We start from the raw sequence: 56,762 nt of genomic DNA on the forward strand, positions 1-56,762 counted from the left end.
GACGCGTTGACACTCCGGGCTCCGCGTCCGTATCCTGTTAGGTCACAACCACACATCGGACATCGCCGTCGATGGGGATGAGTACGCGGTCCGGTAGGGCCCCAGAGAGCCGGAGACGCTGGGAGCCGGCGCCCGACAAGCCGCGGAACATGGCCCCGGAGGCATCCGGAGGAAAGGCGCGCGGCGCCCACGACGGCCGCCGAGCCCGAGTAATGCCGGACGGACGCCCCCGTTACCTCGGGCTGGAGGGCATCGGACGGCCCCGCGGGCCCCGCCGCGCGGGGGAGACCGGTCCCGTGCCCGGAACGAGGCCGCGAGGTACTGTCGCGGTGAAGTCGGGTGGTACCGCGAGAGGAGCCTCTCGCCCTGGCATGCAGGGGCGGGGGGCTTTTTCTGTCGCCGGCGTCGTCTTCTCTAGAGGCGCCAGGATGCGGGAGGTGCGGCGTGGCCAAGAGCTGGGAAGAGATCAACGCGCGCATCGCGAGCGGGGATGCGGTCGTGCTCACCGCCGAGGAGTTCGCGCAAGTCGCGGCCGAAGACGGCGTGAAGGCCGCCGCGCGGAAGGTGGACGTGGTGACCACGGGCACGTTCGGGCCGATGTGCTCCAGCGGGGCATTCCTCAACTTCGGGCACGCCGACCCGCCGATAAAGATGGGCGAGATCGAGCTCAACGACGTGCCGGCCTCGGGCGGGCTGGCGGCCGTCGACACGTACCTCGGCGTCACCGAGCCCTCGCGCACGAGGGGCATCGAGTACGGCGGGGCGCACGTGATCGAGGACCTGCTGCGCGGACGCGCGGTGCGCCTGCGGGCGCGCGGCCCCGGGACGGACTGCTACCCGCGGACCGAGATCGACACATGGGTCACGCTGGACGACCTCAACCAGGCCTACCTCTTCAACCCGCGCAACGCCTACCAGAACTACGCCGTCGCGGTGAACTCGACCGACCGCACGCTGCGGACCTACCTCGGCACGCTGCTGCCGAAGTACGGGAACGCGACGTACTGCTCCTCGGGCTCCCTCTCGCCGTTGCTCAACGACCCGACGTACCGCGCCATCGGCGTGGGCACGCGCTGCTTCGTCGCGGGCGCGCCGGGCTTCGTGGCGTGGGAGGGCACGCAGCACAACCCGAACCAGGCGCGCGACGACAACGGCGTCCCGGTGGCGCCGTCGGGCACTCTGGCCGTGATCGCGGACCTCAAGGCCGCCGACGCGGGGTTCTTCTCGGCGGCGACGATGAGCGGGTACGGGGTGAGCGCCTTCGTCGGGGTCGGCGTGCCGATCCCGGTGCTCGACGAGGACCTGGCCGCGACGCTGGCGCTGACCGACGCGCAACTCTCGGCGACGGTGTTCGACTACGGGGTGGCGCGGCGCAGCCGGCCGAACCTCGGCACGGTCACTTACGAGGAGCTGCGCGGCGGCGCGATCGAGGTCGAGGGACGCAAGGTGCCCTGCGGGCCGATCAGTTCCCTGGCGGTCGCCAGGAGGATCGCCGAGGACCTCAAGCGCTGGGTGGCCGAGGAGCGCTTCACGCTCTCTGCGCCGCTGCGGCCCCTGCCCGGCCCGGGCGCGCCTCCGTTCAAGCCGCTCGAGGAGCGCGGAGAGCCAGAGCCGGTCCTCGGCGCGGAGGAGGCGAGCGGCGATGCGTAGGAGACTGGACCTGACCTTCCCTCCCCGGCAGGCCAAGAAGCCGATCACGTGGCATCTGGTGCGAGACTTCGACCTGGTGCCCAACATCCTGCGCGCTCAGATCCAGCCGGGCCAGTACGGACGGATGGTCGTTGAGGTCAGCGGGAAGCGGGAGGACATCGAGGCCGCGATGGCGTTCCTCGCGCACGAGGGGCTCGAGGTGCGACCGGCGGCGTCCGACATCGCCTTGGACGAGGAGCGCTGCGTGGTGTGCGGCTTGTGCACCGCCGTCTGCAAGCCCGGCGCGATGGTCCTCGGCGAGCGGGCCGAGCTCGTGTTCGACAAGGACAAGTGCGTGTACTGCGAGGCGTGCGTGAGCGCATGCCCCAGGCGCGCCGTGACGCTGAGCTTCTAAGAGGGGGAGACGTGCCCGACATCGGGGTCAGGCTGGGCAGAGAGGTGCTCGTGATCGACGGGGCGATGGGCACGATGCTGCAGCGCGCCGGAGTCCCGCCGGAGCAGTGCCACGAGCAGCTCAACGTCACAGCGCCCGAGATCGTCGAGCAGGTGCATCGCGACTACGTGATAGCGGGCGCGGACTGCATCACCACCAACACGTTCGGCGGCACTCGCGCCAAGCTCGACGAGTACGGCCTCGGCGACCAGGCGCGCGAGCTCAACCGCGCCGCCGTACGCATCGCGCGCCGCTCGGGCGCCCAGCACGTGCTGGCGAGCATGGGGCCTACGGGGCTCGTGCCGGAGCCGCTCGGCGACGCCACGTTCGGCGAGCTCTTCGAGCTCTTCGCGGAGCAGGCTCGCGCGCTGGCCGAGGAGGGGCCCGACGCCTTCATCGTCGAGACGATGACAGACGTCGCCGAGGCCCGGTGCGCGGTCTTCGCGGCGCGCTCGGCCGCCCCGGACCTGCCGGTGATCGCGTCCGTGACGTTCGGGCTCTCGGGACGCACCGACCTCTCCGGGACCGACCCGGCGACGGCGGCGGTAGTGCTCGAGGCCGCGGGTGCCGCAGCCGTGGGGATGAACTGCGGTCTCGGGCCCGAGCAGATGCTGCCGCTGGTGCGCGCGATGGCCGCTGCCACCGCCTTGCCGGTCGCGGCGCAGCCCAACGCAGGTCTGCCGTGCCTGGAGGAGGGGCGCACGGTATTCCCCGGTACGCCGGACGAGACCGGCTCGCACGCCGCGCTCTTCGTCGAGGCGGGCGCGACGCTCGTCGGGAGCTGCTGCGGCTCCACCCCGGCGTTCACGGGCGCGATCTCCGACCTCGCGCGGCGCGTGCCGCTGCCCGCGCGCCAGGCGCCGGCCGGCGTGGCGCTGGCGGGTCCGCGCGCCTCGGTCCGGATCGGCCCCGGCCTGCCGCTCGCGATCATCGGGGAGCGCATCAACCCCACCGGCAAGAAGGCGCTCGCGGATTCGTTGAGGGCCGGCTCGATGTCCGTCGTGCGCGAGTACGCGGTCGCCCAGCAGCATGCCGGCGCCGACCTGCTCGACGTGAACGTCGGCGCCGCGGGCGTGGAGGCGGCCGAGGCGCTGCCCGCGGCCGTCAAGGCCCTCGTGGCGCTCGCCGACCTGCCGCTCGTGCTCGACACGACCGATGCCGTGGCGCTGGAGCGCTCACTGAAGCTCTATCCTGGGCGCGCGCTGGTGAACTCCGTGGACGGGTCGCCGGACTCGCTGCGGACGGTGCTGCCGCTGGCGGCGCGGTACGGCGCCGCGGTGGTCGCGCTGTGCCTCGACGACGATGGCATCCCCGACACCGTCGAGGGCAGGATGGCCGTCCTCGACCGCATCCGCGAGGCGGCGCGGGGGCACGGGATGTCCGACCGCGACGTCGTGGCCGACTGCCTGACGCTGTCCGCCGCCGCGGATCCTCGAGCGGCGCAGGTGACCGTCGAGGCGGTGTGGGCGGCGGCGCGCGAGCGGGGGCTGGCGACCGTGCTGGGCGTGAGCAACGTCAGCCACGGCCTTCCGGGGCGCTCCGCGCTCAACGCGGCGTTCCTGGAGATGGCCGCCGCCGCCGGGCTCGCGAGCGCGATCGCCGAGGCGGCCGACCGCGAGGTCGCTCGCGCAGCCGCCGCAGCGAACGCGCTGCTGGGCCGTGACCCTCGCGCCGAGGTCTGGATCGCGCGGGCGGCCCCCCGGGGTCCGGAGGAGCCGGGCGGGGCGATCGGGCCCGGGAGGGCCCGAGAGCGGGCGGCCGCCGCGCTCGCCGCCGCCGTCGAGAACGGCGACCGTGACGGGGCGCCGCTCCTCGTCGACGACCTGCTGGCGGCCGGCATCGCGGCCGACGCGGTGATCCGCGGCGTTCTCACGCCCGCGATCCAGCGCCTCGGCGACGCGTTCGGCAGGGGAGAGACGTTCCTGCCGCAGCTGATGGCGGCCGCCGAGGCGATGAAGGCCGCCGTGGCGCGCGTCAAGGAACACCTCCCCGCCGAGGCCGCGGTCAGCGAGGGCCGGGTGGCTTTCGCCACCGTCAAGGGCGACATCCACTCGATCGGCAAGGACATCTGCGTGAGCCTGCTGGAGAGTCAAGGCTTCGACGTGGACGACCTGGGCGCCGACGTGCCGGCCGAGCAGGTCGCCGAGGCAGCGCGCTCGGCCGACGTCGTGTGTCTCTCGGCGCTGATGACCACGACGCTCCCCAGGATGGAGGAGGCGGTCCGAGCGGTGCGCGCCGCGGCCCCCGGCATCCCGGTGCTGGTGGGCGGCGCCGTCGTCACCGCCGAGTACGCCTCCGCCCTGGCCGCAGGTTACGCGGCCGACGCGCCGGGTTGCGTCGAGGCCGTGCGCGCGGCCGTGCGAGTCGGAACCTGAGAGGGTCGGGGACTCACCTCATGGGCGCCTCGCACGACAGCGAGGCTTCCGGCGTGAGCGCGAGCATGGCCACGTCGTCGGCGATACGGCCCTCCGAGTAGGCTTCGACCCGCGCGAAGACCGCGGCCGTCAGGTCGCCCTCCGCCGGCGCCTCGCGCACGGCCTCCGCGAGCCGCTCCAGCCCGAACAGCCCGCCCTCGGGGCTGCGAGCCTCCGTCACGCCGTCCGTGTACAGCAGCAACGTGTCGCCGGCGTTCAGGATCGCCTCGCCGTCCTCGAACGTCGCGCCCGAGAACGCGCCGAGCAGCGGGGAGTCGGTCGGCAGTGTCTCGACGGGCGCCTCTCCGGTCGCTCCGGTCCTGCGCACGATCGCCGGCGGGTGTCCCGCGCTGCAGTAGCGCAGGCGCCCCGTCGGGCAGTCGTAGACGCCGAAGAACACCGTCACGAACTCCGAGGGTTGGGTCAGGCGGCCCACCGCCTCGTTGATCGAGGCGAGGACCCGGGCCGGGGAGTAGCCCTCGTAGGCGTAGGCTCGCAGGCTGCTCTTGACGAACGAGATCAGCGTGGCGGCCTCCAGCCCCTTGCCCGAGACGTCGCCGACGGCCACGCCGAGGCGCTGGTGCCCCAACTCGAACAGGTCGTAGAAGTCCCCGCCCACCAGCGTCGCCTCCACCGCCGAGCGGTAGAGGTGGTGGAAGCGCAGGCCGGGGACGGAGACCGGCATCCTCAGCAGCGACTCCTGGAGGCGCAGCGCGACGTCGCGCTCGCGCTCGTAAAGCCTCTCGTTGTCGTCGGCGAGGCGCTGCACCTGCTCGAACAGGCCCACGTTCTCCAGCGCGTCGGCGACCTGCCCCGCGAACAGCCCTAGCAGCTCCCCTTCGCGCTCCTCCTCGGCCCACGGCATGACCTGCGGCGCGGCGAGCCCCAGGATCCCGTACCTGGCGGTGCGCGAACTCAGCGGGAGGAGCGCCACCGAGCGGATGTCTCGAGCCGCCGCGCGGCGTGCCCAGTCGGTGAACGGCAGCAACGTCACGTCCGCGATGACGCGGGGACTGCCCGTGCGCATCACGTCGGCGAGCATGCCTATGGTGGCGGAGGCGTCGCCCAGCGACCGGGCGTCGAGCTCCACGCCGTGGAGCAGGCGCGGGACGAGCCGCCCCTCCTGCTCGCGGAGTATCCAGACCTCCGTGGCGCCGAAGAGCTCCCTCGCCCCGCTCACGACCGTCCGGTCCAGAGCGTCCTGCGTGAGAGAGGCCGACAGCGACCTGGCGTTCTGCGAGAGCGCCGAGAGCCCCTCCACGTAGCGCTTGAGGTCGCGGCGCATCTGGTCGAGCGAGCCGGCGAGCTTCTCGATCTCGTCTCCGGTGGGAGCGACGATCGGCTGGTCGAAGCGCCCCGCGCCCACCGCGCGGGAGTCCTCCACGAGCTCGCTGAGCGGGCGGACCAGCATGCGGGAGAGCACCCAGACCAGCGCGATCACGACCAGCTGCACCGCGACCACGACCGCGACCACGGTGATGAGCTGCTCGCGCAGTCCGGCGAGCACCGCCGCCGAGGGTACGGCGGATCCCGCCCCCCACCCGAACTCACGGATGGGGACGTCGCTCGCCAGCACCTCCTCGCCGGTCACCGGGTGCGTGGAGAACCCGCCGGCCACGCGCCCGGCCAACGCCTCGCGCACGAACAGCGCGTCGCGGAAGTTCACGTCGAGCTCTATGTAGGCGGGGTCGCGGCTGCCGTAGACGAGCCTGCCGGTCGAGTCCACGATGTGGACGAAGCCGCGGTGGAGCGGGACGGGCGCCTCGCGGTTGAACGCCCGCAGCGAGATGAAGGCGGCCACCGCCGCCCCCCGCTCGCCCTCCTCGACCGCACGCACCGCCCAGAACCCGGCTTCGCCGTTCAAGCTGACCACGTCGGAGAGGACGAAGCGCCCTCGGTCGGCGAGGATGTCCTGCACCTCTCGCCTGTCCGAGAAGTCCCGCCCTTCGAGCCGTCCTCCCGCGGAGACGCTGACCCGTCCGGCGCTGTCGAGCAGGACGGCTTCGGTCACGGGGTGCTCGGAACCCAGCTCTCGCAGGTCCTCGGCGATGGCCTCCTCCGAGCCGTGCTCGGCGTGCCGCCCCACGAAGGCCAGCGAAGACGACAGCGATCGCATCTCGCTCTGAAACCCGTCGGCCGCCAGGGTAGCGAGCTCCTCGCGCTCGAAGAGGGCGAGGCGGACCTGGTCGCGGTAGCGCCCGAGGAACGGCAGACCCAGGGCCACGATGAGCGGCAAGGCTATAATCAGGTAGATGCCGACGAGCTTCCGGCCGATGCCCACGCGCCGAATCCTCATGAGGAACCCCTGCATGGCGCCCCCGGCTCCCGACGGACGAGGTCGTCCTCGATATCTCCTACATGGAGGAAGGGCAAACTATGATCATCACCAGGCCCCGGGAGTGGCGGCGCGTCCTGTCCGAGCTCGAGGGGCTCGGCGTCCGGCGGGTGTACGTGACCGGCTGCGGACAGTGCGCGACGGTGGCGGCGACCGGCGGCGAGCCCGAGGTGGACGAGGCGGCCCGCGCCCTGGCCACGGAGGGCTACGAGGTCGTCGGCTCCTCCGTCGGCGAGGTCGCGTGCCACTCCGGAGGTACGCGCCTCGAGTTCCGCAAGCACGCCGAGGAGGTCGCGCGCGCCGAGGCGGTCCTCGTGCTTTCCTGCGGGGCCGGCGTGCAGACGGTGGCCGACGTCGTCCCGGTCCCGGTGCTGCCGGGGCTGGAGTCGGCCTTCCTCGGCAACGTGATACGCCATGGGGTGTTCGAGGAGCGCTGCCAGATGTGCGGCGAGTGCGTCCTGGCCTCCACGGCCGGTATCTGCCCCGTCACGACGTGTCCGAAGGGTGTGCTGAACGGGCCGTGCGGTGGGATGTGGGACGGGATGTGCGAGGTGCTGACCGACCGCGAATGCGCCCACGTCCGCATCGGGCGGCGCCTGGCGGAGCAGGGCCGCGGGCCGGCGCCCGAACTGCCGGCGAAGGACCACTCCGTCAAGCTCAAGCCCGGCGCCGTCGATCTGCGCGCGGCCCGGCGGGGCAAGGGGTCCGGGTGACCCGTCTGCGCGACGCGCTCCAGGCCGGCGAGTTCGTCGTCACGGGCGAGGTGGCGCCGCCGCGCGGCGTGGACCTGTCGGGCATGCGGCGCTCGGTCGAGACGATAGGACCGTGCTGCCACGCGCTGAACGTGACCGACAACCAGGGGGCGAGTCTGCACCTGTCGAGCCTGGCCGCCTCGCGTCTGGTCCTCGAGATGGGCTTCGAGCCCATCTTCCAGCAGACCTGCCGCGACCGTAACCGCCTCGCGCTGCAATCCGACCTGCTCGCGGCGTGGTCCCTCGGGCTCGAGAACGTGCTCGCCGTCACGGGAGACGATCCCCGCGGCGGCGACCATCCCGAGGCCAAGGCCGTCTTCGACCTGGACTCCACGCAACTCATCCGCGTCGCGGCAGGGCTGAACGACGGCCGCGACATGACGGGGCGGGAGCTGGAGGGCGGCACCGGGTTCTTCGTCGGCGGGGCGCTGTTCCCCGAGGCGGAGCCGTGGGAGGCGCAGCTGCGGCGTGCGGTCCAGAAGGCCGAGGCGGGCGCGAGGTTCTTCCAGACCCAGGCCGTCTTCGACATCGGAAAGCTCGAGCGCTCCGTGGCGGCGCTGCGCCCGTACGGGGTGAAGGTCATCGCCGGGATCCTGCTGCTGCGCAGCCCGCGGGTCGTGCGCTTCATCAACGAGCGGCTCGCCGGGCTCATGGTCCCGGAGGAGACAGCGGCCAGGATCGTCCGGGCGCCGGATCCCGCCGCCGCCTCGGTCGCGCTGGCCACCGAGCAGGTGCGCGCCGCGCGGGAGGTCGCCGACGGCGTGCACCTCATGCCGCTCGGGCTCGACGAGGCCGTGCCCGCGATCCTTCAGGGGGCCGGGCTGCCGGGACGATAGCGGGCGGGGACCCGTGACGGTAGAATGACGGTGGGGACTGCGCCCGCGGCGCCATTCCGCCGCTGAGCCGGCGGAGTCGCCGTGCAGCCCGTACGTTCGGCGGGGGGTCCCGTGGACGCTGCCGATCCTGTCTCTAGCCCGCTGTTCCCGGACTACTTCCTCGGAATGGTCGCGGAGCTCGCGCCGCTGGGCATCTGCGTCATCGACGGCGAAGCCATGTGCTTCCGCTGGGCGAACCGCACCGCCTTGCAGCTCTTCGGCGAGCCCTTCGCGACCTTCGGCGTCGGCGGGCGCCACGTGCTCGACGTCTTGCCCGAGGCCGGCGAGAACGGGTTGCTGGCCTCGGTCGCCTCCGTGTGCGAGCGCGGCGAGCCCGACGACCCGCTGGAGTGCGACTTCAGCCGAAGGGGCGCCCAGCGCGACTGGCGGTGGACGCTGCGCCCGCTGGGCAGGCTCAGGGGAGGTCCGGCCGACGCCGTGGCGGTGGTGGAAGACGTCACCGCCTCCGCGGTCGCGCGCGCTCGTGCCGAGGAGCAGGCCTCGCGCCTGGAGATGGCGCTGAAGCGCTCGGGAAGCGTGCTCGCGAGCCTGAGCGCGGGGCTGGCCGTCTTCGACCTCAAGGGGTGCCTCATCTACGCCAACCAGGCCGCTCGCGATCTCGGGGTCCAGTGGGACCAGCTGGTCGCGACGCCTCCGGTGGACACCGCCCACATCGTTCGCACGATCGACGGCGAGGAGGTGCCCCGCGAGGAGTGGCCGCTCGCGCGCGTGCTGCGGGGACAGGCGTTCACCGACAGATGGCTCAGGCGGACCGACCCGGTCACCGGCCGAGCGTACTTCCTCAGCTACGGCGGCGCGGTGGTCCGCGACGACCGTGACAAGCCGACGCTCGCCGCCCTGACGCTGCACGACGTGCACGACCGCATCGCGGAGACGCGCCACCGCGACATGCTCCTGGAGACGCTCGAGCGCGAGCAGGAGCGGTCGGAGAAGCTGCTGGTGACCATCGCGAGCGAACGCGACGTGCTCGAGCTCGTCATGGAGCGTACGGACACGGAGCTGGCTTACCTCGACGCCGAACTGCGTTTCGTGACGGTGAACGAGGCGTTCGCGCGCTCGGCCGGCCTCTCGCGCGACGAGATGCTCGGCACGTACCTCCCCGCCGCCCTCCCCGAGGAGGTGCCCCTGGAGGCCGTTCGCGAGGCGTTGACCTCCGGCATCGCCCGCAAGTCCTCGGACATGCCGCCGCGCGTGGGTTCGCCGTGGACGCACCGCCGCTACACGGAGTGGATGCTCACGCCGGTCCCGGGCGCGCCGCACGCGTCCGAGGGCATCGTCCTGTCGCTGACCGACATCACGCCCTCGGTGCGCGCGAAGCACCTCTCGGAGGCTCTCAACGGCATCAACCTCACGCTGTCGGGATCGCTGCGCGCCGAGGAGGTCCTCGCGCAGCTCGTGGCGGACGTCGCCGCCGCTCTGGGCTGCGATTCCACCGCGCTCGCCCTCAGCGACGGCGGGGGGTGGCTCATCCGGCACGTCAACGGGCTGCCCGAGGAGCTCCTGGGCACGCAGCTGGCCGAGGCCGGCGTCCTGCCCGGGGGCCAGTGCGCGAGACTGGGACGGCCGGTGGCCGTTGCGGACGTCTTGGAGGAGGCCGGCGCCGACCCGGAGACGGCGCGGCGCTGGGGCGTGAGGGCAGCGCTCGGGATCCCCTTCTTCGTCCGCGGATGCTGCGAGGCGATCCTGCTGTGCAACTTCCACGAGGAGCCGCACGTCTTCGTCGAGGCCGAGCTGGACTTCGCCACGAAGCTTGCCGCCTCGGCGTCGCTGGCGTTCGAGAACAGCCACCTGTACGAGAGCGAGCACCACATCGCGCAGACGCTCCAAGAGGCCCTGCTCTCGATGCCCGACAACGTGGAGGGCGTGCGCTTCGGGCATCTCTACCGCTCCGCCGTGCAGGCCGCTCGGGTGGGAGGCGATTTCTATGACGTCTTCTCCCTGGGCGCGGGCCGGGTGGGGCTCGTGGTCGGGGACGTGTCGGGCAAGGGTCTGGAGGCCGCCGCGCTCACCTCGCTGGTGCGCGAGGCCATCAAGGCGCACTCGGGGCCGTTCGTCGCGCCCTGCTCGGTGCTGGCGAAGGTGAACGAGGTGATACTGCACAACTGCGACTTCGCCACGTTCGTGACGGTGTTCTTCGGGATCCTCGACGTGCAGACGGGTCACCTGCAGTACTGCAGTGCCGGGCATCCGCCGCCGGTGCTCAAGCGCGGCGCCGAGGCGACGCTGTTGCGCACGCGCTCGCCGCTGGTCGGGGCGCTCGAGGACGTGACTTACCACTCGGACGGCGTGGCCGTCGACGACGGCGACATCCTGTTGCTGTACACCGACGGGCTCGTGGAGGTGCATCGCGGTCCCGAGATGTACGGCGACGCGCGACTATGCGCCCGGGTGGCGAGCCTGGGCGGGACCGCCGTGGAGGACGTGCCCCACGCCGTCTTCATGGATGCGTCCGCGTGGGCGGGGGGCGCCATGCGCGACGACGTGGCGCTCCTCGCGGTCACTCTGGACCGGGAGCACGGCGGGCCGACGATTGCGCAGAGCCAGCTGCCCCTGGACATCGCCTGACCGCCGTCATGCCTGACCGCCACCCTCGTCGGCTGTGGACGCCGCGTGCTCGCTGCGGCAGGATACGGTGAACGTCACGGGCGGTCCTACAGGGGGGCCGCTTCCGGCTAGGTTGCGAAGGAGCGTAAGCGATGCGGATCATCGTGCTGGGAGGCGGTCCCGGCGGCTACTCGGCTGCCTTCGAGGCGGCGCGCCTCGGCGCGCGGGTCACACTGATCGAGAAGGACCGCCTCGGCGGCACGTGCTTGATATGGGGGTGCATCCCGACCAAGACGATCCTGCGGACCGCGCGCATCGTGCTCGACACGACGAACGCCGAGGAGTTCGGCCTCGACGCCGAGCGGGCCTCGCTCGACCTGCCACGACTGCGCGAGCGCAAGGAGGGCGTGGTCGACGAGCTCGTCGGGCAGCTGGACTCCACGGCGCGGCGCCTCAAGGTCGAGGTGGTGCGCGGCGTCGGCCGGCTGACCGGGCCCAAGTGCGTGGAGGTCGAGCTGGCCGAGGGCGGCACGGCCGCCTACGAGTGCGAGGCGCTCATCCTGGCCACGGGTTCCGTGCCGTTGAAGCTGCCCGCCATCGACCACACGATGCCCGGCGTGTGGACGTCGGACGACGCCGTCGCCCTCGATGCGGTCCCCGAGCGGGTGCTGCTGATCGGCGGCGGGGTCATCGGCCTCGAGTTCGCCTGTGCCTACGCGGCCTTCGGTTCGAAGGTCACCGTCGTCGAGTTCATGCCGACGGTGCTGCCCGGCAACGACAAGCGCGTCACGCGTGCCGTTCAAGAGGCGCTCGAGCGGTTGGGTGTCGGATTCCGGCTCGGCCGCACGGTCGATTCGGTGGAGCGCCGCGGGAAGGCGATGCGCTCCACGCTGGACTCGGGCGAGGCGATCGAGAGCGACGTGGTCTTCTCCGCGGTCGGCCGCATGCCGAACTCGGCGGGGATGGGCTTCGCCGAGGCAGGCATCGGGATGGACCGGGCGGCCGTCAAGGCCGACGCGTACTTCCGCACCAACGTGCCCGGCGTCTATGCGATCGGAGATCTGATCGCCGGCATGATGCTCGCCCATGTCGCCGAGGAAGAGGGCGTGTGCGCGGCGCGGAACGCGGTCTCGGAAGCGCAGGCCGCCGAGGTGGGCGGGATACCGGAGCTGCACACGCTGGACTACTGGTGCATCCCGGCGTGCGTCTACACCTTCCCCGAGGTGGCCGTCATCGGTTCGTCGCGCGATTCGGCCAGGGAGCGCGGCTTGGACGCGATCCAGGCCGTGGCCAAGTTCGCCGCCAACGGCAAGGCGCTCGGCGAGGGCGAGGCAGAGGGGTTCGTACAGATGGTCGCCGAGAAGGGGACGGGGAGGATACTGGGCTGCCAGATCGTCGGCCCGCATGCCGTGGAGATCGTGCACGAGGTCTCGGTCGCCATGTCGGCCGGTGTGACGGTGGGCGGGCTGGCGCACGCGACGCACGCCCACCCCACGGTGAGCGAGGTCGTGAGGAACGCCGCCTCGGACGCGGCCGAGAAGTGCGGTCTGTGAAGGGACCGCCCGCGGGTGTGCCGGCGCCGCGCCGCCGACGCCCGGACGGCGGCTACTGCACCAGGTAGACCCGGTCGTGCTCGCGCACGTGCTCGCCGACCTTGATCCCGATGTCCTGGCCCTCGTGCGCCTCGGGCACCTGCTCGTGGTCGACCTCGATCGAGCCCACCTGCTGCTCGAAGTCGGTGGTGTGACCGATCACGCGGATGCGGTCGCCCTCGTGCAGCACGCCCTTGTCCATGTGGATCCCGGCGACCCCGATCCTCCCGTACCAGTGGGTCACGTGACCGATGAGCTCCTCGGGCATCTCTCTCACCTTCCCGCGGTCCTCGGGCCGCCCGGGCCCTTCAATCCGATGGATACCCGTTCCAACGCGGATCCGCGCTCTTCCCGCACATGACGTATTATGCCGCGCATGGCGCGTGAGAGGGGAACCCGAGCAGGGCGCGGGGCCGAGTGGCTGAAGCGCCCGGTGGCCGCGACGGGGCGGCACGACGCCGTCGCGGAGCTGCTGCGCGAGCTGCGGCTGAGCACGGTGTGCCGCTCCGCGCGCTGCCCGAACCGCGGCGAGTGCTACTCGGCCGGCACGGCGACGTTCCTGGTGCTGGGGGAGGCGTGCACGCGGGACTGCCGCTTCTGCGCCGTGTCGCCGGGGGCGCCGGAGCCGGCGGACGCCACCGAGCCGGGGCGGGTGGCGGAGGCGGCGCGGCGACTGGGGCTGGGGCACGTGGTGATCACGATGGTGACCCGCGACGACCTGCCCGACGGGGGGGCGGATCACGTGGCCGCGGTCGTCCGGGAGGTGCGCGCGGTCCTGCCGGACGCGACGGTCGAGGTGCTCGTGAGCGACCTCGGGGGCGACCTCGCGGCCGTTCGCGGCGTCGCCTCCGCCGGGCCCGACGTCTTCAATCACAACGTCGAGACCGTCCCGAGGCTGTACGCCACCGTGCGCCCCCGGGCGGACTACGCCCGGAGCCTGCGCATGCTGGAGACGGCGCGGGACGCGGCGCCGGGCACGCCGACCAAGTCGGGGCTCATGCTCGGACTCGGCGAGAGGCCCGAGGAGGTCCTCGGCGTGATGCGCGACCTGCGGAAGGCGGGCGTGACGATACTCACCCTGGGGCAGTACCTGCGCCCGAGCGCCCGGCACCTGCCGGTGGCGCGGTTCGTGCCGCCGGGGGAGTTCGCCGCGCACGCCGAGGCCGCGCGCGAGCTCGGGTTCGCGGCGGTCGCCTCGGCGCCCTACGTGCGATCCAGCTACCGGGCGGAGCGGCTGCTCGCGGACTGAGGGGCGAGCTCTCGCGGACCCCGCGCGGCCCCTGCGCCCGGCGCGATCGGCGCGGTCAGGCGCGCCTCAGCGCCTCCGCGAGCGTCTCGGGAAGCCCGACACCCCGCATCCGTCCGGCGACCGCCTCGACGTCGTAGCCGACGCGGTGCACGACCGCGCCCGCCCAGGTGGCCGTGTCGCCGACCCGGGCCGCGGCCGCATCCTCCGGAGCCGCGGCGCGCACGTCCTCCTCGCTCCCTAGGACGAGTCCCACCCACGCGGCCCACGGATCGCCGTCCCCGGGCTTCCCCACCGAACCCGAGCTGACGTAGTGGACGACGCCTCGTTCCGTGGCGAAGGACCGGTGGTAGGGGATGTGGACGTGCCCGACGCACACGACGTCCGCGCCCGCCCGCTCCGCGAGGCGCGCCAGCTGCTCCTCGGTCCGGTCGGGCAGCAGGTACTCGTTGATCTTCCGCGGGCTGCCGTGCGTGAGCAGCACTCGGGCGCCGCCCTCCTCCAGCCGCACGGAATCCGGCAGGCCGGCGAGCCAGCCTGCCCGCTCGTCGTCCACAGCGGCGACCGTGAACTCGTACGAAGCGGCGCCGTCGTCGCGCGCCTGCTGCGTGCCGTAGTAGCATCCACACGCGCCGAGCCGCCCGCCGATGCCCTCGTCGTAGTTGCCACGGATCGTCGGGATGCCCGAGGACCGGATGAGGTCGACGACCTCGTTCGGGTCCGGCCCGTACCCCACGAGGTCGCCGAGGCAGTACCGTTCGGAGACGCCGGCGGCGTCGATGTCGTCCAGCACCGCCTTCAGCGCGTCGAGGTTGGCATGCACGTCCGAGAAGAGCGCGATCAACCTCACGCCTCGGCCTCCGGATGAGGCCGAGGGACGAACAGCACCGGGACGGGCGAGCGCTCCGCGAGCCGTCTCGAGACGCTCCCCCTGAGCGCGCGCTCGACGCCGCGCACCTTCGGCGACACCACGAGCAGCGTCGCGCCGAACGCCTCCGCCTCGGCCAGAACGCCTTCGACCGGATCGCCCCGCCTCACGACGGCGTCCCACGGCGCACCGGCCTCATGGGAGGCGACCAGCGCATCCAGCCGCTCGCGAGCCGCAACGGCGGCACGCGCGTCCTCGGCGACGTGCACCACCCGCGCGCTCTCGACCGCGGGCAGCGAGGCCAGCACGGCGGGGACGCGCTCCGGCTCCTCCTCCAGGTCCATCGCCGCCAGCGGCCGGGCGAACGGCGTACCGCTGCCCAGCCTGCACCACACCTGCGCCTCCTGCACGACCCGGTCGACGAGAACGGGCACGTCGCCGGCGGCCGCCAGCCTCTCGGCCGTGCTGCCGAAGAGGCGCCTGGCGGCGGCGTTGCGGCCGAGCGAGGTGACCATCACGAGGCCGGCCTCCTCCTCGGCCGCCACGCGCTCGATCGTCTCCACCGCGTCGCCCTCCTCGAGGCGCCACGACGCGTCGAAGCCGCGTTCGCGGAGCCGGCGGGTCTCCTCGGCGAGCTCGGATCCGGCCCACTCCCGGATCGCCGGGATCGACCCGCCGGCCGTGTACAGGTCCAACTCGATCACGTGCAGCAGGACGACGCGCTCGAATGGCTGAGCGGGGGATGCGCACAAGCCCTCTATGACGAGCAGCCCGGCTTCGGACAGGTCGGTCGGAACGAGTACTCTCATAACGCGTCCCCCCTCGCCATGGCGGATACCTGCCGCCGCCCCACCCAACCTCTCGTCCGGTTGGCGATCCACACCAGCGAGAGCATGATCGGTACCTCCTCCAGCACCCCGACGACGGTGGCCAGTGCGGCCCCCGACGTCAGTCCGAACAGCGCGATCGCCACCGCGACGGCCAGCTCGAAGAAGTTCGACGCGCCCACGAAGCCGGCGGGAGCGGCGATCGGGTGGGGGAGGCGCCACAGCCACGCCCAGCCGTAGGCGACCGCGAAGATCAGGTAGGTCTGGATCGTGAGCGGGACGGCGATCAGCAGGATGTGCAGCGGGTTCGCAACGATCGTCTCGCCCTGGAAGACGAAGATCAGAACGAGCGTGAGCAGCAGCGCGGAGATGGTCACCGGCGCCAGCGCCGGCAGGAAACGGCCCTCGAACCACTGCATGCCCTTGCTCGCGATGAGCTGCTTGCGCGAGAAGTAGCCGGCGACCAGCGGCACCACCACGAACAGCACGACCGACAGGATCACCGTGTCGTAGGGGACCACGATCTCGGTCAGGCCGAGGAGGAACATGACGATCGGCGCGTAGGCGGCGAGCAGGATGAGGTCGTTGACCGCCACCTGGACGAGCGTGTAGACGGGGTCGCCGTCGGCGAGGTAGGACCATACGAAGACCATCGCGGTACACGGAGCCGCGCCGAGCAGCACCGCCCCGGCGATGTACTCGGAGGCCAGGCCGCCCTCGATCAGCGGCGCGAAGACCACCTTCATGAAGAACCACGCGATGGCGAACATGGTGAAGGGCTTGATGAGCCAGTTCGTGACGGTGGTGACTATGAGGCCCTGCTTGCGCTCGCCCACCCGGCGCAGCGACGCGAAGTCGATCTGCAGCATCATCGGGTAGATCATCAGCCAGATGAGCACCGCGACGGGGATCGAGATCCGCGCGTACTGCAGGCGGGAGAGCGCATCGGCGAACCCGGGCCACGCGTACCCTATCGCCGTCCCCGCCACGATACATAACGCCACCCAGAGCGACAGGTAGCGTTCGAACACGCTCATGCGCTTGGCCTTCGGCTCTCCCGCTGCGGCCGGCGTCTCCGCCATCCCCTCACCGTCCCTTCGCGTCGTCGGTCTCGTTCGTTCCCGCACCGCAGGGTTCGCCCGCCGCGGATGGCGCGTCGGCGAGCATGGTCTCGACGCGCTCGGCGACTCCGGCCAGCTGTCCGCGTTCGGCCCAGTAGCACCCCCGCGCGCCGCGTGCCTCGTACCCGACCAGGCCGGCCTCCCGCAGGATGCGCAGGTGCTCGGAGATGGTGGACTGGGCGAGCGGCAGGTCGTCGAAGATCTCCCCTCCGGAGCACGTCTCGCATGCGAGCAGGAGGCTCAGGATGCGCACGCGAGCCGGATGTCCGAGGGCCTTGGCCAGGCGCCCGAGCTCGCGGTCGTTCCTGGAGTAGTGGTGGACATGCTGCCTCGCGGTCCTGTGCGGCACGCGCCGCTACCTCCGCTCACCGCCGGGGAGTCGCTCCCATCGCCAATCGTCTATGAACGATGAAGCTGGCGAGAGCGCCTTGTCAAGGGGCGACGGACAACCGGCGTGCGGGCTTGACAAGGCGCCGCGTCGGGACGAGTATTTCTACGAACATCGAACTAGTTCGAGTGGATGGAGGGAGGCATGCCCGTCACCCGTGAGACGTCCGCAGGGGCCGACAGCCTGTTCCGCGCGCTCGCCTCGGCCCAGCGGCGAGAGATACTGCGCATCCTCGGCGGGTGCACCCCCGACCCGGGCAAGACGTGCTGCGGTCCCGAGGAGGTCTGCGCGTGCAAGCTCGGCGAGCGCCTCGGGCTGGCGCCGTCCACCGTCTCGCACCACATGAAGCAGCTCGTCGAAGCCGGCCTCGTGTCCGCGCGCAAGGATGGCCTGTGGGTCTACTACACGCTCCGGCGCGACGCGCTACGGGCGGCCGCCGAGGAGCTGGCGCGGTACTGAGAGCGAGGCCCCGCGAAGCGGGCGCGAAGGGAAGGAGAGGACGCGGTGGTCATCAAGATCCTGGGCTCGGGCTGCGCGAACTGCCGCAAGCTCGAGGAGCGCGCACGCGAGGCCGTCGGGAAGGCCGGGGTGGACGCCGAGATCGTCAAGGTCCAGGACCTCGCCGAGATCATGGCGTTCGGCGTCATGTCGACGCCGGCGCTGGTCGTGGACGAGGAGGTCGAGGTCGCCGGGCGCGTCCCTGCCGTGGACGAGATCGTCGGCATGTTGACGAGGGCGGCCGGCTAGGGCGATGGACCCGTTCCTCCCCATACAGCGGCTCGCCGAATGGATCACGTTCCGGCTGGTCGGGCTGGAGCATGGATCGGCTCTCGGCGAGGCGCTGGCCTTCTTCCTCTACGACGTGCCCAAGATCCTCATCCTGCTCAGCGTCGTGGTGTTCGGAGTGGCGATACTCCGGTCGCACTTCCCGCCGGAGCGGACGAAGCGGCTGCTCTCGCACAGGAACCTGTACTCGGGGAACGTCGCCGCCGCGGGCATGGGCGTGCTGACGCCGTTCTGCTCGTGCTCCTCGGTTCCTCTGTTCATCGGCTTCGTGGAGGCCGGCGTGCCGCTGGGGGTGACGTTCTCGTTCCTGATCGCGAGCCCGATGGTCGACGTGGTGGCGCTCACGCTGCTGCTCGGCCTGTTCGGCTGGAGGATCGCCATCCTCTACGTGGCGGCCGGAATGTCGATCGCGATCGCCAGCGGGATCGTGATCGGGAAGCTGGGGCTGGAGCATCTGGTGGAGGAGTACGTCTACCGGGTCAGGGTCGGTGAGGGGGAGGTGGCCGCTCCGACGTGGCGCCAGCGTGTCGAGTCCGCCACCGGCCACGTGAAGGAGATCGTCGGACGGGTCTGGCCCTACGTGGTCGGCGGCATCGCCATCGGCGCGCTCATGCACGGCTACGTGCCCGAGGACTTCCTCCTGCGCTTCGCGGGCCCGGACAACCCCTTCGCCGTCCCGGTCGCCGCTCTCCTCGGCGTGCCGCTGTACGCGAACGTGGCCGGCATCATCCCCATCGCTCAGGTCCTGTTCGGAAAGGGGATGGCTCTCGGTACGGTGCTCGCGTTCATGATGGCGGTCGTGGCGCTGTCCGTGCCGGAGATGGTCATCCTGCGCAAGGTGCTCAAGCCCAAGCTGATCGCGGTGTTCGTCGGCATCAACACGCTCGGCATCATCGTGATGGGCTACCTGTTCAACGCGGTCATGGGATAGGAGGGCCGTGAGCGGAGCGATTCGGATGGAACCCGCGGGGTTCGTCTACGCCGCGATCGTCCTGACGGCCTACGCCGTCCTCGCGTGGCGCTCGAGGCGCAAGGCGGCCCAGGCGGTCAGGACGGCCGGCAGGTCGCTCGCCGGCATGGCGACGACCTTCCTGGCCGTGTTCGCGCTCGTCGGGCTGTTCGAGGTCTACGTGTCCGCGGACGTGATCCGCGCCGCGATGGGCCCCGCTGCCGGGTGGACGTCCCTGCTGGTCGGCGGCCTGGCGGGGTCGTTCGCCGCGGGCCCGTCGTCGGCGGCGTTCCCCATCGCGCGCAGCCTGCTCGACGCGGGCGGCTCCGTCGCGGCGGTGCGGACCGGGCACGCTCCCGCGGTCGGCGAGCGGGACGCCGTGCGCCGGGTGTCGGAGACGAGGGAGGTCGGCGTTGACGCGGGACGGTGAGGGCGCCGCCGCACGCGGCGGGACCGGGAAGGGCACGAGAGGCAGGGCCTTCGTCCTGCTCGCGGTCGTGGCGGTGTTCGCGGCCTTGCTTGCCGGCAAGGCGGTCGGCACGTCCGGCGAGGGGGCCGGCTCCACCGCCGGGCCGGGGTCCGGCGCCGAGCCGGGAGCGGTGGAAGCCTACGAGAGCGCGTTGAAGGCCGGCATGCCGATCTACGTCCTGTTCCACTCCGAGACCTGCGTCCCGTGCGTGGAGATCGACAGGGTCGCCCGCGTCGTCGTGCCCGAGTACGAGGGGCGCGTCACCTTCGTCGACGCGATCACCGACGAGCCCGGCGCCCGCGAGCTGGCCGCGCGGTTCCCGTTCCAGTACATCCCGACGTCGTTCTTCATCGACGCGGACCGGCGGGTGGTCGATTCGTACACGGGCGTCCTGTCCGCAGACGAGATGCGTTCGCGGCTCGATGACTTGGTGAAGCCGTGAGCTGGGTGGAGTCGTTCTCGGGGAGCCTGGCGGCCGGAGACCTGTCGCTCACCGCCTCGTTCGCCGTGGCCTTCCTCGGCGGTCTCGTGGCCGGTTTCGGGCCGTGCGTGCTGCCGATGATGCCCGCGGTCTTCGGGTACGTCACGGGGAGCGCCGCTCGCGAGGTAGCAGGTGGGCGGCCGGCGACGCTCAAGGCCTTCGGTCTCGCGGCCGTGTTCGTGGTCGGCATGAGCCTGGTGTTCACGGCGATCGGGGTCGCCGCCGGACTGCTCGGGCGCGCGGTCATCGTCGGCACCTGGGCGTACTATGCGGTCGCCGCTGTCTGCGTGCTCCTCGGGCTCCAGATGCTCGGCCTCGTCGATCTCCGCTTCGACGCACTCAACCGGTACCTGCCGCAGCGCAGGCCGGAGCGGCGCGGTTTCCTGGGTGCGTTCCTGTTCGGGATGCTCTTCGGCGTGGTGGCGACCCCGTGCTCGACCCCGATACTGGCGGCGATCGCAGCGATGGCTGCGGTGGGGGCCTCGGCGGCCAAGGGGGGCGGGCTCCTGTTCGTGTTCGGGCTGGGCAAGGGCGTCCCCCTGCTCGTCCTCGGACTCGCGTCCGGATCCCTGTCCCTCATGCGGGGGTTCTCCCGGGCCGCGGGAATCTTGACGAAGACAGGCGGCGTCGCACTGATGGGGGTGGCGGGCTATCTCGTCTGGGCCGCGTAGGGGAGTGGGACGGCGGTTCGGACGGTCGTCACAGGCGGGACCGGCGTTCGGGTTGAGGTGAGGAGGTGCCGAGGGTGTGTCCGAGGAAGGCGTGGGCGGTGACGGTGAGCGAGGAGGACCGGCTGTGGCTCGAACGGGTCGTGATGGATGACGATCGGGACGAGGCGCTCGAGTTCGTCAAGAAGGTCGTCCATCGACAGATAGAGGGCCACGAGAAGGGGCTGCTGCAGTCGCACCTCGACACGCGGTCCAACCCGACCGCCGCGTTCCGCGACCGGCAGCAGGGGACGTAGCCGCCGAAGCGAAGGGAACTGCTCGCAGCGGTCACGGGAGCGTGCCGGCGGCGAGAGTGGTCCAAGGAGGCGGTGATGGGGGACTTGACGATCCGTGTCGCCGAACCCGAGGTGATGCGGCTGCGCAGGATACTGATGGACGAGGACGCGACGGAGGCCTTGGCGTTCCTCAAGAGGCACTGCGAGCCGGTGTTGGCGGCGTCCGACCGCCCTCACTGCGTTCCGGTGTTCGAGGCGAACTACGGGCCGAGGCAGCACATGCAGCATGAGAGAGGCAAGGGTCGTGCGGGAGGTGACCGGACGTGATCGAGGTGGTCTACGTGGAGCCGCCGGGCTGCGGTTGAGGCGGCTCGTCGTGCTGCTCGGGTGACGAGCAGGCGCCTTGGGGCGCGTACCCCGAGGGGTCGACTTGAGACATGCCGGCCGAGTGGCGCCTCCAGGTGCTGGGGGCACGCATCGCCGAGGCGGGGCTTGAGAGCGTCGTCACGCTCCGCCTGGCCGGTCTCTTCGCGCTGGAAGGCGAGCAGAGGAGCGCCGTGACCTCGGCGCTGCTCGAGTCGGAGGACTTCCCCGTCGTGCTCGTCGGGCACCGCATAGCATGTGCCGGGGCGGTCGATCCCGACGCCGTGATCGCAGCCGTGAGGGCAGAGTCGTGTCGCAGCCGTCACGTCTGACGGCTCCCCGGCCAGCTAGCTCGCGATCCCGCTGGACGGCGGGGCCAGGTACAGCTCGCCGCCGCGGTCCTTGCCGCGCCGCTTGGCGTCGTACAGGCTCCTGTCCGCCGCCGCGAGCAGCCCGTCGGGCGCGGATGCGGCCGAGAGCAACGGCCCCGCGGTGGTGACCGCCCCTCCGACGCTGACCGTCACCGTGAGCGGCTCCCGCCCCTCCAGCGGCACGCGCACCTCGCGCGTGCGCTGCACGATCCGTGAGACGAGCGCGCTCAGCACCACCATGTCCGTCTCGGGGGCGAGGACGGCGAACTCGTCGCCTCCGTAGCGGGCCACCAGATCGGACTCGCGCACGGCCTCGCGCAGCCCCTCTGCGACGGCCTTGAGCGTCCGGTCTCCCGCCGCATGACCGTACGTGTCGTTGACGCGCTTGAAGTCGTCCACGTCTACGAGCAGGACGGCGAGAGCCCTTCCGTACCGCGAGGACCACGCCGTCCACTGCCGCATGTGGTTCATGAGCCCGCGGCGGTTGTACAGACCGGTCAGCACGTCGCGCGACGCGTACGCTGCGAGCCTGAGGTTGTCGCTCCAGGCGCGCTTGAGCACGCGTGCCAGGAAGCCGGCGAGCGGGTCGTCGCTCAGGTTACGCTCGATCAACTCGACCACGTGCTCGACGTGACCGGCGTACTCCCGGCGGCGCCGGCGCACGCTGCCCGGCTCCGTGAGGTCGAGCAGCTCGCCGAAGGTGGGATCGAGCATGAAGAACTCCATGCGCGCGGCTGCGGCGAGCATCTGCTGAGCCGACATCCCCTCGACCGAGGCCGGCACGGCGGAGGCTAGTTCGTCGTGGAGCGCCTCGATGTGGCCCTGGAGCCCCTCGGTGTCGTTCACGACGTCCGGTACGAGACCCTGGTCCCACGCCGCCAGCAGCTCTCGCCACCACGCGACGTGCCCCGACTCCTCGTCGGCCAACTCGCCGAACTCGCAGGCGACGTCCACGTCCGGGCACCTCTCGGACATCCGCTGGTACGTCCGCGCCGCCAGTGCGTCCATCTCGGCGCAGTGCTCGAGTATCGCCCGCATCCGCTTCTCGCCGCCCCTTCGTTTCCGAACGCCGAATGCCCGGTCCGTCCTATTCCATCTATACCCCTCGCATCCGCGCCGGTCCAATAGCATCTCCGCAGGCAAGCGCCGTGGCCCCGCGCGCGAGCGCTTGCGTCGCGTCAGACGTGCGGGGAAGATAGCCCTATGGCCTACGAGCCCCGCACATACCGCCGAACGGTCGACCCCGCCGGGCTCGCGTGTTTCGAGGTCGCGATACGCGAGACCGACTTGCAGGTCTGCGCCGTGCGCGACCTGACCAACGAGACCGAGGACCTCGTGGTGCGGGCGCGCTGGGACATCGAGCAGTTCATCCTGGCGCACCCGCGTTTCCGGGAGAGCTACGCCCCTTACGACGTTCCGGCAGGCGCGCCGGAGATCGTGCGCAGGATGTCGCGTGCCGGTTTCAAGGCGAGCGTGGGACCCATGGCCGCCGTCGCCGGCGCGATCGCCGAGTACGTGGCGCGCGGGCTCTCGTCGATCTCGCCGGAGGTGGTCGTCGAGAACGGCGGCGACATCTACCTCATCGGAGGGACGGACCGGACGGTGGCGCTGCACGCGGGCCGCTCGCCTGTGACGGGAAAGGTCGGCATCCGCGTCCCGGGCGGGCTTCAGCCCGTGGCGGTATGCACCTCGTCGGGCAGCGTAGGGCACTCGGAGAGCTACGGGTCGGCGGATGCGGTCACCGTGCTCGCCCGCGACGGCGCGCTAGCCGACGCCGTCGCCACCGCGCTCGCGAACCGCGTGCGGGAGCCCGGCGACATCGAGGCGGCCGTGGAGGCCGCGAAGAACGTGACCGGAGTCCTCGGCGTGCTCGCGACCGTCGGCGGGCATATCGGGGCGTGGGGCAACGTGCATCTCACGTCGCTGGTCGGCTGACCCCTCGGCCGGGGCGCAGGGAACGGGAAAGGGGTGAGGCCGCCGGGGACGCGCCGGCGGCCCGAGACATGAGGGAAGGCGACATGGACAGCATCGACGAGCTCGACCTGTACGAGGCCGACCGCCGGCTGAAGCTCTACAACGAGTACCAGGACGCGTCGCGTCTCTTCACGTTCTACGTGGAGACCGAGCTGCGCGCGTACCTGTGCAACGAGTGCGACGTCGAACCGCACGACGGTTCCTCGGGCGTGTACTTCAAGGTGACGCTGCGCGACGTCTGGATCTACGAGGCCGAACGCATCAACCGCTTCGTCGCCGAGGCGGTCATCTGGTCGGTCAACGACGTCCACGTGCAGAGGCTCAAGGGCGAGGAGTGACCCGGCTGCCCGAGTCCGTGGACACCCGTGCCCGCCATGATGCCGCCGAGCGGATAGGCGCGCTGCGCGCCGAGATCGAATACCACGACCACCGCTACTACGTGCTGGACGCCCCCGAGATCTCGGACGAGGCGTACGACTCGCTGATGCGTGAGCTCCGCACGCTCGAGGAGCGCTACCCGGAGCTCGTGACGCCCGACTCGCCCACCCAGCGCGTCGGTCCCCCGCCGTCGGCCCAGTTCGCACCCGTGCGCCACGTCCGCAGGATGTACTCCCTTGACAACGCCTTGTCGTTCGAGGAGCTCACCGCGTGGACCGAGCGCATCCAGCGCGAGTTGGACAGGCTAGGCGCTACCGGGTGGAAGCACGCGTACGTCTGCGAGCTGAAGATCGACGGGAGCGCGATCGCGCTGACGTACGAGGACGGGCTGCTGGTGCGATCCGCTACGCGCGGCGACGGCACGACCGGCGAGGACATCACCGCCAACGTCCGCACGATCCGCACGGTGCCGCTGAGGCTGCGGCTCCCCGTTCCTCCGGCGCGCGTGGACGTGCGCGGCGAGGTCTTCATGCCCAAGGGTTCCTTCGCGCGCTTGAACGCGGAGCAGGAAGAGGCCGGGCTGCCGCCCTTCGCCAATCCGCGGAACGCCGCCGCGGGCGCGGTGCGGCAGAAGGACCCCTCCGTCACCGCCTCGCGCGACCTGGCCACGTTCGTCTACCAGATCGTCGACCCCGCTCCGCTGGGGCTGGCGACCCAGCACGACGCGCTGCAGTGGCTCGCGGAGGCGGGCTTCCGGGTGAACCCCGACGTGGCGGTGCTGCACACCGCCGAGGAGGTCTACGAGTTCTGCGTCCAGGCCGAGAAACGCCGCAACGACCTGCCCTACGAGATCGACGGCGTGGTGATCAAGGTCGACTCCTTCGAGGTGCAGGAGGCGCTCGGCTTCACCGCCAAGGCGCCGCGCTGGGCCGTCGCCTACAAGTTCCCTCCCGAGGAGCGTACGACCGAGCTGCTCGACATCCAGGTCTCGGTGGGGCGCACCGGCGCGATGACGCCCTTCGCCGTGCTCGAACCGGTCCTGGTCGCCGGCTCGACCATAACGAAGGCCACTCTGCACAACGAGGACGAGGTGGCGCGAAAGGGCCTGCTCGTCGGCGACACGGTCGTCGTGCGCAAGGCCGGCGACGTCATCCCGGAGGTGGTCGGGCCGGTCGAGGGGCTGCGCGACGGCACGGAGCGGTCGTGGAGCATGCCGGCGGAATGCCCGGTGTGCCGCCGGCCCGCGTGGCGGCCCGAGGGCGAGGCGGTCACCCGCTGCACGAACGCGGCCTGTCCCGCGCAGCGTCGCGAGCGGCTCCTGCATTGGGCCGGCAGGGCCGCCATGGACATCGACGGGATGGGCGAGGAGATCGTGTCGCGCCTCATCGAGGCCGGGGAGCTCGACGACGTCGCGGCCTTCTACACGCTCCGCTTCGAGGACCTCGCGAGGCTCCGGATGGGCACGACGTCCACCGGCAAGCCGAGACTGCTCGGCGAGACGGTCGCGGCCAAGCTCACCGAGCAGATAGAGGCCTCGCGCCACCGGCCCCTCGCACGGCTGCTCTTCGGGCTCGGCATCCGCCACGTCGGCGGCACCGTGGCCGAGCAGCTCGCCGACGCGTTCGGCTCGCTGGATGCGCTCGCGGCCGCGTCTCGCGAGGACCTCGCGGCGGTGGAGGGCATCGGCCCCAAGATCGCCGATTCGGTCTTCACGTTCTTCCGCAACCCCGAGAACCTCGAGCTGATCGAGCGCCTGAAGGCCGGCGGCGTCCGCACCGCCGAGGAGCCCCGCGAGCGCGCCGAGGAGCGTCCGCGCACCCTCGAGGGACTCACGTTCGTGCTCACCGGCTCGCTCGAGGGCTACACGCGCGAGGAGGCGGGCGAGGGTCTCAAGGCGCTGGGAGCCAAGGTCTCCTCCTCGGTCTCGCGCAGGACGTCCTACGTGATCGTCGGGGAGGAGCCGGGCAGCAAGTACGACAAGGCGCTCGAACTCGGCGTCCCGGTGCTGGCCGAGGAGGACCTTCGGCGCATCCTGGAGACGGGCGAGCGGCCCGAGGGGGCGAGGTGACGTGAGGGATCGCGACGAGGGCCCGCCCGTGGCCACCGTTCCTCCACCCGCCCCGCCCGGTGGACCGCCGGGGGCGCCTCGGGCGGAGGGGGAGCCGCCGGCCTCGGTGCCGTGGGGGGAGGCCGAGGCGCTCGGCATCGTGCTCCTCACGATCGCGCTGCTGCTGGGCACGGGCGGCATCCTCGCGCTGCCGGCGGTCCGGCACGCGGCCGAGGCGGCGCCGGAGCTGGTGCGGGGATCGGCGCTGGCCCTCAACTACGCCCTGCTGGTCGGCGTGGTGTGGTACGCGGCGAGGCGCCGCGGGCAGGCTCTGGCGCCGGCGGTCGGGCTGCGCCGGGTCTCGATACCGGCGGCGCTGGGACTGGGCGCGGTCGTCGCCTTCGCAGCGCGCCTGGCGATCATCGCCTGGGTCGTGCTGCTGGGGGCGCTCGGCATCGAGCTGCCCGGCGAGGGAGTGGACATCACCAGGCTCCTGCCGTTCACGCCGGCGGGTGTGGCGGTGACCGTGGCGCTCGCGGCCGTCGTCGCCCCGGTCGCCGAGGAGATCGTGTTCCGAGGGGTGCTCGTCACCGCGCTCGCGCGCAAGCGGTCGGAGGCGACCGCCTTCGTCGTCTCCGCCGCGCTCTTCGCGGCGCTGCACTTCAACGCCTTCACCCTCGTGCCCATCTTCATGCTCGGCGTGGCTCTCGCGTGGCTGTTCCTGCGTACGCGCACGCTGTGGATCCCGATCGCGGCGCACTCGGTGTTCAACCTGGTGGCCGTGATGGCGGCGTACGGCGCGAGGGCGGCGCAGTGACCCCCGAGCCGTCCTCCTCGGGACGGGGCCGTCCGAAGCCCAGGCAGAGGCCTCGGCCGGCCAAGGAACGCCGCTCCACGCCGCCCACGCCGGGCGCCGGCACGGCTTCGCGTCCCGCGCGCGAGGCCGGGCGCGGCAGCGCGGTAGCGACCACGCGGGCCGGACCCTCGCGCACCGCGGACACGACCGCGCGCGCCCCGGTCCCCCGAACCGTGGCACCCGCGGGCGCCCCGTGGTCCCCCGTCGAGGCGCTGGCCGTGATCGCCGTCGTCGCGGCGGGCTTCATGGTGAAGGACATCCTGCTGAACGCGGAGTGGCTCCGCGAGGCGCCCGCGGCGACGGTCGTGCTCCTGCGCGTGCTCGTGCTGGCCGTCTTCTACGCCGCCCAGGTCGCGGTGCTCGCCCACCTCGCGGCCCGGCGGGCCCTGTCCTTCGGCGAAGCCTTCCGGCTGAGGCGCGGCGGAGCGTGGCGCTCGGCCGCCGTGTCTGCGGGCCTGGTCGGGGCGCTGCTGGTCGGCACGCGCGCCGCCGCGACGCTGTACGCCGCGCTGGCGCACGGGCTGGGGTTCGACCCGCCGGGGATGCGCTGGAACGCCGACCTCTCGCGGGTCTTCGGGGCGGGGCTGCCCGGATTCGCGCTGACGGTGGCGCTGGTGGTGCTCGTGGGCCCCCTTGTGGAGGAGGTGGTGTTCCGTGGCGTCATCCTCGGGGCCGTATCTTCGCGCCTGGGGCCGTGGCCGGCGATCGTCGCCTCGGCGCTGCTCTTCTCGGTCTACCACTTCACCGCCTGGCTGCTCGTTCCCTCGTTCGTGCTGGGCGTGGCCTGCGGGTGGCTCGCGGCTCGGCGCCCGACGCTGATCCCCGCCGTCGCGCTGCATTCGCTGTACAATGCCGTAGCGGTCGCCGCGGCGTTCTACGTCGCAAGCCGCTGACGCGGTCCCCGCCCGCTTCAGGTCCCGGCCTGAGCGCGCGCTGCGACCAGAGGGAGGGCGGCTGCGGGGGAAGAGCACAACCACGGAGGGATGACATCTCGGACCGGAGCCCGAAGCGGCTGGAGAAGGGGCGATGCCGGAGATGGCGATCTCGGAGGACGAGGTACGGCACGTCGCGCTGCTGGCGCGGATCGCGCTCACCGACGAGCAGGTCGCGACGCTGGCCGGGGAGCTCTCGAGCATCCTCGACCACGTGAGTCGCATCCGGGAGCTCTCGCTGGACGGGGTCGAGCCCACCGCCCACGCGATCGACGTGACGGACGTGACGCGCCCCGACGAGGTCCGACCCTGCCTGCCGCGCGAGCGGGCGCTGCTCAACGCACCCGAGGCCGACGACGAAGGGTTCTTCGTCATCCCGAGGATCGTGGGGCCGGGTGGTGACGAGTGAGCATGGACCTGAGCAAGCTCACCGCGCCCGAGATCCGACGGGGGCTGGCCGCCAAGGAGTTCAGTGCAGCCGACCTGGTCGACGCGGCCTTCACCCGCATCACCTACGTCGAAGAGCAGGTCCACGCGTTCAACTCGTTCTCCCGCGACCTCGCGGCGGACGCGGCCCGTCGCATCGACGCGATCGTCGGCGAGGGCGGCGACCTGCCCCCGCTGGCCGGCGTGCCCGCGGCCCTCAAGGACAACATGAACCTCGTCGGGACCAAGACGACCTGCTCGGCGCGCATCCTCGAGGGTCACCGCAGCGTGTACGACTGCACGGCGGCCGCTCGTCTCGTCGCGGCGGGGGGCATCCCCGTCGGCAAGTGCAACATGGACGAGTTCGCGTTCGGCTCCTCCACCGAGAACTCCGCCTTCGGCCCGACGCGCAACCCCTGGGACCTCGACCGCGTCCCCGGGGGGTCCTCGGGGGGGAGCGCGGCGGCCGTGAGCGCGGGCGAGGTGGTGCTCTCGCTGGGCAGCGACACGGGCGGCTCGATCCGGCAGCCCGGGTCGCTCACCGGGACGGTCGCGATGAAGCCGACCTACGGCCGCGTGAGCCGCTACGGGCTGGTCGCCTTCGCGAGCTCGCTGGACCAGATCGGCCCGTTCTCCAAGACCGTCGAGGAGTGCGCGCTGGCCCTGAACGCTATCTGCGGCCACGATCCGATGGATGCCACCAGCGTCGACCGCCCGGCCGAGGACTTCACGGCCGGCCTGCGGGACGGCGTGGGCGGGATGCGGGTCGGGCTCGTCTCGGACCTGCTGGAGGCCGAGGGTCTCTCCCCCGAGGTGCGGGACTCGGTCAGGCGCGCGGCGGACACGTTCGCCGACCTCGGGGCGGACGTGGGCGAGACGACGCTGCCCTCGACCGAGCACGGGTTGTCGGCCTACTACATCATCGCGCCGGCCGAGGCCTCCTCCAATCTCGCCCGCTTCGACGGCGTGCGCTACGGGTATCGCGTGCCCGACGCCGAGGACGTGCTCGACATGTACATGCGGACCCGCGCGGAGGGCTTCGGACCGGAGTCCGTGCGGCGCATCATGTTGGGCACGTACGCGCTCTCTGCGGGCTACTACGAGGCGTACTACGGCCAGGCGCAGAAGGCGCGTACGCTCATCATGCGCGACTTCGATCTCGCGTTCGGGGAGTTCGACGTGCTCCTGACGCCCACCTCGCCCACGACGGCCTTCCGCCTCGGCGAGAAGACCGACGACCCGCTGCAGATGTACCTGTCCGACATCTTCACGATCCCGGTGAACCTCGCCGGCATCTGCGCCGTCTCGGTCCCGTGCGGGCTCGCCGGGGGGCTTCCGGTCGGGTTGCAGCTCATCGGGACGCACTTCGCCGAGGCGACCATCCTCCGCGCGGCGTACGCGTTCGAGCAGGCGCTCGGCTTCGATACCACGCCGCCGCTCATCCGCGATCTGGAGCGGATCGGCGAGCCGCTGGATTCCAGTCTGCTGCCCGTCACCGGCTCGGTCATCGTGCCGCCTGCGCCCTTCGAGGAGCCCGAGCGCGACTACCATCCGGAGCCGCCTCCCAGTGAGGGGCAGGGAGGTGGTACGGGTGGGTAGGGACCGACTCGCCGACGTGCTCGGGCGCTGGGAGCCGGTCATCGGGCTGGAGATCCACACCGAGCTCACCACGCTCGCAAGCAAGATGTTCTGCGGCTGTCCGGTGGCCTTCGGAGGGGAGCCGAACACCCGGGTCTGTCCGGTGTGCCTCGGCCTGCCCGGCGCGCTGCCCGTGCCGAACGAGGCCGCGGTGGAGGCGACCGTGCTCGCCGGGCTCGCGCTGGACGGCGAGATCAGCCGCTTCAGCCGGTTCCACCGCAAGAACTACTTCTATCCGGACATGCCCAAGGACTACCAGATCTCCCAGTACGACCTGCCGTTCTGCATCGGCGGCCACTTGGACGTGGAGGTCGAGGCCGACGGCGTGGGCTACGTCCGCCGGGTCGGCGTCACCCGCATCCACCTGGAGGAGGACACCGGCAAGATGGTGCACGTCGGCGGCGCCGAGGGACGTATCGCCGGCGCGACGAAGTCGCTCGTGGACTTCAACCGGGCGGGAACGCCGCTGATGGAGCTCGTGACCGAGCCGGACATCCGTCATCCCGAGGAGGCCCGCCGTTTCGCCGCCAAGCTGCGGCAGGTCTTCCTCACGCTGGGCATCTCGGACGTGAACATGGAGGAGGGCTCGCTGCGCGTCGACGCCAACGTCTCGGTGCGCGCGAAGGGCACGACCGAGTTCGGCACCAAGTCCGAGGTCAAGAACATGAACTCGTTCAAGGCGCTGCATGACGCCCTCGCATACGAGGTCGTGCGTCAGGCCGACGTGCTGGAGGATGGCGGGCGAGTGGTGCAGGAGACGCGCCACTGGGACGCGGGCGCCAAGGTCACCTCGGCTCTGCGCTCCAAGGAGGAGGCGCACGACTACCGGTACTTCCCGGAGCCGGACATGGTCCCGTTCACCTTCGACGACGCCTACGTGGACCGCGTCCGCGAGCGCCTCCCCGAGCTGCCGGACGCGAAGAAGGCACGGTTCGTCACGACCTTCGGATTGCCCGACCATGACGCGACCGTGCTGACGAGCGACCTGGACATGGCGGAATTCTACGAGGCTGCGGTCACGATCTCCGGCGTCGAGCGAGCCAAGCCCGTCGCGAACTGGATGCTCGGGGAGCTCTCCGCGCGTCTCAACGCCGCCGGCATAGGAGTACGGCAGTCCAACGTCGTGCCCTCCATGGTCGCCGAGATCGTAGCGCTGGTGGAGGACGGCACGATCTCGGGTGCGCAGGCCAAGGAGGTCTTCGGCGAGATGGCCGAGACCGGAGACGCGCCCGGAGCGATCGTCGAGATGCGCGGGATGAAGCAGCTCTCCGACGCGGGCGAGGTCGAGTCGGTCGTGGAGCGCGTGCTGGCGGCGAACCCCGACGAGGTGGCGAGCTACCGGAGCGGCAAGGCCGGGCTGCTGGGCTTCTTCGTCGGGCAGGTGATGAAGGAGACCCGCGGCCAGGCCAACCCGAAGGTCGTCAACGAGGTGCTCAGGCGGAAGCTGGGGTAGCAGGAGCGGGGAGGTCCGCTGCCCGCTATCCTCCCGAGGACGAGGAGGGGCCGTCTTGGAGCCCGTCGGACACAGGGTGCGCGTCGAGGTCGTCGAGATCATGGGCGGCGGCCGCTGCCCCGCCGGCATCGAGGTGGGCCGGGTGTGGGAGGTGGTCGACGGCACGGTGCCCGAGGGGATGTGCGCCTCGGCGTTCCACACCGTCCATCCGTTCGTGATGACGCTGCGCTTCGGGGGCGTCTTCCCGTGGAGCGGCGGGCCTCGGGCGCGGCTGTGCTGCCCGGACGCCGAGAACCCGGTGGTGTTCGTCGTCGAGCGGGACGAGACGTAGCGGGGCCGGAGCGCCCACGTGCCGTGAGCGTGCGGCGGCCTCGCCCGCGCGACCGCTACGGCATCGGGGGAGAGATCGGCTCGTCGGTCGCGACGTGGGTGGGCTGAGGCGGCACGGGACGCAGGTGCCCGCCCCGGTCGATCCGCACCGCCGCGGGCAGCGAGGCCAGCGCGACCACGAGCACGATCGTCAGCCCGCCGAGGAGCGTCTGCTGGACCCCGAAGGCGGCCGCCGCCGCGGGCGCGAACGCCAGAGGCAGCAACTCGGACCCGCGGCTCAGCATCTCGGACGTCCCGATGACCCTCCCTACCGCGGGCTTCGGTGTGTCGCGGTGTATGAGCGTGCGCTGCAGCGGGACGAAGAACCCGGCGGTGGCTCCCAGGGCGACGGCGCTCAGAGCGACGATACGCAGGTCCGGCGTCGCCACGTACGCCATCCCGCTGCCCGCCACCGCCACCACCGCCGCGCCGAGCGAGGCCGCCGTGACCCGGCGCTCGGGCAGGCGCGCGAGCGCGAGCGCGCCGAGCACGAAGCCGGGTCGCGCCGAGTTCGAAGGCGGCCTTGCCCCACACCCCGACGAAGAACGCGGCCTCGCTGCCGGCTCGCGCGAGGAAGCGCGCGAGGACGATGCGGTACAGGTTGCGGCGGGCGGCCATGGCGGCGGACGACCTTCCGGTATCTGCATACGGCGGGGGACAGGTTGCATACGGTAGCACAGGTCGGGCGCCGGTCCGCCGGCGCCGCCGGGCCGCTCCCGGCGCGATCCGCGCGGGCGCGGTCCCCGGGGCCGCGTGTGGTCAACGCTACAGGAACGGCAGCACCACCGCGGCCGTGAACAGCACCAGCGCCGCGGCGATGTAGCGGTAGTTCAGGTACCAGGGCGTCCCGGCGAGGTCCTCGGACTCGCGGCGCCACGTGTCGCGCGTCCAGAGGTACTCGCGGACCGCCTCCTCGGTGGGCGCTTCGGTCAGCAGCGACACGACCACGAACAGCACCGCGCTGAACGCCAGCATGATGCCGGTGCCGTAGAGGAACTGCACGTCGAAGAGCTCCATGAACTCGCCGGTGGCGAACTTCACGATACCTGTCGGTATCCCTATCAGCAGCGTGTAGAAGGCCGCCTGCCGGGTCGCGCGCTTCCACAGCAGGCCGCCGAGGAACACCACGACGACCGGCATCGTGATGTGTCCGAGGAACGACTGGAAGTACTCCACGATCGTGGGGAAGTTCCTGATCTGCGGCGCCCACAGCGCGGCGACCACCATGAAGACGCCGACCGCGATCCGCGACATGGCGAGCAGCTGGGCGTCGGAGAAGTCGCGCTTCCGCGTCCTCACGAAGTCGTTGATCACCAGCGAGCCGGCGCCGTTCAGCACGGAGTCCAGCGTCGACATCAGCGCGACCACGAGAGCGGCGAGGATCAGACCGCGCAGCCCCACGGGCAGGAAGTCGAACGCCAGCGCCGGCCAGATCTGGTCGGGGTCCTCCAGGCCCGGGTACAGCGCCCGGCCCATGAGGCCGGGCATGATGAGCAGCGGCAGGAACCACAGCTGGGTGAAGCCGGCGAACAGCGCGCCCCATCGGCCGTGGTTGAGGTCCTTGGCGGCGAGCACCTTCTGCACCACGACATGGTTGGTCGTCCAGTAGTAGAAGCCCAGGAACAGCACCCCCGTGAAGACACCAGGCCACGGCAGGAAGGCGTCGCCGGGCGGGTTGACGACGGAGAGGCCGTTCTCCGGGGCGATCTCCCGCAACGTCGAGAGCGACCAGCCCAGCTCGCCCATCAGCAGGAAGAAGAACAAGCCTCCTGCGAGAAGCAACAGCACGCCGTCGATCGTGTCGGTGATCATGACGGCCTGCAGCCCCCCGGCGATCACGTATATCCCGCCGAAGATCGCGATGACCCATATCAACAGGTACAGCGGGATGTCCGGGAAGAGCAGCTGCAGGGTGATCCCGCCGGCGAACAGCGCTCCGGCTGCGTCGATGAACATCGCGGTGAAGATCGTGAACGCCGAGAAGACGTAGCGCGACCGCCGGTCGTAGCGCTCCTCGAGGAACTGCGGCATCGTGTCGACCTTGGAACGCAGGTAGAACGGCATGATGAACAGGGCGAACACCACGAGGACGAGCGTGGCCATCCACTCGTAGTTCCACACCGCGACGCCGTCCTCGTAGCCCGCGCCGGCGAGCCCGATGTAGTGCGTGCCGGAGAAGTTCGCGGCCATCAGCGAGAAGCCCACCAGGGGCCAGATCATGCCGCGCCCCGCAAGGAAGTAGCCTTCCGAGTTCTCCTTGCCGCGGCCGACCCATAGGCCGATACCGATGATCACCCCGACGTACGCGACAGCGATCACCAGGTCGATCGCCGTAAGCTCGAACTCGGGCATGGCGTTCCTCCCCCCCGGGCTTCGGTCGTGAAGCTGGGGACTTCATTCCCCGGTTCTACGGCGTGCGGCGCGTCATCTCAGGCTCGTGCAGCCGCTGCCGGTCGCTCGACGGGCAGATCCAGCGCTCGCCAGGCCGTCATGCCGCCCAGCATCACGTCTAGCTCGCAGCGCCCCGCCCGCTCGAGGAGGCTCGCGCCGGTCATGGAGCGCACGCCCGTGCTGCACACGACCGTGACGGGCCGGTCCCGAGGGACCTCGCCGATGCGTGCCCGCAACTCGTGCAAGGGGATGTGTTGCGCTCCGCCGATCACTCCGGACTGCTCCAGCTCGGCCGTCCTGCGTACGTCCAGCACGTGGACCCCGGCGCCGGCGTGTCCGTGTCCGCAACCGCACCCGCCCCGGCCGCAGCCGCCGTCGCCGAGCACGCGTTCGGCCTCCTCGGCGGAACCGGAGAGCCAGTAGAACAGCTCGCGGGCATCCGGCGTGCCGTACTCGCTGCCGGGATGACCCGAGGTGAGCCAGCGCATCATGCCGCCCCCGTCGAGAACGCCGGCGATGCGGTCGAAGCCGAGGCGGACGAGTTGCCGGACCGCCTCGGAGGCGTCGGCGCCCTCCGTCACGAGCAGCAGCGGGCTGTCGGCGTCGAGCATCCAGCCCGCCCATGCGCCGATCTCGTCGAGCTGGATGAAGAGCGAGCGGGGGACGTGGGCGGCTGCGAAGCAGTCCTTCGATCGCGTGTCGAGGACCAGCGCGCCATCCTCGGCCCGGGCGGCGAACTCGGCGGGGGAGAGCGGCTCGGGCTCCGCCGGGCGCGGCATACGCGGCGGATCGAGGTTAGCCTCGCGCATCCGTGCGAAGTACGGCGGCACCGGCAGCGCTCGGGACTGCTCGGCATGCAGAACGACGAACTCGTCGCGCCTCAGCGAGAGCTTCGGGCTGAGGCGCCACTCCAGCCCGAGCGTCGTCCATGGACGGTCGGCGATAGCCGCGCCGCACGCCGAGCCCCCGCCGTGCGCGGGGCAGAGAAGGACGCCGTCCCCCAGCGGCAGGATGACGCGCTGCAGGGACTGGTGCAGCTGCTCGGCGGCCTCCTCGGCTCTCTCGTCGCCCGCCAGGTCGGTGCGCCCGAGCTCGCCGGCCATCAGAGCGTCTCCTGAGAAGAGCATCTCGGGCGTGCCCCCGGCCTCGCGCAGCACGTACGCGACGTGCCCGGCCGTGTGCCCCGGGGTGGGCAGCGCCTCCAGCGTCCGGTCGCCGATCCGCCAACGCTGTCTCGGTTCGACCGCCTCGCCGTAACGGTAGGTCTCCCCCGCGTCGGCGTGCCAGATTCGCGCGCCCGTGCGTTCGGCGAGCTCCACGCTGCCGAGCACGAAGTCCTCGTGCCGATGCGTCTCGAGCACGTGCGCGACGCGCATGCCGTGACGGGCGGTGAGCTCAACGTACGCGTCGACGTCGCGGCGAGGGTCGATCACGACGGCCTCGCCGTCCGCTGCCAGCACGTACGAGAAGTGGGCGAGCCCGACGGACTCGATGCGCTCGAACAGCGGTGGCATCGCGTGTACGCCTCCAGGTGGACGGCGATCCTTCACGCGGTTCTTCCCCCCCGGGGCCGAGAGTTCCCTTCCCGACGTAGAGACCGTCAGTTCCGCGGCCTCCCGGCGTTCTCCTATCGAAGCGTCGGAACGCGTTGCGCGCCGGCGGACGCATCACGACCGGCGAGAGGGCCGGTCAGGGAAGGGGTTGCGGGAGCATGACACGCTTGACGAGGTGGGCGCTGGCAGGGGCCGACCCGAGCGCCGAGGCACGCGCCGGTCGGGTGCCGGCGAGGGCGGGGACGAAGGGCGCCCTGCGGGCGGTGTCCACGAACGCGCCTTGGTCGCGGGCCGCAGCGTCCCTCACGACCGCCGCAGCCGGAACACGCCGCCGAGACCGGCGTAGCGCCCGTCGTGCAACGGCAGCCCCTTCGAGTCGAGCGTGAGGCGCTCGAGGAACCTGCGGCTCTCGCGCGGCAGGACGGGGCAGTCCGCCGCATCGCTCAGCGAGCGCTTCACACACGCGACCTCGGGGCGCGAGAAGTACCCGCCCACGAACTCTCCGACGAGACCCGCCTTCCGCGCCAGGCCGAGGAAGTCCTTCGGACGCCACAGCCGTACGTCGCCTCCGCCATGGGAGCGGCCGTCCTCGGCGAAGGCGGCCTCGAGGCAACGAGGCGGCGGACGGTCGTCGGCAAGCGGGCGCTCGTAGGCGACGCGCAGGTGTAGCCAGACGCTTTCGCGGTTGTAGACCATCACGTTCGCGCGGCCGCCGGGCGCGAGCAGGCGCCGGAACTCGCGCAGGACCGCGAGCGGGTCGTTCGTGCGCGCGAGCGCGCCGTTGGCGAGGATGAAATGGAACGCCCCCTCGCGGATCGGCAGTCCCGGTGAGCCGGGGGCGAGCTCCCACAGCAGTGCACGCTCCCCGAGCGAGGGGTGGACCGCGAGCCGTTCGCGGGCGAGCCGCAGCGCCGCGTCACCGGCCTCCGCGCCGATCGCGAGCCGCACCTTGGAGTGCAGGAGCAGCCCGGTGATGTCGGCGCCCGAGCCGCAGCCGTAGTCCAGCACGATCTCGTCGTCGTGCCCGTCCCACAGCTCGAGCATCCTGCACATCCTCGGGTAGCGCCGGTCACGCAGCGCCAGCGCGAGGCGCGACTCGACGGCGCTGCTCACGGTCGCCTCGAGCACCGTGTCCCGTGACCACGGGGCATCCACGCCGCGCTCCCGCTGCCGCGCCTGATCCGTGATCACCGATCCTCCTTCCGCCGAGGAGGAGTCTTTACCCAGGGTTCACCCGAGGTACGAGGGGCATGGCCTCACCGCTCCTCCGGCGCGCCGCAAACGGTCTCCACCTGCCCGTCGAGCGGCCGGGCCAGCCGCCCGTCCTCCAGCCACAGCACGCGGTCGGCGAGCTCGCGGATGCGCTGGTCGTGGCTCACGATGACCACGCTCGCTCCGTGCCGGTCCGCCGCGCCGCGCAGCCGCTCGACGACGTCGCGGCCCGCGCGCGAATCCAGGTTCGCCGTGGGCTCGTCGCACAGCAGCACCTCGGGTCCGTTGGCCAGCGCGCGGGCGATGGCCACGCGCTGCTTCTCGCCGCCGGAGAGCTGCTCGGGCAGGAAGGCGAGGCGCTCTCCGAGCCCGAGCTCGCGCAGGAGTTCCTCGGCTCGGCGCTTGGCCTCCCGGCGCGGGACGCGCGCGAAGCCCAGGACCGCCTCCACGTTCTCGCGCGCGGTGAGTGCCGAGAGCAGGTTGAAGTCCTGGAAGACGAAGCCCAGGTGGCGGATGCGCACCGCCGGGAGCTTGCGCTCGGAGAGAGCGGTGACGTCGGACTCGCCGACCACCACGCGGCCGGCGTCGGGGTGCAGCAGCGCGCCCATGATCGACAGCAGCGTGGTCTTGCCGCTGCCCGAGGGCCCCATCACGAGCACCATCTCGCCTGCGCGCACGTCCACGTCGACGCCGCGCAGCGCCTCGACTCGGGCGTGCCCGCTGCCGAACGCCTTCGCGACGCCCTCCACGCGCAGCTTGACGCCCGCGCCGCCCGCCACGCGCCCGCCGCCCCCCGCGCCGCCCGCCGCAGCCCCGCTCACCGCCTGAACACCTCCGCCGGGTCGATCGCCGCCACCCTCGCGATCGGGACGACCGCCGCGGCCAGCGCGACCCCTGCCGCCGCCGCCAGCACGCGCGCGACGGTGCCCGCCTCCAGCGCCATGGGGATACCCGACGCGGTCTCCCGCAACGCGTACTGCACGACAGCCGCTCCCGCCAGGCCGAGTCCGGCACCCAGGGCGGCGGCGATGGCCGTCTGGGCGAGCACCGTGCCGAAGAGCGAGCGGCTCGGGGCGCCGACGGCCTTCAGAAGCCCGTACTCGGGGAGCTTCGACAGAGTGGCGGTGTATGCGGTCAGACCCGTCACGGCAAGGCCGATGAGCAGCGCCACGCTCACCATCATGCGCATCAGGTCGATGCTCACGTCCGCGACGACCTGCCGCTCCTCGGCGGCGAAGCGCGAGCGGGTCTGCACGGTGACGCCGTCGAGCTGACGGCGCAGCGCGTCGGCGACCTCCTCGGCGTCCGCGCCGCTCTCGAGGTCGACGAGCACGAAGCTGACCCTGTCCTGCAGGCCCCGGGCCTGCTCGAGGTCGGCGAAGCGCACGAACGCGATCGAGTTGAGCACGGTCACGGCCCCGCGCGAGAGCCCGCCGATGCGGAAGGTCGTGCCGGCTGCGGTCACCTCGTCGCCGATCCCCACGCCGACGTCGCGTGCGAGCTGCTCGTCGATCAGGATCTCGCCGGGCGCGGGGTGCTCGTCGCCTTCGGCACGGGCCCAGGGGCCGCCGTTGTCGCCACGGCGGTAGCCGATGAGGTAGGCGATGGAGCGCTCGTCGTCGGCGATGAGGAAGGTGGTCTCGTACAGGATCGGGTCGGCTTCGGCCACCCCCTCCGTCGCGCGGATCAGCTCGACGTAGGCAGCGGGGAACTGTGAGCTGGACATGTGGAAGCTGCGGACGCCCTCCTGCGAGACGACCAGGTCGAACCCGGTGTTGTCCATGTACGTCGTCGCCTGGCGCGTGGCTCCGGCATAGATCCCCTCGATGGTCAGTATGAGCAGCGCGGCCAGGCCGATACCGCCGACGCCGATGAGCAGCCGCGGGGGGCTCTGGAAGAGGTTGCGCAGGGCGAGGCGGACGAGCACCGGCGTCACACCCCCCGCCGGAACGCGATCGCGGGGTCTATGCGGGCGACCAGCCACGATGGAATGAACGTCGCCAGGGCGCCCATCGCCAGCGTGGCCGCACCCGTGCGGACGAGTGCGGGCGCGTCCACGAGCACGAGGAAGCGCGGGTTGATCCACGCGATGACCTCGCCGGCGGCCAGCGCGAGTCCTACGCCGACGACGAACCCGACGGACGCCGCGACCAGCGCCTGGACCAGCACCACGCCGAAGAGTCGCGGGTTGGGGATGCCGATCGCCTTGAGCGTGCCGTACTCGCGGCGGCGCTCCGCGGTGGCGTTGTACATCGCGATGCCGACGACCGTCGTGCCGATGAGGAAGCCCACCAGCGCCATGAAGCCCAGCGTGCGGTTGACGAAGCGGCCGTAGAGCTCGCGATCGTTCGCGGCGATCAGCTGCCGTGAGGAGACCGCGGCGTCGCCTCCGAGACGGCGCTCGAGGTCGTCGATCACGGGTCCGGCTTCCCGCCCTTCCTCCAGCGTGACCAGCAGGAACGACGGGTCGCCGTCAGCCGTCACGAGCTCGGCGGCGCCGTCGTAGGTCACGAACAGCATGCCGGCCAGCCAGGTGTAGGTGTCCTCGGAGAGGCCGACGATCCGCAGGTCCCGGCCGAGGACCTCCAGCTCGTCCCCGACGCGCAGCCCCTGCAGCTCGGCGATCGTCGCGTCGGCGACCACCTCGTCGGTCTCGCGCGGCTCCCGGCCCTCCACCATCCGCCACGGCCCGCCGCCGCGGTCCGCGTCGTACCCGACGAGCAGCGAGAACTCGGAGCGGCCGGTCGGGGCGATCGTGACGTACTGGGCGACGATCGGGGCGACGCGCGAGACGCCCTCGGCGTCCTCGGCCACGCCCTGCAGGCGCTCGGGCAGGCTGGAGCGCGCGCCGATGAAGTTGCGGGTGCCGGGTTGGGAGACGATGAGATCGCCGGGGCTGTTGCGCACGTACGACGTCAGGCGGTCGTTGATGCCGTGGTACATGCCGTTGAGCACCAGCACGAGCATGACGGCCAGCGCCACGCCCCCGCTGGTGATCGCGAAGCGCGTCTTCTCCTGCAGCATGCTGCGCGCGCCGACCGAGACCAAGGCGCGGACCTCTCGTGCGGGTACAGGCGGACGGTTCCTACCCGGGAAGGGCGGGAGGGCGGTGGCAGCCGCATTGACCGACGCCTAGCAGTGATGCACTCTGACTCCTAGAGGTGCCGCACGCGTGTGCGCGCACCGCAACCCCGGCCCGCACCCCGAACGCACGAGGGAGCCCGCGCATGCCCCTGCGGCCGCTCGTCCAGTCGCGGAAGACGCTGCTCGAGGCGGCGCTGCTGTCGTGCCGGCGGCAGTGGGGCGAGCTCGGCGTGTCCGCTCGCAGCGGCGGCGGACAGCGCTGGGAGGCCGGCGTCATCGACCCCGAGGCGCTGCTCGTCTTCTCGCTCGAGGTCGGCAGGCGGGACCCGCGGCTCTTCGACGGGGTGCTCGACTGGCTGGTGGAGCACGGGCCGGCCATCGACATCTCGCGCCTGCGCCGCTTCGTGCGCGTCTCGCCGATCGCCGTCCGGCGCCTCGCCGCCGCCGTCGCCGAGATGCTCGACTCGCGCCTGGCCGACCCCAAGTGGACCGCTCTCGCCGAGACCTGGATCGCCGAGGAGGCCGATGAGCCCTGGGAGCCGCAGGCGCTCTTCCTCGGCGCCGACGGGGAGCCGCAGGCGCCGCCGGAGGAGCCAGACGAGCTCTTCGCCCGCCACGGCTTCCTGCGCGCGCCGCTCACGCTGAGAGGCATGACCGCCCCCCTGCCCGTGCGCTCGCCCGCGCTGCTGCGCTTCCGGGCGCGCGCGCTGGTCGGCATAGGGGCGCGCGCGGAGGTGCTCACGTACCTGTGGACGCACGAGCAGGCGCACGGACGGCTCATCCACGCGCGCTCCGGTTACAGCCAGCGCATCGTCGCGGAGTACCTCTCGGACCTGGAGCGGGCGGGCTTCGCCGAGGTCCGCCGAGCCGGAGGGCGGCAGCTCGACTACTCGCTCACGGAGCGCTTGCGGTTGCCCGAGGAGGACCGGGTGCCGTACGTGGACTGGGCGACGTTCCTGCCCGCCTACGCTGCGCTCACGCGCGAGGCCGGCGCGCTCGCGCGCGAGGAGCTCTCGGCGTTCATCGCGTCCTCGCGGCTGCGCCGTGCGTTGCGTGACCTCGACGAGGGTCTGGAGGCCGAGGGCAGCCGCGTACGCATAGGCGACCTCGCCCAGCACTCGAACGAGGGGCTCGTGCAGGCCTGGCCCGCGATCGCCGAGGAGATCGCCGTGGGGGTGCGGGGGTAGCCGGTCCTCGGCGCCGGTCCTCGGCGCAGCGCTCTACCTCGGGACATCTCGTCTCGATCTTCGCGCGCCCCGCTAGCTCTGCACGTCGAGCTGCCAGAACGTCCAGTTCGACACGGCCGGTGGACCTCCGAAGATGTAGGAACGGCCGATCGTGGGCGTCCCGGTCACCGCCCATACCTCCTCCAGGAAGGAGCGCTGGGCGGAGGGCAACCTGCCCTCGGTGTCGTAGAGCCACGGCGAGGTCGACTTCGACGGCGTGAGCAGTATCGGCTTCGGCCGAGAGAACCAGCCCTGGCTGCAGAACGGGGCCGCCGAGAGGGCGTCCGGGAAGTCGTCGCCGCGGCAGACCGCGATCGTCTCGCGCTCGCTGCGCGTGAGCGCGTCGGGACGCCCGGGCGTCCCGACGGAAGCGGTGTCGGCCGGGAGCCCGGCCGCCCACGTCGCGAAGACCTTGGCGGTCTGGTACCGATCCGCTCCGGCGAGCCTGATGACGTGAGCCGAGCCGAGCTCGGCTCTCAGGCGCGTCTGGATGTCGGCCGAGACGACCGAAGGGCCGCCGACGATCGCGACGTCGGTGATGCCCAAGTCGCGGATGCAGTCGAGCACACGGGGATCGAGCCTGTCCTGCCGGGTGAGCAGTATCGGCGCGAAGTTGCCCGCCGACATCGACGACGCCGCCAGCGCGTCGGGGTAGTTGTAGCCGTTCGCCAGGAACGCGAAGCGGCGGAACGGCGTCCCGGGCCACGGCGGCGACGCCGTGGTGACGAGCTGTCTGGTCTTGCGGGCGATCCTGTCGGCGGTCGCGATCCTGTCCCGTCCCGCGATCCGCTCCACCGTGACGGGCGCCCAGCTGGGGAACGCGTCGCGTATCTGCTGCACGACGGCGTCGCTCACGGCGGGCGGGCCACCCAGCACGTAGACGCGGTCCGGGTCGAGCCGGACGAGCTCCGCGCGCGTCTCACCGGGCAGCGAGTCCTTCTTCGTGAGCAGGATCGGTCCCTGGCAGACGCCGGCCAGCGATGCGCCGGCGAGTGCGTCCGGGAAGTTGTAGCCGTTCGCCACGATCGCGGTTCTGAGGTTGAAGTACCCCATGCCGCCGCGTAGCGTGATGTCGGCGAAGCGCTCCTCGCTGATGCGCACCGACGTGCGGACGCGGTCCGGCCCGTAGACGCGCGTGAAGTCGCCGACCTTCGCGCGGAACGTGTACCTGCCGGCGTTGTCGTAGTAGCCGCCGCTGACGCTGTCGCCGTAGGGGCGGACGCGGAGGAAGTAGGTACCCGCCGCGGTCGGCCTGAAGGTGAGACTCGCTCCCAGATGCTCCCACCAGGGCCCACGGATGGCTCCGGCGACAGATGCGCTGTCGAGGGTCAGCACCGGCAGCGTGTTGCCGGGGTTCGGCGTGAAGGAGAGACCCGGGCCGTAGATCTCGATGACGGGGTTCACGTCGCGGTCGTCGTTGGCGACCGCCTCGAAGAGGTAGACGATACCGGCGTCGGCGTCGGCCGCCCCCACCGAGAAGCGGAACCAGTCCTCGTCACACACCCCGCCGGACGTCGCGGCGTCGAAGGTGTGCGCCTCTGTGTACGGGTCCTTGCCGGCCGCTGCGATCGCGTACGTGATGTCGCGAGCCGACGCCGGGGTGTCGTCGCCGGGGGACTCGTACGCATCGGGCGCGAAGGTGGGCGGCCAGGCTGCGGCCGTCGGCGGCAACCAGGCGAGCGCGAGCAGGCAGGCGGACATCAGCGCTGGAAGCGCCCGGGCGCGGATCCTCATGACCCCTCCGATCCTCGGGACGGAATCGCCCTACCCCCAGAATCTACCACGTGCGAGAGGCGTCCGGGGGTGAACCGGGCGCACCACCGCAGGTCCCTACACTACGACAGCTTCGGGATCAAACCCCAGCCTTCTTGCCGCCGCCGGCGGCACGCTTCCGGGTCGAGCCTGCCGAGGATGCCGCCTTGCGCGCCGGCTTCGGCGTCTCCGCGGGGGTCTCCTCGGCGCGAGGCTCGTCGTCGAAGTAGCCGTCGTCCTCCTCGCTGTCCGCGGTGACGACTGCAGGGCGACGCCTCGAGGGAACGGCCTGGGCGCCGTCGTCTGCTTCGCGGTCCCCGACCCTCCCGCGCGCCTTGGCCATGATGGCGTACGCGGCGACTCCGGCGAGGCCGGCGAAGATCAGCAGCACGACGACCGGCGCCGTTCTCGAGCCGCCCTGAGTGCGGCCGGGTGCGCCGCTGCCGCCGGTACCGCCGAGGCCACCTGCGGTTCCGCCCGGCGAGGCGGTCGTCCCGCCCGTGTAGGTGAGCGAAGCCTCCAGCTTCTCGCCGCCCTTGAGGCCGCTCTTCCGCAGCGTGTAGTAGCTCCCCTGCGGTCCGGGCTGCTCGGGAACGAGGCCGGCCGTGGTCGTGCTGACCTGCGCCCCGGCGGGCACCTGGAGCGACAGCGATGCGGACGGCGTCTCGTAAGGCACCGCCATGGACAGAGCCAGCGTCTTGGCCCCTCCCGGCGACGCGGAAGGCGGCGACTCGTACTCGGCCTGCGCGACGCGACTCTCCGAGAGATCGAACACGACGAGGTCGTAGCCGTCGGCTTTCTCGACGGTGTACTGCCGCTGCGGGTCCTTCGACGGATCGACGCCCACGATCTCGCCGGTCCAGAGCAGCTTCGCACCGGCCGGCACCGGAAGCGCGACCTTGGCGGGGAGTCTCGTCTCCTCCGGCAGGGTGGCCGTGACGAGCACGACGCCGGAGGACGAACCCACGTCAACCAGCAGTCTGCTGTCCAGATCCGTGACCGGAGCATAGGCCGGCTGCGCGACGGCGGCCGGCGTGAGCGCCAGCGCCAGCGCCAGGGACAGCATCGCCGCTGTCAACGGCCGAAGACGGGTGTGAGACATTGTCTTCTCCTGGTCGACGATGTGCATGGACGCGCCGGAGTCGAGGGACCCGCGGTGGCGCGTCCCGGGGGCTCCGTGGCCGCGTCCTCCCGGGTCGAGGTCACTCCCGGTCCGGCTGGTTCCTTCTCCTCGCCTGCGGAGCGAGGGTCATGCCGTTTCCCATCCTTGCCAGACACGTGGTGCGGAATCGAGACCGCGCTTCGGGGCCGCCGTGGCTGTCGCACCGGCCCGAGCGGCCCTTCACATCCCGCGCTCCGGCGCCTACCCTCAGGAGATGACCACGGGACTGGACGCGGCCAAGGCGCTGGCGGCCGAGGCCGACCCGGCCGAGGCGGCGAGGCGCTGCGGGATCGGCTTCACCGGCGGAGAGGACGCGCACTTCGCGCTGCCCCTGCTCGGCCGGCCCGTGCGTATCGGCCACCCCGGCTTCGAGGCCGTCTTCTCCGACGACGGGCGGTCCGTCCCGGGCCATGTCGCCGCCGTGCTGCTGCGTCACATCGCGGTCTCGGACGGCACGCCTCCGACCGGGCGCTGGGTGTCCTTCGCCGAACTACCTGAAGGCCGCTTCTACGTCAGCGCCTGGCGCGGGTACACCGGCACTGCGCTGGTGCGGCACTTCGGGGAGCGTGCCGAGGACCTTCGCTCCGCCGCGGCGTCCCTGGGCGCGCGCCCGCTGGACCTGCCCGGAGAGGTCGTCCTGCTGCTGCCGGCGCTGCCGCGCATGCCGCTCGCGCTGACCTTCTGGAGCGCCGACGACGAGTTCGAGGCGCGGGCCGACATCCTCTACGACGCCTCCGCGTCCCACCACCTCCCCATCGACGGCTGCGCGCTGCTGGGCGCGATCGCGACCCACGCGCTGATGGCGGCGGATCCGGGCGAGGGGTAGGAGGGTGTGAGCCGCCGAGAGCGCCCCCGCCGCCGAACGGGACGTCCACGTCCGGGGTTGTGCGATGATGCGCCAATGGAAGCCGTCCGCCTGCTGATGACCCTCGAGCCGTTCGAGCCGCGCATCTGGCGGCGCGTCCTCGTCCCGGACTCCTTCACGCTCAACGGAGTGCACCGCGTGGTGCAGGCGGCGTTCGGCTGGGAGGACTGCCACCTGCACCGCTTCGAGATCGACCGGGTACGCTACGAGGTCCCGGACCCCGAGTGGCCGTGGGACCCGCCCGCCCCCGCCTGGTGTGAGGAGCTGCTCGGCCGGGGCGTCGACCCGGCCGAGGTCGAGGCGCTGCGCACGCCTCCGCGCGACGAGCGGAAGGTGCGGCTGCGGGATGTCGTCGGGCGGGGAGTGAGGCGCTTCGAGTACCTGTACGACTTCGGGGACGGCTGGGATCACACGATCGAGGTCGAAGGTGTCCAGCAAGTGGACGTCGGCCGACTCCCGGCACTCCTGGAAGGCGAGCGTTCAGGGCCGCCCGAGGACTGTGGGGGCATCCCCGGCTACGAGCAGATCCTCGCCGCGTACGCGGGCGAGCGGGTCGACGAATGGGGGCGCGAACGCGCGGAGTGGGCTCGCGCCGTCATGGGATGGCGCTGGAACCCCGAGCACTTCGATCCCGAACTGGCCCAGGACCGGCTGTCGAGGACGTGGCGGGGGCGAGGTCCTTCCGAGCGGGGACGGAGAGCCCGCCGGCCGGGCGACTCAGGGACCTGATCGCCGCCGAAAGCCGGAGCTGCGTACTCCGCGAGATCCGACGCACACCCGTTGACGCCGCTCGTCGACCCTCACGTCGCGCCGTTCGTCGGTCGGATGAGGAGGCGCGCGGGCGGCACGGCATGCGGGAGTGTGCGCTGTTCCACTCCCGGCGGAGATCGAACCGGGCCGGACGCCCTCGGCGCGCAGGGCCGAGCCGTCCCGCGGCCGCCGTTGTCAGACCGCCGTCGTATGCTCCGTCCGTCGACTCGAACGAGGTGATTGGCATGGCACGGACGTACCGGCTGTCCAAGTCGCGGTTCCAGAGCGGGCTTCAGTGTCCGAAGTGCCTCTGGCTCAAGGTGCACGCGCCGGAGCTGGCCGACCCGCTGAGCGAGCGGCAGCAGGCGATCTTCGCCGACGGGCACCGCATCGGCGAGCTCGCGCGGAAGCGTTTCCCCGGAGGCGTCCTCGTGGCCGAGGACCACCGGTACGGCGCCCAGGCGCTGGAGACGACCAGGCGGCTGTTGGCCGAAGGGGTGGACGCGATCTACGAGGCCGCGCTCGAGCACGACGGTGTCTTCGTCCGCGCCGACGTGCTCGTGCGGCGCGGCGAAGCGTGGGACCTCGTGGAGGTGAAGTCCTCCACCAGCTGCAAGCCGGAGCACCTGACCGATGCCGCCGTCCAGGCCTACGTCGTCGAGGGCGCCGGGCTGCGGCTGGGGCGTGTGTACGTGATGCACCTGGACAACACCTACGTCTACGAGGGAGGCGAGTACGATCTGGAGCGACTCTTCGCTCTCGCCGATCTCACCGACCCCGTCCGCGCTTACCTTCCGTGCGTACCCGGCGAAGTTCGACGCATGCTCGCCCTGCTCGCGGGCGAGTGTCCGGATGTCCGCATCGGCAAGCACTGCGGGAAGCCGTACGACTGCGCGTTCATGGGGCACTGCCACGCCTTCCTGCCCGAGTTCCCCGTGACCGAGATCCCACGGATCTCCTCGGAGGTGTTGGACGCGCTGCTGGACGACGGCATCGAGTGCATCCTCGACGTGCCGCCGGCGCACCCGGGGCTGACGGCCAAGCAGCGCGAGGTCTGCCAGGTGATCCAGGCCGGCAGGCTCCTGGTGAAGGGCGACATCGGGAAGACGCTCGTCAGACTCACCTCCCCGGTCCACTTCCTGGACTTCGAGACGTTCAAGCCGGCGCTGCCGCTGTACCCCGGCACGCGGCCGCATCAGCAGCTGCCCTTCCAGTTCTCGGACCACGTCATGCGCTCCGACGGCAGCCTCGAGCACCGCGAGTTCCTCCACGGCGCCGAGGGGGACCCGCGTCCGGCGTTCGTCCGCGCGCTGCTTCAGGCCGTCGACGGCAAAGGCAGCGTCGTCGTCTACACCGGCTTCGAGAACACCGTCCTCTCGGCGCTCGCCCGCGATCTCCCGGAACACGCGGAGCGCATCGGGGGGATCCGGCGGCGCCTGTTCGACTTGCACGACGTGGTGGCCGACCACGTGCGCCACCCGGACTTCCACGGCTCCACGTCGATCAAGTACGTGCTGCCGGCGCTGGTGGACGACCTGTCCTACGATGGCCTGGCGATCCGCGACGGGGACGCGGCGATGCTGCGGTACGAGGCGGCCGCTCGCGGCGAGATCGCAGGGGAGGAGCGTGAGCGGCTCTTCGCCGACCTGCGGGCGTACTGCGGGACGGACACGATGGCGATGGTGCGCCTCTACGAACGGTTCGGCGAGATGGCGCTGGAAGCGGCCGGGTAGCCCGGCGGCGAGCAGGCCACCGCTCCCGTCCTGGGAGCCGCCGCTGTCCCGGCTCCGACTCGCGGCAGCCCCGGGGCCGTGGTATACCGCTTGCAGCGCGTCGAGCAAGCGAGACGCCCGGCCCGGCAGCCGGCTCACCCCCGGAGTCCCCATCCGCATACCTGCGATCCGACCCCGACGCACGCGTCTCAGGCAGGCGGTCCAGGCCGTCAGCTTCGTGGCGTTCGTCGCGCTGACGGTCGCAGGGCTGGGCATGCGGCTGCCCTGGCTGGCTGAGGACCTCTTCTCGCGTCTCGATCCCCTGGTCGGACTGGCGGCGCTCGTCGCGTCACGCAGGGCGATCGCGTTCTGGGCCACCGCGCTGGTCACCGTCGCGCTCACGGTCGCCTTCGGCCGCGCATGGTGCGGCTGGCTGTGTCCGGTCGGCACGCTGCTCGACGTGCTGCCTGCGGCTCCCCGCGGACGCGCGCCGAAGCTGCGCGGGGGGTGGCGTCTGGGCAAGTACGTCACGCTTGCCGTCGTCGCGGGCGCGGCCGCATCGGGGACGCTCTCCCCGATGGTGCTCGATCCGGTCACCATCGTCACGCGCCCGCTACAGGAGCTCGCGCGACCCTTCGCCGGCACCGACGCGATCGCGGTGAACGCCGGGGCGTCGATCGGCCGCTATGCGTTCCGCGCGATCGCGCTGCTCTCACTGGTGCCGCTGGCCGCCGTCGTCGGGCTCAACGCCCTGGGCCGCCGCGGGTGGTGCCGCGCGCTCTGCCCGCTCGGCGGCCTGCTCGCGCTGCTCGCCAGGCTGCCGGGCGTCAGGCGTGCCGTGGGAGCCGGCGCGTGCACGGGGTGCGCTCGTTGCGCGAGCGGCTGCCCGACCTGGGCGGTCGAGCGCGCGGAAGGCTTCGCGTCGCGTTCCGAGGAGTGCATGCTGTGCATGCGCTGCGCGGACCGCTGTCCGGAGGGCGCGATCTCGTTCCGGCCCGTGCCGGCGGCCGTCCTGACGCCCGCGTTCCGTCCCGAGCGTCGCGAGGCGCTCGTCGCGCTGGGCGTGACGGCCGCATCGCTCGCGGTGGCCGCGCTCCCGCTGCGCGCGGACGCGACCACGCTGCGGCCGCCCGGCACCGACGAGGCGCGTCTCGCAAGGCTGTGCGTGCGCTGCGGGGCGTGCTACAGCGCGTGCCCCAGCGCCTCTCTCCGGCCGAGCCTCTCGCTGACCTCCCCTGCGGGGCTCTGGACGCCGATGCTCGACGAGCGGCCCGTCCACTGCACGCTGAGCTGCAACCGCTGCGCCCGAGTGTGCCCGACCGACGCGTTGCACACGCTCAGCGACTGGGAGCAGGTGATGCTGGGCATCGGAACCGTCGCGCGAGTGGACCGCCGCCGCTGTCGGGCATGGGGCGGCGGGCGGAGCTGCATGGTCTGCCGAGGAGCGTGCCCGATCACCGGCGCTCTCACTCAGACTCAGGCCCCCGGGCGCTTCGGAGGGACCGTCGGTGCGCCGGTGGTCGACGTCGAGGCGTGCGTCGGCTGCAACCAGTGCGCTCGCGTCTGTCCGGAGATGCCGCCGGCGATCCGGGTGCCGGGCTCCAAGGCGCCCGGGCTTCCGGTCGGGCCTGCGTAGGCATCGGGTGTGCGGCCCCCTCCCGGTACCCGCGTTCCCATCCGTCGCCGAGCGTGCGCCCCTTCCCCCGCGTCGCGGTTCGGCTACGGAGTGTGAGGGCGGGAGATCATGCGGACGTGCGGCACCGCGCTACTTCTTGCCCGCACGGACGTCGACGATGACCACGTCGGTCATGGCCGAAGCGTATTCGTCGTCGCCCATGAAGTAGGCACGGTAGCAGGTCAGCGCCGTCGGGAAGTCCTTGACGGCGAAGCCCCCGTCCTCGTTGGTGACGACCGTCGCGAACGTGCTCCACTCCACGCCGTCGCCGGATGACTCGATGACGACCTCACGTCCGGCCACGTCCACGGGTTCGGGATCGCACGTCGTCTCGACCGAAGGGCTCGCCTCGCAAGACACCGGTGCGCGGAGCGTTCCGTGCACCACGAGCGGCTTGTCCAGGTCCGCCACCTTGCGGTTGGCTGCCAGGATGAGCTCCGTCTCCGACGGCGTCCCCGGGCCGTCCACCGCGACCGCCACGCTCGCGGTCAGTGCTACGACCAGTGCCAGGATCCATACTGCGAATAGGGTTCGTCTCATGTTGCCTCCTCGACTGTCTCTAGGCGGGGGAAGGACATACCTACGTCATCGGCAACCCCGGGCTTCGCGATGAGGCATGGTCGCTCGCCGCCGTCCTCCCTGAGGGCACGGCGCGCGCATGACGCGCCCGCTCTCAGGCGGGGCGTCCCGGGCCCACCGCCCCCCGTCCGCGCACCGCTCCGCGCACGAACGCCCCCAGCGCCGCCCCGCCTGCCGCGCCTCCGACCACGGCCGCGACGACCAGGGCGTGGTAGAGCAGCCGCTGGTACTCGCCGATGGTGAACAGCGCCACCATCAGCACACCGGGAGTCGCGAGCCACCATGCCCAACGAGGACCGGTAGAGGGGGCCGCGAGCCCGAAGCCCAGGCCGAGCAGCGCGAAGCCAACGAGCACGTAGACGAGCGCCCCGGCCATGTCCCTCGCGCCGAACACGTCGGAGAACACTGCGTTGAACGAGACGAAGAAACCCCAGACCACGCCGAGGAGCACGGCGAACACCCGTCCGGCGATGCGCTTGAGCCTGTCCACCCGACATCCTTCCTCCCGAAGCCGCCCCGCGCGGCCCGTGCCCGCCGAAAGACACGGTAGCAGGTCCGCGCCGCGGCCTCTCTCGAAAGACCGCGTGCGCGCAGGTGCGGTGGCGGCGCCACGGGCGCGTGCGCGCTTGCAAAAGTCCGCCGCTCGGAATAGAAGGAAGAAGAAGGTGAGACGAGCCGCGGCCTGCACGAGCGTGGCCTATGTCACGGGAGGTCCAAGATGACGCGCAAAGGGATACGATCGGCCGTGCTGGCTCTGGCTCTGGCGGCCGTCGTGCTCGCAGCCGCGGTACCCGTGTCCGCCGCGCCCTCGGCGGGCGGCTCGCGCAAGATCGTCGTGTTCCGCTCCGGAGAGGTCGAGGGCGGAGCGCTGCAGCGGATAGAGCGGCTCGGGGGCGTGCGGCTGAAGTCCCTCCCGATGATCGGCGCCGCCGCGGTGTGGCTGCCGGACGCCGCCGCCGGGCGCGCCGTGGGGCGCCTGGCGGAGGTCGAGCGCGTCGAGGACGACATCGTGCTGCATGCGCTCGCCAAGCCTGAAGTCAAGCCGTCGAAGCCGGGCAAGCCGCAACCCGCCCAGACGCTGCCGTGGGGCGTGGACCGGATCGAGGCGGATCTGGCGTGGGCCACCTCCACGGCCGACCCGGTCAAGCTGGCCGTGGTAGACACCGGCATCGACCCCTCCCACCCGGACCTGGTGGACAACCTCAAGGGGGGCGTCAGCACGGTGGCCTACACGTCGAAGTACCGTGACGACAACGGTCACGGCTCGCACGTCGCGGGAATCGCCGGCGCCGTGGACAACGGCGTGGGCGTCGTGGGCGTCGGGCATGCCGTCGACCTGTACGCGGTCAAGGTGCTGGACCGCAACGGCAGCGGCTACCTCTCGGACGTCATCGAGGGCTTGCAGTGGTCGGCGGCGAACGGCATGCAGGTCGCGAACATGAGCCTGGGCACTTCGACCTACAGCGCCTCGTTCGCGTCCGCGGTGAAGGCGGCCCATGACGCCGGCGTCGTGCTCGTGGCGGCGGCGGGCAACTCGGGGCCGGGCGCCGACACCGTCAGCTACCCCGCGCGTTTCCCCGAGGTCATCGCCGTCAGCGCGACGACCTCCTCGGACGCGCTCGCCTCCTACAGCAGCACCGGTCCGTCCGTGGAGCTCGCCGCGCCGGGCTCGAGCATCTACTCCACCTACAAGGGCTCGACCTACAAGACGCTGAGCGGCACGTCCATGGCCTCGCCACACGTCGCCGGTACCGTCGCGCTGCTGCTCGACACCCCGGTCGCAGGTCACGATGCGAACGGGAACGGCCGCTGGGACCTCGCCGAGGTGCGCGCGAAGCTGCGTGCCGCGGCGGAGGACCTCGGTCCGGCCGGGTGGGACGCGGGCTTCGGATACGGACTCGTGCGCGCGGATCGAGCCGTCGCGCCCTAGGGCGCCGTGGAACCTTCCGCGCCCTTCCCGCATCTCCTAGTGTGGACGGGAAGGAGGTCGGCGTGGAGGAGCACGAGTTCGTCGAGCGTGCCCGGCGAGGCGACGGAGCGGCGTTCGAGGTGCTGGTGCGGGCGCACGAGGGTCCATGTACGCGACCGCGTACGGGGTCCTGCGGTCGGGCTGGGATGCGTCGGACGCGGTGCAGGACGCCCTCGCCGAGGCGTATGCGAAGATCGGAGGACTGCGCGATCCGCGGGCGTTCCCCGCGTGGCTCTCGCGCATCCTGGTCAACAAGTGCAACACCATCCTGCGCAAGAGGCGGCGGCTGGTGGTGACCGCCGCGCCGCCGGAGTCCGAAGCGTTCACCTACGTGGGACGCGAGGACGGGCTCGACCTCATGGCGGCGGTCCACGGGTTGGACGCGGACCATCGCGAGGTCGTCGCGCTGCGGTACTTCCGGGACCTCACGCTCGCCGAGATCGCGAACACGCTGGGGTGCCCGGTGGGCACCGTGAAGTCCCGCCTCAACCGTGCGCTCGGCAAGCTGGGCGCGGCGCTGGGCACCGACGACCGAGCGGAGGTGGCGCAATGAGCGCGAAGAACGCGAGCATCGACTGCGAGGCCTGCCGCGAGAGCCTCGAGAGCTACATCGGCGGTGACCTCGAGGCCGCGCGAGCGCGCGAGGTGGCCGAACACCTCGCCGTCTGCGAGGCGTGCGCGGCGTCCTACGAGTCCACTCGGCGGGTCGTGGCCGGACTGACCGACCTGGGAGGGTCCTTCGTGCCCAGGCGGCGCTTCGAGGTGCCCCAGGGGCGGGCGTCCCATGTCGGATCCGGCGTCGGGCGGGGCTGGAGGGTCGCTGCCGCCGCCGGCGTCGCCGCCGCGCTGCTGACCGCGACGGCAGCCTCCGTGCCCGCCGTCGCCGAGCAGCTCCCGCTGCCCGTGGGCCGGCAGCTCGCCGAGCTGCGCGAGGACCGCGCCGAGCTCGAAGCCGAGACCGAGCGCCTCGCCGAGGAGGTCGAGCGCCTCGAGATCGAGCTGCGCGAGATCGAGGGCGAGCGGATGCCGCAGGTCAACACGGCCGAGCCGGCTCTGCCGCCCGAGGTCAACGACGCGGTGCAGGGACTCGTGGTGCGCTTCGTCCGGGCCCAGTACGAGCGGGACGCCTCGGCGCTGCGCGCGATGGCGACGGAGCGCCTGCGAGCCGAGATCGACAGGCGCCCGGGCGACTACCTCAAGGAGGGCGCCACGGTGACCTTCGCGCAGACCACCGACGTCAGCCTCGCCCAGGACGGCACGTACCTTGTGTTCGTGCGCCTGTCCGACGCCGAGTTCCACGACTCGCAGTACCAGGAGAACTTCACCGTCATCAAGGCCGGGGACGCCTACCTCGTCGACAGTGTCGAGATGGACGCGTAGAGCGGCGGTGGCCGTGATCGCCGGCGGACGTGGCGGCGGGCGAACGGCTCGCAGCCCCCGCTCCGCCCGGTGTCGGGGACGCTCCGTCGCCCCCTCGGTGCTCGGGAGCTCCGCCCGGTGTCCGCGCTCAGTCTCTGTCAGCGCATCCGCACGCCCGCGGGCTGCGGCGCCTGGCGCCTCTCGACGATCCTCTTCAGGCTGCGGAGCTCCTCGGCGACGGTGTTGCTGGTGACGCCCCTCAAAGCGCGGGCGGCCAGGGTCCCCGTCGGCGTCGTCGGGAAATCGTACGCGATCTCCAGCACTACCTCGGTGCCGTCCCCGACGGGCTCGAAGCGGACCGTGCCGGTCTCCTCGAAGGGCTCCTCGGGGGCGGAGCGCCACGAGATCAGGCGGCCGGGCTCGTCGTCGACGAGCAAGGCGTCCCACTCCATGCGCACCCCCGTCGCCACGCGCGCGACCCAGTGGACCCGGCCGTCCGCGTCCTCACGCACGTCGTGCGTGTGGTGCATGAACCGCGGCAGGTTCTCGAGCTTGCGGAAGAACGCGTAGACCTCCTGCGGGCTCGCTTCGACCCGGACGCGCTCGACGATGCGCACGCCGCCGGTCCTCGTCTCGATCCTCGCGCGGCCGGGCTTGGCCGTCATCATGCTCACCGCGCGCGTCCCGAGATAGGCGGCCGGCGCGAACGCGAGCGCCTTGCCCCACCACGTCCTGCGCGTCGCGCCCAGGACCGTCAGCGCCACGCCGCCGAGAGCCGCCGCCGCCGCTCCGAACCGCCCGCGCGCGAGGCTCTCGACTCCTGCGGGCTCCCGCCTCCCGGCCGATGCCCTGCCGCGCATACCGCCGCGCATACCGCGGGGCATGCCCGTGCCCGAGGAGCGTCCCTCATGCCCCATCCACTGCCCCATGGCGAACCCTCCGTCCGGTCGTTCCCGGTCCGTCGGCCGGTTCCTTCCCAGGCGGAGGCGGATGCACGCCCTCCGGGACTGAGTTCCCTCGCCGGCCTCGCGTGTTCAGGCTCGGGTCGCAGCCGAGGCGGACGCCGGGGCGCGCCGCCGCCGTCGCAGCATCTCGCAGAACGCCTCCACGCGGGTGCGCGTGCCCGTCTCCGAGGTGTGCACGTCGTACGAGAGCGACATCACGGGGAAACCGTTCTCGCGGGCGAGCCGGTGCAGCGCCGGCGCCGCGTTGACCTCGGGCATGCACCCGAACGGACGCACGTGCACCACTCCGTCGAAGCCGTCGCGCATGTACGCGAGCGTGTGCGCGATGCTCTTGGTGCCGTCCACGCCGATGTCGTGGGTGAGGTACGGCGCCGCCGAGGCCACCAGGTCGCGCATGTAGCGCTTCCCGCCGTACACCGCTTCGAACACCCCGGAGACGCTCACGCGCCGGTGCACCTCTACGCCTTCCGCTGCCAGCAGGCGCTCCAGCGAGTGGTTCGAGAACGGTTCCACGGCCACGTAGAACTCGCCGACGACCCCCACGCGCAGCGGCCGTTCGGGCCGCCTCAACTCGGCCGCGGCCAGCCGCGCGAGACCGGTGCGCCCGGTCTCCTCGGCCGCCTCCGGAGTCGGCGCGCTGTCCAGCTCGCGCAGGAAGTCCCTGAAGGCGCCCTCGTAGGCCGCGGGGTCGGCGGCGAAGGCGGAGTCGCGGCGCACCACCGCCTCCATCGCGTCGAGGACCTCGACCTTCTTTGCGGCCAGCGCGAAGGCGCGCGAGACGGAGCGGAAGGAGTTGCGCGGGTTCAGCCGCTTGAACTCGCGCATGAGCTTCCGAAGGCTCGTGCTGTGGTTCGACAGCGCCATGAACCCGAAGTCGTAGCCCAGGTCGCGAAGGATCGCTTCCTGCACCTCCCCGTAGAAGCCCAGCCGGCACCCTCCACCGGCCTGCACGATCACCTCGGCGCCGGCCTCCAGCGCCTCGATGAAGCAGCCCAGCGTGTACTTGAACGGGACGCAAGCGGCCTCGGGGCTGTGAGCCGCTCCGAGCTCCAGCGTGCGGCGGGTCATCGGCGGCGGCAGCACGACCTCGCCGAGCAACTCGCCGACGGGGCGGAACGCCACGGCGTACTCGCCGAGGTGCGGGAAGGAGACGACGGGGCTCACGCCGGCGCGGCTTTGAGAGCGGCGTGCGTGCGCACGACGTCGGCGAAGCACTCTATGCGGGTCCGCAAGCCCGCGTCGGCGGCGTGCTCGTCCAGAACGATCGAGGTCAGCGGCACGTCCCGGATGCGCAGCCGGCACAGCTCGGTGACGAGCGAGTCGGGCCCGCACGGGAAGCTCACGAGGAACAGGATGCCGTCGATGGCCCTCAGTGCCCGCTCCACGCTGCCGAGGAGCTCGCGGCTGTACGTCCAGTAGACGTCGCGGGCCAGTCGCGGCCGGCCCCCGCGGCGCCCGATGCCCAGCGCCTCGGCTGAGACGACACGCAGCCCCTCCGCGGCGAGCATCCGCGCGACGGGCGCCCCGACGTGCTCGTCGGCGAGGTTGTAGCCGTGGGCGACCACGAGCACGCCCGGCCGTCCGTCCCGCGCGCGCAGACGCTCGAGCTCGGCGCGGGCCTCGGCCCTCTCGTGTGCCCGCTGCCGCCCCCGTGCCCGCTCGCAGGCGAGCGCGGCGCGCAGGGGGGAGGCGCCCAGCGCCTCTCCGAGCGCGCGCAGGCCGGCGCGCTCGCCGCAGCCGTTGCGCACGTCCACGGTGTAGGTGAGCAGCGACGCTGCCGGGAAGACGTTCGCGGCGATGTCGTACGCCCCGAGGAACTTCGCGCAGTTCTCTTCGCGCTTGCCCAGCGAGACGATCCTCGGCAGGAGCACCGCGTCGCAGCGCGGCAGTAGCCATGCCACGTGCCCGAGGTGGAGCTTGACCGGCAGGCACGCCTCATCCGGCGCGTGAGCGCAGCCCTCCTCGAGCAGCGGGGTGCTGCTCTCGGGGCTCACGACCACCTCGTGCCCGATCTGCCGCAGGAAGCTCTCCCACAGCACGCCGTAGCGGTGGTAGAGCAGCGCTCGCGGCAGCCCGATCGTCTCCGGGCGCCTGACCCGTCCGCCGGTTCGCTTCGATGCGTTCAAGGGCCCTCCAGCCTCGTCCCCGCTCCTAGCTTACCCGACCCGTGCCGCCCGCTTGCGCCTCCGCGGCTCCCGGCACACCATGCGGCCCGCCCCGCTCGCCGAGGTCCGCTCCCTGCCGCAGGAGCTCGGCCTGCACGTCGCCGGCGTCTATCGAGCGCGGGGCCGCGCCTGCGCGCGCGGAGAGCGCCGCGCACACCCCTGCGGCCTGCCCGGTGGCCATGCACGCCGGCATGACGCGCGCGCTGGAGAGCGCCTCGTGTGTCGCCGAGATGCACCGCCCTGCCACGAGGACTCCGTCGATCCCGAGGGGGATCAGCGAGCGCAGAGGGATGTCGTAGGCCTGCCCGGGCGGCAGCTTGCGCAGGACGGTCCCGCGGCCCTCGGGGTTGTGGATGTCCATCGGGTAGGCGTTGCGCGCCACGACGTCCTCGAAGCGCCGAGCGCCCAGAACGTCCTCGGCGGTGAGGCGGTACTCGCCCACGACCCGCCGGGTCTCGCGGATGCCGACCTGCGCACCGCTGGTCACGACCCACGTCTCCTCGAAGCCCGGTACGTGCGCTCTCAGGAAGGCCGCGACCTCGCGCATCTGGCGGCGTCCCTCGATCTCCGCGCGCGTGAGGTCGAACGCATCGGCCCCGTTGACCCGCGGCACTCGCGTGGCGTTCACGGTCACCTCGCCGTCGCGCACGCTGGCGAACAGCAGGATGTCCTCGCGCGGCGCCTTGTACTCGCCGGCTTGGAACGCGTCGTAGATGAGGTCCCACAGGCCGTAGACGCCGAACCACTGGCCGGGGTTCTGCGCCACGTAGTCGGTGAAGGAGGCGTGATCGAAGCCGGCGAGCTGGAAGATGAGCGTGGCGGGCTGGGTGAGGCCGTCGTCC

At 71.9% G+C, this 56,762-nt stretch carries 55 protein-coding genes (1 of these 55 running past the window's edge); 33 read left to right on the forward strand and 22 right to left on the reverse strand.

What is annotated here, in order from left to right:
- The first annotated feature begins 444 nt into the window (after positions 1 to 444).
- The 3 genes from IBX62_00870 to IBX62_00880 are packed head-to-tail and all read left to right on the forward strand — an operon-like array spanning position 445 to position 4,458.
- Positions 445 to 1,650, forward strand: coding sequence for a homocysteine biosynthesis protein (locus IBX62_00870; protein MBE0475641.1), 1,206 nt, complete (start codon positions 445 to 447; stop codon positions 1,648 to 1,650).
- A complete protein-coding gene (locus IBX62_00875; protein MBE0475642.1) occupies positions 1,643 to 2,044 on the forward strand; it encodes a 4Fe-4S binding protein in 402 nt (133 codons plus the stop codon). Before IBX62_00870 ends, IBX62_00875 begins: the two co-directional genes overlap by 8 nt.
- Before the next feature lie 11 nt (positions 2,045 to 2,055).
- Entirely contained in the window at positions 2,056 to 4,458 is a 2,403-nt protein-coding gene (locus IBX62_00880) for a homocysteine S-methyltransferase family protein (GenBank protein MBE0475643.1), read from the forward strand.
- A 13-nt stretch (positions 4,459 to 4,471) separates the two neighbouring features.
- Here IBX62_00880 and IBX62_00885 read toward each other — a convergent pair whose 3' ends face one another.
- A complete protein-coding gene (locus tag IBX62_00885; GenBank protein ID MBE0475644.1) occupies positions 4,472 to 6,793 on the reverse strand; it encodes a SpoIIE family protein phosphatase in 2,322 nt (773 codons plus the stop codon).
- A gap of 607 nt (positions 6,794 to 7,400) precedes the next feature.
- Here IBX62_00885 and IBX62_00890 point away from each other — a divergent pair.
- The 3 genes from IBX62_00890 to lpdA all read left to right on the forward strand — a co-directional run bounded on the left by IBX62_00890 (position 7,401) and on the right by lpdA (position 12,577).
- A complete protein-coding gene (locus IBX62_00890) occupies positions 7,401 to 8,420 on the forward strand; it encodes a methylenetetrahydrofolate reductase (protein MBE0475645.1) in 1,020 nt (339 codons plus the stop codon).
- A gap of 111 nt (positions 8,421 to 8,531) precedes the next feature.
- Positions 8,532 to 11,045 carry a SpoIIE family protein phosphatase gene (locus tag IBX62_00895; GenBank protein ID MBE0475646.1) on the forward strand — a complete coding sequence of 838 codons (2,514 nt, stop codon included), beginning with the start codon at positions 8,532 to 8,534 and terminating at the stop codon, positions 11,043 to 11,045.
- Between the two features lie 131 nt (positions 11,046 to 11,176).
- Entirely contained in the window at positions 11,177 to 12,577 is a 1,401-nt protein-coding gene (gene lpdA, locus IBX62_00900) for a dihydrolipoyl dehydrogenase (GenBank protein ID MBE0475647.1), read from the forward strand.
- A 52-nt stretch (positions 12,578 to 12,629) separates the two neighbouring features.
- Here the strand turns inward: lpdA and IBX62_00905 are convergent, their stop codons facing one another.
- A complete protein-coding gene (locus IBX62_00905) occupies positions 12,630 to 12,884 on the reverse strand; it encodes a translation elongation factor-like protein (protein ID MBE0475648.1) in 255 nt (84 codons plus the stop codon).
- Positions 12,885 to 12,992: 108 nt separating this feature from the next.
- On the opposite strand from IBX62_00905, the gene lipA reads away from it, so the two are divergent.
- On the forward strand, positions 12,993 to 13,865 hold the full coding sequence (gene lipA / locus IBX62_00910) for a lipoyl synthase (GenBank protein MBE0475649.1): 873 nt from the start codon (positions 12,993 to 12,995) through the stop codon (positions 13,863 to 13,865).
- A 55-nt stretch (positions 13,866 to 13,920) separates the two neighbouring features.
- On the opposite strand, the gene IBX62_00915 is transcribed toward lipA, so the two are convergent.
- Genes IBX62_00915 through IBX62_00930 form a run of 4 tightly spaced genes read right to left on the reverse strand, consistent with a single transcriptional unit; the run spans position 13,921 to position 17,027 of the window.
- Complete coding sequence (locus tag IBX62_00915; GenBank protein MBE0475650.1) at positions 13,921 to 14,712, reverse strand: metallophosphoesterase family protein; 792 nt, start codon at positions 14,710 to 14,712, stop codon at positions 13,921 to 13,923.
- Positions 14,709 to 15,539, reverse strand: a complete 831-nt coding sequence (locus tag IBX62_00920) for a universal stress protein (GenBank protein ID MBE0475651.1) — start codon at positions 15,537 to 15,539, stop codon at positions 14,709 to 14,711. Before IBX62_00920 ends, IBX62_00915 begins: the two co-directional genes overlap by 4 nt.
- Positions 15,536 to 16,639, reverse strand: coding sequence for an ACR3 family arsenite efflux transporter (arsB, locus tag IBX62_00925; protein ID MBE0475652.1), 1,104 nt, complete (start codon positions 16,637 to 16,639; stop codon positions 15,536 to 15,538). The genes IBX62_00920 and arsB overlap by 4 nt, the downstream gene beginning before the upstream one ends.
- A 4-nt stretch (positions 16,640 to 16,643) precedes the next feature.
- Complete coding sequence (locus IBX62_00930) at positions 16,644 to 17,027, reverse strand: winged helix-turn-helix transcriptional regulator (GenBank protein ID MBE0475653.1); 384 nt, start codon at positions 17,025 to 17,027, stop codon at positions 16,644 to 16,646.
- 183 nt (positions 17,028 to 17,210) lie between these two features.
- On the opposite strand from IBX62_00930, the gene IBX62_00935 reads away from it, so the two are divergent.
- The 9 genes from IBX62_00935 to IBX62_00975 all read left to right on the forward strand — a co-directional run bounded on the left by IBX62_00935 (position 17,211) and on the right by IBX62_00975 (position 21,389).
- Positions 17,211 to 17,525, forward strand: a complete 315-nt coding sequence (locus IBX62_00935) for a helix-turn-helix transcriptional regulator (protein MBE0475654.1) — start codon at positions 17,211 to 17,213, stop codon at positions 17,523 to 17,525.
- Positions 17,526 to 17,570: 45 nt separating this feature from the next.
- Positions 17,571 to 17,813, forward strand: a complete 243-nt coding sequence (locus IBX62_00940; GenBank protein ID MBE0475655.1) for a TM0996/MTH895 family glutaredoxin-like protein — start codon at positions 17,571 to 17,573, stop codon at positions 17,811 to 17,813.
- Between the two features lie 4 nt (positions 17,814 to 17,817).
- Entirely contained in the window at positions 17,818 to 18,783 is a 966-nt protein-coding gene (locus tag IBX62_00945) for a permease (protein MBE0475656.1), read from the forward strand.
- A gap of 7 nt (positions 18,784 to 18,790) precedes the next feature.
- Complete coding sequence (locus IBX62_00950) at positions 18,791 to 19,231, forward strand: hypothetical protein (protein MBE0475657.1); 441 nt, start codon at positions 18,791 to 18,793, stop codon at positions 19,229 to 19,231.
- Positions 19,215 to 19,712 (forward strand): thioredoxin family protein, encoded by a 498-nt coding sequence (locus tag IBX62_00955; protein ID MBE0475658.1) that lies wholly within the window; start codon positions 19,215 to 19,217, stop codon positions 19,710 to 19,712. Before IBX62_00950 ends, IBX62_00955 begins: the two co-directional genes overlap by 17 nt.
- Positions 19,709 to 20,422 (forward strand): sulfite exporter TauE/SafE family protein, encoded by a 714-nt coding sequence (locus IBX62_00960; protein ID MBE0475659.1) that lies wholly within the window; start codon positions 19,709 to 19,711, stop codon positions 20,420 to 20,422. The genes IBX62_00955 and IBX62_00960 overlap by 4 nt, the downstream gene beginning before the upstream one ends.
- A 74-nt stretch (positions 20,423 to 20,496) precedes the next feature.
- The gene (locus tag IBX62_00965) at positions 20,497 to 20,715 is read left to right on the forward strand and encodes a hypothetical protein (protein ID MBE0475660.1); all 219 of its coding nucleotides are present in this window, start codon (positions 20,497 to 20,499) and stop codon (positions 20,713 to 20,715) included.
- 75 nt (positions 20,716 to 20,790) lie between these two features.
- Positions 20,791 to 21,021, forward strand: a complete 231-nt coding sequence (locus IBX62_00970; GenBank protein MBE0475661.1) for a hypothetical protein — start codon at positions 20,791 to 20,793, stop codon at positions 21,019 to 21,021.
- Between the two features lie 110 nt (positions 21,022 to 21,131).
- The gene (locus IBX62_00975) at positions 21,132 to 21,389 is read left to right on the forward strand and encodes a hypothetical protein (protein MBE0475662.1); all 258 of its coding nucleotides are present in this window, start codon (positions 21,132 to 21,134) and stop codon (positions 21,387 to 21,389) included.
- 15 nt (positions 21,390 to 21,404) lie between these two features.
- Here the strand turns inward: IBX62_00975 and IBX62_00980 are convergent, their stop codons facing one another.
- Positions 21,405 to 22,466 carry a diguanylate cyclase gene (locus IBX62_00980; protein MBE0475663.1) on the reverse strand — a complete coding sequence of 354 codons (1,062 nt, stop codon included), beginning with the start codon at positions 22,464 to 22,466 and terminating at the stop codon, positions 21,405 to 21,407.
- Positions 22,467 to 22,631: 165 nt separating this feature from the next.
- Between IBX62_00980 and IBX62_00985 the strand changes: the two genes are divergently transcribed.
- From IBX62_00985 to IBX62_01025, 9 genes are all read left to right on the forward strand, one after another.
- Positions 22,632 to 23,363, forward strand: a complete 732-nt coding sequence (locus IBX62_00985; protein ID MBE0475664.1) for a UPF0280 family protein — start codon at positions 22,632 to 22,634, stop codon at positions 23,361 to 23,363.
- Positions 23,364 to 23,446: 83 nt separating this feature from the next.
- On the forward strand, positions 23,447 to 23,740 hold the full coding sequence (locus tag IBX62_00990) for a DUF2469 family protein (protein ID MBE0475665.1): 294 nt from the start codon (positions 23,447 to 23,449) through the stop codon (positions 23,738 to 23,740).
- A complete protein-coding gene (gene ligA, locus IBX62_00995; GenBank protein MBE0475666.1) occupies positions 23,737 to 25,848 on the forward strand; it encodes an NAD-dependent DNA ligase LigA in 2,112 nt (703 codons plus the stop codon). Before IBX62_00990 ends, ligA begins: the two co-directional genes overlap by 4 nt.
- 106 nt (positions 25,849 to 25,954) lie before the next feature.
- Entirely contained in the window at positions 25,955 to 26,644 is a 690-nt protein-coding gene (locus IBX62_01000) for a CPBP family intramembrane metalloprotease (GenBank protein ID MBE0475667.1), read from the forward strand.
- Between the two features lie 257 nt (positions 26,645 to 26,901).
- Complete coding sequence (locus IBX62_01005; protein MBE0475668.1) at positions 26,902 to 27,576, forward strand: CPBP family intramembrane metalloprotease; 675 nt, start codon at positions 26,902 to 26,904, stop codon at positions 27,574 to 27,576.
- A gap of 142 nt (positions 27,577 to 27,718) precedes the next feature.
- Positions 27,719 to 28,024, forward strand: a complete 306-nt coding sequence (gene gatC, locus IBX62_01010; GenBank protein ID MBE0475669.1) for an Asp-tRNA(Asn)/Glu-tRNA(Gln) amidotransferase subunit GatC — start codon at positions 27,719 to 27,721, stop codon at positions 28,022 to 28,024.
- Positions 28,025 to 28,026: 2 nt separating this feature from the next.
- Entirely contained in the window at positions 28,027 to 29,640 is a 1,614-nt protein-coding gene (gene gatA / locus IBX62_01015; GenBank protein MBE0475670.1) for an Asp-tRNA(Asn)/Glu-tRNA(Gln) amidotransferase subunit GatA, read from the forward strand.
- Positions 29,633 to 31,132, forward strand: coding sequence for an Asp-tRNA(Asn)/Glu-tRNA(Gln) amidotransferase subunit GatB (gene gatB / locus IBX62_01020; GenBank protein ID MBE0475671.1), 1,500 nt, complete (start codon positions 29,633 to 29,635; stop codon positions 31,130 to 31,132). The genes gatA and gatB overlap by 8 nt, the downstream gene beginning before the upstream one ends.
- Before the next feature lie 55 nt (positions 31,133 to 31,187).
- Positions 31,188 to 31,463 (forward strand): TIGR04076 family protein, encoded by a 276-nt coding sequence (locus IBX62_01025; protein MBE0475672.1) that lies wholly within the window; start codon positions 31,188 to 31,190, stop codon positions 31,461 to 31,463.
- A gap of 55 nt (positions 31,464 to 31,518) precedes the next feature.
- Here the strand turns inward: IBX62_01025 and IBX62_01030 are convergent, their stop codons facing one another.
- The 7 genes from IBX62_01030 to IBX62_01060 form a co-directional block, all read right to left on the reverse strand.
- Positions 31,519 to 31,992, reverse strand: coding sequence for a hypothetical protein (locus tag IBX62_01030; GenBank protein ID MBE0475673.1), 474 nt, complete (start codon positions 31,990 to 31,992; stop codon positions 31,519 to 31,521).
- A 274-nt stretch (positions 31,993 to 32,266) separates the two neighbouring features.
- On the reverse strand, positions 32,267 to 33,853 hold the full coding sequence (locus IBX62_01035; GenBank protein MBE0475674.1) for a sodium/solute symporter: 1,587 nt from the start codon (positions 33,851 to 33,853) through the stop codon (positions 32,267 to 32,269).
- 77 nt (positions 33,854 to 33,930) lie between these two features.
- On the reverse strand, positions 33,931 to 35,406 hold the full coding sequence (locus IBX62_01040) for an MBL fold metallo-hydrolase (GenBank protein ID MBE0475675.1): 1,476 nt from the start codon (positions 35,404 to 35,406) through the stop codon (positions 33,931 to 33,933).
- A 342-nt stretch (positions 35,407 to 35,748) separates the two neighbouring features.
- Positions 35,749 to 36,636: a methyltransferase domain-containing protein gene (locus IBX62_01045; GenBank protein ID MBE0475676.1), complete on the reverse strand. Its 888-nt coding sequence runs from the start codon at positions 36,634 to 36,636 to the stop codon at positions 35,749 to 35,751.
- Positions 36,637 to 36,701: 65 nt separating this feature from the next.
- Positions 36,702 to 37,436: an ABC transporter ATP-binding protein gene (locus IBX62_01050; GenBank protein ID MBE0475677.1), complete on the reverse strand. Its 735-nt coding sequence runs from the start codon at positions 37,434 to 37,436 to the stop codon at positions 36,702 to 36,704.
- A 38-nt stretch (positions 37,437 to 37,474) separates the two neighbouring features.
- Positions 37,475 to 38,584 carry an ABC transporter permease gene (locus tag IBX62_01055; GenBank protein MBE0475678.1) on the reverse strand — a complete coding sequence of 370 codons (1,110 nt, stop codon included), beginning with the start codon at positions 38,582 to 38,584 and terminating at the stop codon, positions 37,475 to 37,477.
- Between the two features lie 5 nt (positions 38,585 to 38,589).
- Entirely contained in the window at positions 38,590 to 39,705 is a 1,116-nt protein-coding gene (locus IBX62_01060) for an ABC transporter permease (protein MBE0475679.1), read from the reverse strand.
- A gap of 179 nt (positions 39,706 to 39,884) precedes the next feature.
- Here IBX62_01060 and IBX62_01065 point away from each other — a divergent pair, with 179 nt between their 5' ends.
- Positions 39,885 to 40,928 carry a hypothetical protein gene (locus IBX62_01065; protein ID MBE0475680.1) on the forward strand — a complete coding sequence of 348 codons (1,044 nt, stop codon included), beginning with the start codon at positions 39,885 to 39,887 and terminating at the stop codon, positions 40,926 to 40,928.
- 72 nt (positions 40,929 to 41,000) lie between these two features.
- Here the strand turns inward: IBX62_01065 and IBX62_01070 are convergent, their stop codons facing one another.
- The gene (locus IBX62_01070; GenBank protein ID MBE0475681.1) at positions 41,001 to 42,701 is read right to left on the reverse strand and encodes a cell wall-binding repeat-containing protein; all 1,701 of its coding nucleotides are present in this window, start codon (positions 42,699 to 42,701) and stop codon (positions 41,001 to 41,003) included.
- A gap of 118 nt (positions 42,702 to 42,819) precedes the next feature.
- The gene (locus IBX62_01075; protein ID MBE0475682.1) at positions 42,820 to 43,821 is read right to left on the reverse strand and encodes a hypothetical protein; all 1,002 of its coding nucleotides are present in this window, start codon (positions 43,819 to 43,821) and stop codon (positions 42,820 to 42,822) included.
- A gap of 211 nt (positions 43,822 to 44,032) precedes the next feature.
- Between IBX62_01075 and IBX62_01080 the strand changes: the two genes are divergently transcribed.
- From IBX62_01080 to IBX62_01095, 4 genes are all read left to right on the forward strand, one after another.
- Positions 44,033 to 44,707 (forward strand): DUF3786 domain-containing protein, encoded by a 675-nt coding sequence (locus tag IBX62_01080; protein MBE0475683.1) that lies wholly within the window; start codon positions 44,033 to 44,035, stop codon positions 44,705 to 44,707.
- 75 nt (positions 44,708 to 44,782) lie between these two features.
- Positions 44,783 to 45,475: a plasmid pRiA4b ORF-3 family protein gene (locus tag IBX62_01085; protein MBE0475684.1), complete on the forward strand. Its 693-nt coding sequence runs from the start codon at positions 44,783 to 44,785 to the stop codon at positions 45,473 to 45,475.
- 266 nt (positions 45,476 to 45,741) lie between these two features.
- Positions 45,742 to 47,229 carry a DUF2779 domain-containing protein gene (locus tag IBX62_01090; GenBank protein ID MBE0475685.1) on the forward strand — a complete coding sequence of 496 codons (1,488 nt, stop codon included), beginning with the start codon at positions 45,742 to 45,744 and terminating at the stop codon, positions 47,227 to 47,229.
- 217 nt (positions 47,230 to 47,446) lie between these two features.
- Complete coding sequence (locus IBX62_01095; GenBank protein ID MBE0475686.1) at positions 47,447 to 48,844, forward strand: 4Fe-4S binding protein; 1,398 nt, start codon at positions 47,447 to 47,449, stop codon at positions 48,842 to 48,844.
- A 129-nt stretch (positions 48,845 to 48,973) separates the two neighbouring features.
- On the opposite strand, the gene IBX62_01100 is transcribed toward IBX62_01095, so the two are convergent.
- Positions 48,974 to 49,423 (reverse strand): hypothetical protein, encoded by a 450-nt coding sequence (locus IBX62_01100; GenBank protein MBE0475687.1) that lies wholly within the window; start codon positions 49,421 to 49,423, stop codon positions 48,974 to 48,976.
- Between the two features lie 133 nt (positions 49,424 to 49,556).
- Positions 49,557 to 49,952 carry a hypothetical protein gene (locus IBX62_01105; GenBank protein MBE0475688.1) on the reverse strand — a complete coding sequence of 132 codons (396 nt, stop codon included), beginning with the start codon at positions 49,950 to 49,952 and terminating at the stop codon, positions 49,557 to 49,559.
- Between the two features lie 228 nt (positions 49,953 to 50,180).
- On the opposite strand from IBX62_01105, the gene IBX62_01110 reads away from it, so the two are divergent.
- From IBX62_01110 to IBX62_01120, 3 genes are all read left to right on the forward strand, one after another.
- Positions 50,181 to 51,392, forward strand: a complete 1,212-nt coding sequence (locus tag IBX62_01110) for a S8 family peptidase (protein ID MBE0475689.1) — start codon at positions 50,181 to 50,183, stop codon at positions 51,390 to 51,392.
- Positions 51,393 to 51,537: 145 nt separating this feature from the next.
- Positions 51,538 to 51,984 (forward strand): RNA polymerase sigma factor, encoded by a 447-nt coding sequence (locus IBX62_01115; protein MBE0475690.1) that lies wholly within the window; start codon positions 51,538 to 51,540, stop codon positions 51,982 to 51,984.
- Positions 51,981 to 52,811, forward strand: a complete 831-nt coding sequence (locus tag IBX62_01120) for a zf-HC2 domain-containing protein (GenBank protein MBE0475691.1) — start codon at positions 51,981 to 51,983, stop codon at positions 52,809 to 52,811. The genes IBX62_01115 and IBX62_01120 overlap by 4 nt, the downstream gene beginning before the upstream one ends.
- Before the next feature lie 137 nt (positions 52,812 to 52,948).
- Here the strand turns inward: IBX62_01120 and IBX62_01125 are convergent, their stop codons facing one another.
- The 4 genes from IBX62_01125 to IBX62_01140 all read right to left on the reverse strand — a co-directional run.
- On the reverse strand, positions 52,949 to 53,719 hold the full coding sequence (locus IBX62_01125) for an SRPBCC family protein (protein ID MBE0475692.1): 771 nt from the start codon (positions 53,717 to 53,719) through the stop codon (positions 52,949 to 52,951).
- A 105-nt stretch (positions 53,720 to 53,824) separates the two neighbouring features.
- Complete coding sequence (locus tag IBX62_01130) at positions 53,825 to 54,919, reverse strand: 2-hydroxyacyl-CoA dehydratase (protein ID MBE0475693.1); 1,095 nt, start codon at positions 54,917 to 54,919, stop codon at positions 53,825 to 53,827.
- Entirely contained in the window at positions 54,916 to 55,881 is a 966-nt protein-coding gene (locus tag IBX62_01135) for a hypothetical protein (protein ID MBE0475694.1), read from the reverse strand. The genes IBX62_01130 and IBX62_01135 overlap by 4 nt, the downstream gene beginning before the upstream one ends.
- Before the next feature lie 25 nt (positions 55,882 to 55,906).
- Positions 55,907 to 56,762 carry the 3' portion of an FAD-dependent oxidoreductase gene (locus tag IBX62_01140; GenBank protein ID MBE0475695.1) on the reverse strand. 671 nt of this gene lie beyond the right edge of the window, so the window shows 856 of its 1,527 coding nt (coding positions 672–1,527); its start codon lies beyond the right edge, outside the window; it ends in the stop codon at positions 55,907 to 55,909.

It is taken from the genome of Coriobacteriia bacterium (assembly GCA_014859305.1).
Taxonomy (GTDB): Bacteria; Actinomycetota; Coriobacteriia; order Anaerosomatales; family Kmv31; genus Kmv31.

Bases quoted from the DNA above. Each gene is read 5' to 3' on its own strand.
- lpdA (MBE0475647.1), top strand. From the start codon at position 11,177: ATGCGGATCATCGTGCTGGGAGGCGGTCCCGGCGGCTACTCGGCTGCC.
- arsB (MBE0475652.1), bottom strand. From the start codon at position 16,639: ATGGCGGAGACGCCGGCCGCAGCGGGAGAGCCGAAGGCCAAGCGCATG.
- gatA (MBE0475670.1), top strand. From the start codon at position 28,027: ATGGACCTGAGCAAGCTCACCGCGCCCGAGATCCGACGGGGGCTGGCC.
- IBX62_01115 (MBE0475690.1), top strand. From the start codon at position 51,538: ATGTACGCGACCGCGTACGGGGTCCTGCGGTCGGGCTGGGATGCGTCG.
- IBX62_01100 (MBE0475687.1), bottom strand. From the start codon at position 49,423: ATGAGACGAACCCTATTCGCAGTATGGATCCTGGCACTGGTCGTAGCA.
- IBX62_00985 (MBE0475664.1), top strand. From the start codon at position 22,632: ATGGCCTACGAGCCCCGCACATACCGCCGAACGGTCGACCCCGCCGGG.
- IBX62_00875 (MBE0475642.1), top strand. From the start codon at position 1,643: ATGCGTAGGAGACTGGACCTGACCTTCCCTCCCCGGCAGGCCAAGAAG.
- IBX62_01070 (MBE0475681.1), bottom strand. From the start codon at position 42,701: ATGAGGATCCGCGCCCGGGCGCTTCCAGCGCTGATGTCCGCCTGCCTG.
- IBX62_00990 (MBE0475665.1), top strand. From the start codon at position 23,447: ATGGACAGCATCGACGAGCTCGACCTGTACGAGGCCGACCGCCGGCTG.
- lipA (MBE0475649.1), top strand. From the start codon at position 12,993: ATGGCGCGTGAGAGGGGAACCCGAGCAGGGCGCGGGGCCGAGTGGCTG.
- IBX62_00975 (MBE0475662.1), top strand. From the start codon at position 21,132: ATGCCGGCCGAGTGGCGCCTCCAGGTGCTGGGGGCACGCATCGCCGAG.
- IBX62_01085 (MBE0475684.1), top strand. From the start codon at position 44,783: ATGGAAGCCGTCCGCCTGCTGATGACCCTCGAGCCGTTCGAGCCGCGC.
- IBX62_00980 (MBE0475663.1), bottom strand. From the start codon at position 22,466: ATGCGGGCGATACTCGAGCACTGCGCCGAGATGGACGCACTGGCGGCG.
- IBX62_00905 (MBE0475648.1), bottom strand. From the start codon at position 12,884: ATGCCCGAGGAGCTCATCGGTCACGTGACCCACTGGTACGGGAGGATC.
- IBX62_01040 (MBE0475675.1), bottom strand. From the start codon at position 35,406: ATGCCACCGCTGTTCGAGCGCATCGAGTCCGTCGGGCTCGCCCACTTC.
- IBX62_00935 (MBE0475654.1), top strand. From the start codon at position 17,211: ATGCCCGTCACCCGTGAGACGTCCGCAGGGGCCGACAGCCTGTTCCGC.
- IBX62_00945 (MBE0475656.1), top strand. From the start codon at position 17,818: ATGGACCCGTTCCTCCCCATACAGCGGCTCGCCGAATGGATCACGTTC.
- IBX62_01125 (MBE0475692.1), bottom strand. From the start codon at position 53,719: ATGGGGCAGTGGATGGGGCATGAGGGACGCTCCTCGGGCACGGGCATG.
- IBX62_00885 (MBE0475644.1), bottom strand. From the start codon at position 6,793: ATGAGGATTCGGCGCGTGGGCATCGGCCGGAAGCTCGTCGGCATCTAC.
- gatC (MBE0475669.1), top strand. From the start codon at position 27,719: ATGGCGATCTCGGAGGACGAGGTACGGCACGTCGCGCTGCTGGCGCGG.
- IBX62_01090 (MBE0475685.1), top strand. From the start codon at position 45,742: ATGGCACGGACGTACCGGCTGTCCAAGTCGCGGTTCCAGAGCGGGCTT.
- IBX62_00970 (MBE0475661.1), top strand. From the start codon at position 20,791: ATGGGGGACTTGACGATCCGTGTCGCCGAACCCGAGGTGATGCGGCTG.
- IBX62_01110 (MBE0475689.1), top strand. From the start codon at position 50,181: ATGACGCGCAAAGGGATACGATCGGCCGTGCTGGCTCTGGCTCTGGCG.
- IBX62_01065 (MBE0475680.1), top strand. From the start codon at position 39,885: ATGCCCCTGCGGCCGCTCGTCCAGTCGCGGAAGACGCTGCTCGAGGCG.
- IBX62_01120 (MBE0475691.1), top strand. From the start codon at position 51,981: ATGAGCGCGAAGAACGCGAGCATCGACTGCGAGGCCTGCCGCGAGAGC.
- IBX62_01075 (MBE0475682.1), bottom strand. From the start codon at position 43,821: ATGTCTCACACCCGTCTTCGGCCGTTGACAGCGGCGATGCTGTCCCTG.
- IBX62_00890 (MBE0475645.1), top strand. From the start codon at position 7,401: ATGCGCCCACGTCCGCATCGGGCGGCGCCTGGCGGAGCAGGGCCGCGG.
- IBX62_00920 (MBE0475651.1), bottom strand. From the start codon at position 15,539: ATGAGAGTACTCGTTCCGACCGACCTGTCCGAAGCCGGGCTGCTCGTC.
- IBX62_01035 (MBE0475674.1), bottom strand. From the start codon at position 33,853: ATGCCCGAGTTCGAGCTTACGGCGATCGACCTGGTGATCGCTGTCGCG.